This is a genomic window from Knoellia sinensis KCTC 19936, from assembly GCF_000768705.1.
Lineage (GTDB): Bacteria > Actinomycetota > Actinomycetes > Actinomycetales > Dermatophilaceae > Knoellia > Knoellia sinensis.
Window position 1 is genome coordinate 114,587 of the sequence record NZ_AVPJ01000006.1, and the last position, 57,671, is coordinate 172,257.

A 57,671-nucleotide genomic window follows, 5' to 3' on the forward strand; every position below is an offset into this window, starting at 1 on the left:
CGGGCGAGCGGATTGCGCTGCCACGTGCAGCCGACGCAGACGAGGCGCGAGCAATCGTGCTCAGCGACGGACTGAGGGGACGTGATGGGTGCACGAGCAGCGAGGGCCCCATCGTGTGCATCTCGGGCACCGTGGATCCAGAGCAGTCGGGCTCGATGGCCCGCACCATCGCAGGTGCGCGCACGGGCTCGTGGATTGCCGCCGGGACACTCGTGCCGGGGCTGACGCCGACATCGCGCCTCCAGGGGTCACCCGACGTCAGCGTGGCAGCGAGCAGTGCCCGCAACGGTTCTGCGGCCGCCGCCCCTTCAGCGATTGTCGACGGTGATGACCGCACGGCCTGGAGTCCGGCCTTCGACGACGAGACCCCGGAGCTCACTCTGGATTTCGCTCGCGATGTCACCCTGACGACGATCCGCTTCCAGACCCGCGACGACTGGGCCGCCAGAGCAGCACCCGCCGTGGTGATTCGCCTCGGGGGGCGCGAAGTCACGCGCCGGGTCCAGCCGAACGGAGTGGTGGAGATTCCGGCCACGACTGGACGCCGCCTCGACCTCGAGTTCGTGCGGGTTCCAGGCGACCGCCAAGTTGCACCGAACGCAGCTCTTGAGCTGGAGGAGCTCGACCTGGCCGACGTGGACATCCGTCCTCCGGCGCAGCAACGCACGGCCGAGTGCGGGCAGGGGCCGCGCCTGGTCGTCGACGGTCGGGCGGTCCCGACCTCGGCGACGGTGCCGCGCGGTGCGCTCTTCGGTGTGGAGAGCGGAACGTGGAGAGCCTGCGAGCCGGTCGCCTTCGGCGCGGGGGAGGAGCATTCGGTGGAGGTCGGTGCGTGGCAGGGATTCACGCCGCGCGCAGCCGTCCTGACCCGGCAAGGCGCGCCGGCGCCGGTGGCGCAGCCCCAAGCCGTGGCCACGTCAATGGCTGGGACGACATGGCGCGGTCAGGTTGTGGCAGCCCCGCAAGCCCGGGTGCTGGTGATGGATCAGAACGCGAGCGCGGGGTGGGCTGCGCATGTGGGAGGTGTCGACCTTGAGCCTCAGGTCATCGACGGACGCAGGCAGGGGTTCATCCTTCCGCCGGGTCTGGCTGGCGCCCTGGAGATCGAGTTCGGCCCCGATGCGGCCTACCGGGCCTCGCTGCTGGCCGGCCTGGCGCTGGCAACGGCACTGCTCGTGGCGGCGGCCGTTGCGGCACGGACGCGAACATCGCCCTCGCGCACAGCGACAGCACCGGAGTCGACGCTGACGGCGTCGGGCTGGCGGGGCTCTCCGCCCTGGGCGGCGGCGCTCGCCGCCGTGATGGGGGGACTGATCGCCGGGGCCGCAGGCGCGGCGGCGGCACTCGTCGGAGCAGTCCTGGCGCAGCGCTTCGCGTTCGGGTTCGCGGAGTGGGTGCGCGCCAGCATTGTGGCCGCGGGCCTGGCGGTGTGTGGGGTCATCCAGGCGGTCATCGCTCCGGGCTCACTCGGTGGAGCGCTCCTCGAGGGGGCGCTTCGCCTCGCGATCGTCGCTGTGGTGTCCTTCGCGGCGCTGGCGCCGATGCGCCGTGAGTCGCGCAGCGAGGCGTGAACTGGGCAGTTCCACGAACTGATGGCTGAGGAACGCCAGGAGGAGACTGATCGGGACGCCGATGGCCAGGAGCGGAGCCAGCCCGCCGCGGAAGAACTGTGCACCGCTCACGGCATACAGGGCAGTGAAGACCGGAAGGTGCCACAGGAACAAGCCGAAGCTCACGACGCCCACCCACCTCACGATCGGGTGCGACAGCACGTGTGACCACCACGACGGCGACCCCAGCGTCAGTGGCAGGAGCACGCAGGCGGCCACCACCGTCGAGAGGCCAGTACGCATCAGCAGCGTGGCGCCATGGGCCGGCTCCAGGGTCAGGGACCCGGCGACCGGGGTCGTCGACGCGAGGTACGCGGCGCCTGCCAGTGCGAGACACCCGACAGGGTCTCGGGCCAGGCGGCTGAGCGCGCGCGAGATCGGGTGATCGGGAACAAGGAGGGCCTCGGCGAAGATCATGCCGACGAGGAAGTGGGGGGCACGCCAGGGCAACCAACGCTCCACCAGGAGTTCCACGCCGAACTCGGCCGGCCCGGTGAACACAGGCAGCAGGGACGTAATGAGGGCCAGCACGACCAGTGCCACGAGAGGCCTGGCCGCTCCGCGACGGCGCAGCCTGTTCAGCAGGAGGACCACGAACGGGAGGGCGATGTAGAAACTGACCTCCGTGGCCACGCTCCAGGACTGCCCGAAGGACGGGATGTTGACGTCGGGCACATAGATGTGCAGGCCCAGCCCGGTCAGGAACCAGGCCCGCAACCCGGGGTCGGCGGCGATGACGACGGCGGCCAGCGCGACCCAATAGGCAGGCACGATCCGGGCGAACCGTCGTGCGGCATACCCGAGCAGGTCGACACCGCTGCCGTGCGCGTGCGCGGTGAGTCCGCGGTGGAGGAGGAAGCCCGACAGGGCGAAGAAGATCGCCACGCCGAAGTCGCCACGCGCCAGCAGGTGCCCCGGGAGGCCGGCGGAGGTTCCGAAGCCAGTGAGGAAGGCCGCATGGGTCAGCACCACGAGCCCTGCTGCCACCGCACGCAGGCCGTCCAGCGCGGGGAGGACGTCGAGTCGCGGGGTCGCGCTCTCGGTCGCAGGGGAGGGGTGGGCCATGGCATGTCAGCGTAGGCGAGACACGTGTCACGGCCAGCGACACTCACGCCAAGGGCATACCCACTGGTAAGGTTCTGCAGATTCGCTCCCTTCCTTCCTGAGACAAAGGTGTCCTTCACGATGCGCAGAATCATCGGTCTCGTGCTGATGGGCCTTGCCGGCTTCCTCGTCACGACGGCTCTTCTGGCCCTCTTCTACATCCCTGGGGCGGTGAAGAAGACTCCGCTCAACACGGACACCTACACCCGTCTCGATGGCACGGCATCGACTCTCCCCAACGGGACGAGCGGTCCGGTCAAGTACTTCAGCCACAGCGTCACCGATGGTGCGAAGTCCGACGGTGACGTCGCTGTGTTCGACGACTTCGTGTGCCTCATCTCCAACCCCAACGGGGACGCGCCCGACTGCGTCGACGACACCGACCCGGAGAAGCGACTCGTCCAGGCCTCCACCGACCGGTTCGCCACGGACCGCAACACCGGCATGGCCGTGGATGCGAAGGACGAGGCGAAGTACGGCGTCGAGACGCACCACGAGGGCCTGATCAACAAGTTCCCCTTCGGCGCCGAGAAGAAGACGTACCCGTTCTGGGACGGCGTCCTCGACCGCGCGGTCGACGCGACCTTCGAGGGTGAGGACACGATCGACGGCGTCAAGGTCTACAAGTACGTCATCGACGTCCAGGACGAGCCTGCCGAGATCTCCACCGGCATCCAGGGCACCTACTCGTCGCTGAAGACGATCTGGGCGGACCCGGTCACCGGCCAGATGGTCGATCGCGAGGAGCAGCAGACGCGCAAGCTGCAGGACGGGAAGGCCGTTCTCGACCTTGACATCTCCTTCACGGATGAGACGGTCGCGGCGAACGTCAAGAACGTCGAGTCCAACGTCAACAGGCTGTCGCTCGTCGGTCGGTTGCCCCTGATCGCGGGCATCCTCGGTCTGCTCTCCGGTCTCGTCGGGTTCTTCCTCTGGAACGGCGCGCGTCGTGCGAATGGCGGCTACGCGGCGGGCCCGGGGCGCGACGATGACGGAGGCACGCCCGCCTACGCCAGCGAGCGATCGCTCGACGTCTTCGGTGACGCGGACGCGGACACCAATGTCAGCCGTGCGGACATCCACCGCCGCTGAGCACTGAGCGAACACGACAGGACCCCGCAGCCTTCCGCTGCGGGGTCCTGTCGTGCGCGGGTGGCCGAGGTCAGTCGCCAGGCCTGCGGCACACGAAGATCGCGGTGCCCGGGATGATCGCTCCCCGGGTGGGCGACCAACCGCCCCACGTCTCGGTGTTGTCGGCCGGCCACTCGGGTTCGACGACGTCCTCCACGACAAGCCCGGCCGCCACGATCTCCCGGATCCGGTCTCCCATCGTCCGGTGGTGCTCGACATAGGTCGCGCGCCCGTCGCCGTCCGACTCCACGTACGGCGTGCGGTCGAAGTAGCTCAGTCGCGCGACCAACCCAGCCTCCGACGGGTCGTCCGGAAAGGCCCACCGGATCGGGTGCGTCGTCGAGAAGACGAACCGGCCCCCGGGGCGTAGAACCCGCGCCACCTCCGCCATGGCCGCCGCGCTGTCCGCGACGAACGGCACCACGCCGTATGCCGTGAAGACCGTGTCGAACGAATCGTCACCGAACGGGAGCGCGAGTGCGTCGCACTGCAACAGCGGGGGAGCGGTGCGGGTCCGCTCACTCACCTCGGCACCCACGCGCAGCATGCCCATGGACAGGTCCGTCGCCACGACTGCGGCCCCGACGTTGCGCACCAGCCAGCGGGCGCACTGCCCGGCGCCCGCGCCGATTTCGAGGATCCGCTGGCCCGACGACGCCTGCAGCAGGCCCAGCGTCTCCTCGGTCCACCCTTCCGGGCCCCACACGAACTCGTCGTCGCCGAGAAAGCGGCCGTGTTCGACGTAGTACGCCGAGGCCTCGCCGTCCCACCAGGACCGGTTGGCCGCCTGCGTCTCGCCGGTCCCGGAGGTGCGGCGACCCACTTCCGAACTCACCGGCATACCCCGCTTTGACCGGCCGCACGCGCGGTCGGTAGTCTAGGCGAGCATTCGTCTGCGCTCACGCATGCCCGCAAGGGCGTGATGCCACACCGGACGCACCCAGTTCCAACCCATCGAATCCATCTGTCCACATCGGAGTTCCTACTACATGACTGCCAGCACGGTCGCCAAGACCGCCCCTCAGATCGCCATCAACGACATCGGCTCTGAGGAAGACCTTCTCGCCGCCATCGACGCGACGATCAAGCACTTCAACGACGGAGACATCGTCGAAGGCCGCATCGTCAAGGTCGACCGCGATGAGGTTCTGCTCGACATCGGCTACAAGACCGAGGGTGTCATTCCCTCGCGCGAGCTGTCGATCAAGCACGACATCGACCCCAACGAGGTTGTCGCCGTCGGCGACGAGGTCGAAGCCCTCGTCCTCCAGAAGGAGGACAAGGAAGGCCGCCTCATCCTCTCCAAGAAGCGGGCTCAGTACGAGCGCGCCTGGGGCACCATCGAGAAGGTCAAGGAAGAGGACGGCGTCGTCACCGGCACCGTCATCGAGGTCGTCAAGGGTGGTCTCATCCTCGACATCGGCCTGCGCGGCTTCCTCCCCGCCTCCCTCGTCGAGATGCGTCGTGTCCGCGACCTCCAGCCCTACGTCGGCAAGGAGATCGAGGCCAAGATCATCGAGCTCGACAAGAACCGCAACAACGTGGTCCTGTCGCGCCGCGCCTGGCTCGAGCAGACGCAGTCCGAGGTGCGCACGACGTTCCTCAAGGAGCTCCAGAAGGGCCAGGTCCGTTCGGGCGTCGTGTCCTCCATCGTCAACTTCGGTGCGTTCGTGGACCTCGGCGGCGTCGACGGTCTCGTCCACGTCTCGGAGCTGTCCTGGAAGCACATCGACCACCCGTCCGAGGTTGTCGAGGTCGGCGACGAGGTCACCGTCGAGGTGCTCGACGTCGACATGGACCGTGAGCGTGTCTCCCTGTCGCTGAAGGCGACGCAGGAGGACCCGTGGCAGCACTTCGCTCGCACGCACGCCATCGGCCAGGTCGTCCCCGGCAAGGTCACCAAGCTCGTCCCGTTCGGTGCGTTCGTGCGCGTCGAGGACGGCATCGAGGGCCTCGTCCACATCTCCGAGCTGGCCGAGCGCCACGTGGAGCTGCCGGAGCAGGTCGTCACCGTCGGCGCCGACATCTTCGTCAAGGTCATCGACATCGACCTCGAGCGTCGTCGCATCTCGCTGTCGCTCAAGCAGGCCAACGAGGACGGCGCCGGGCTCACCGAGTTCGACCCCACCCTCTACGGCATGGCTGCGGAGTACGACGAGCAGGGCAACTACAAGTACCCCGAGGGCTTCGACTCCGAGACCAACGAGTGGCTCGAGGGCTACGAGAAGCAGCGTGAGACCTGGGAGAAGCAGTACGCCGAGGCCCACGCCCGCTGGGAGGCGCACCGCACGCAGGTCGAGGAGGCCGCCAAGGCCGACGCCGAGGCTGCAGCGGGTGGCGACAACGCCACGTCCTACAGCAGCGACTCGGCTGCATCCTCGTCCTCCGACGAGGGTGCGGACGCACGTCCGGCCGCGCCGGCCAACGAGGGCACCCTCGCCTCCGACGAGGCCCTCGCCGCGCTGCGCGAGAAGCTCACCGGAAACTGAGCCGACCGGCATACCTTGCGTATGCCGTGACGCCACATTCGAAGGCCCGGTTCCCCTTGCGGGGAGCCGGGCCTTCGGTCTGTCCGGGACCATTTCAGAAGATTCCAGACCACACTCAACCCCATGGGGCCGCGCCTCGTAGGGATGGGTGATGGTCAACCGGACGAGGGGTGCGATGTGAAGACATCGGAGAGGGCGGACGCCGAATTCACGGCGTTCGTGGAGGGGGCGCAACCACGGTTGTCGCGGGTGGCCGTGCTGATCACGGGGAACCGAGCCACGGCTGAGGATCTTGTGCAGGAAGCGCTGATCCGGACGTACGTCAACTGGGGCAAGGTGCGCCCGGAAGGTGCGTATTCCTACACGCGCAGAATCCTCGTCAATCTCAACACCGACCGTTGGCGCCGCCGCCACCTCGAACCGGCGCTCGGGGACGTGGGTGACGACCACACGAGTTCCACGGCCGCGCGCGCCTATGCGACCGTCGACCACCGAGACGACATCGTCCAGGAGCTCGCTGGTCTGTCCCAGCGCGAGCGCACGATCGTCGTCCTGCGCTACTACCTGGACCTCAGCGAACGCCAGGTCGCCGAGGAACTCGACATCTCCGTCGGCACAGTGAAGTCCACCTGTTCGCGGGCGCTCTCGCGCCTCAGTTCCGAGCGGGTCGAAGAAGGAAGGTTGTCATGAGCCCGATCAGCGAGGACGAGCTCCGCGCCCGGCTCAGGAGCGTCGAGCCTTCACCGGCACGTCCGGGGTACGCCGAGCACGTGGTCCACCAGGGGCGCTTCCGTCGCCGCCGCCAGCGTTGGGTCACGGGCATCTCCGCTGCTGCCGCGGTGGCCGTGATCGGCGCGGGAGCGTTCGTCGTGAGCGACCGGCTGGGTCGGGACGACGCACTGCCGGCCCAGCCGACGCCGATCCCGACCGCGACGACGCCAGACGTGACGCCGACCGTCACGAGCACCACCTCTCCGACCGAGTCGGTCACGGGCACGCCGAGCGCGACGACGAGGCCGAGCGTCAGCACGCCCCCGTCAGCCCTACCGTCTGAGAAGGCGTCCCACTCACCCATCATCTTCCTCCACCAGGGGGTCAAGGGGGACGGTGAGGTCGATGCCGACTGGCTGCCGACCACGCAGTTCAACGGACCGTGCGACACGGACGCCTGGGCGCTCGCAGGCCGATACGGAGCGGACGACCGCCGAGCCATCCGCGGTGGCGGCATCGACGGTGGACCGAGGCAGGAAGCGGTGTTCGCTTTCCCGGACACCGGCTCGGCGGTGGCGTTCATGGGTGAGTTGCGGCAGGTCACACGTGCATGCGAGTCGACCTCGCAGGGCAGGCTCGGGGGACTGGTTGAGAACCTTCCCGGACCCTGGGGAGAGGGACTCGCATCCACGTACTTCGTTTACGCACAGGACGAGTCGACGGGCATACGGGACGGGTCCACGGGTGGCGGTCCGGTGATCCTGGCGGTCCGAGCCGGTCGCGGGATAGCCCTGTCGGGCTCCGCCGGGCCGTTCCGCGAGACCCACGAAGTCGACCCGGACCTCATCAGGAGCGCTCGGCCGGGGGTGGAGCACCTGTACCCCCAGCTGTGCCGCTACACGGAGGCGGGCTGCTGATCCGGCAGGCCACACCCACCGTCTAGGTTTGGCGCATGCTGCGCGTGGGTCTCACCGGTGGAATCGGGTCCGGCAAGTCGACGGTCGCCAAGGCCCTCTCCGCTCTCGGCGCCGTGGTCGTCGACGCGGACGCCGTGGCACGTGAGGTCGTCGAACCCGGTATGCCGGCCCTCTCGGCGATCCGCGAACGGTTTGGCGACGCTGTGTTCGACCCCGAGGGCGCACTCGACCGGCCAGCGCTCGGGCGGGTCGTGTTCACCGACCCGTCCGCACTGGCCGACCTCGAGGGAATCACCCATCCGGCGATCTGGAAACGCACCGCCGAGCTCATGAATGCCGTGCCCGCGAATGCCGTGGTAGTCCACGACATGCCACTCATCGTCGAGAAGGACATGGGCGCGGACTACCACCTCGTCATCGTCGTCGGCACGGACGAGGAGGAGCGGCTGGCGCGCCTCGTCCGGGAGCGAGGCATGACCCCGGAGGACGCGCAGTCCCGGATTGACGCCCAGGCCGACGACGAAGCGCGTCGTGCAGCCGCCGACATCTGGCTCGACAACAACGGCAGCCTCGAGCGCCTTGACGCAGAAGTGCGACGGATCTGGGCCGAGCGGCTGGAACCGTTCAACGAGAACCTGATTCACGGCATACGGGCTCGTCGTCCCGATGCCCTCGCCGTCAGCGAACCTCGCGCCGAATGGGCCGCAGACGGCCTTCGGCTCGTCGCCAGGATCAAGCGGGCCTTGGGGGAGCGGGCCGTGACAGTCGACCACATCGGTTCCACGGCCGTACCCGGCATGCTCGCCAAGGACGTCATCGACGTGCAGATCGGGGTGCGAGCGCTTTCCGATGCCGACGCGCCGGACTTCGTGGAAGCCCTGTCCCGCATGGGTTTCCCCCGGATTGAAGGCGAGGCGAGCGACAACGGCAAGGACGGCACTCGCTGGCCAAAGCGATTCCACGGGAGCGCCGACCCCGGCCGGGTGGCGCACCTCCATGTGCGCGAGGTCGACAGCCCGGGTCATCGCTGGGCGCTCGACTTCCGGGACTGGTTGCGATCGGATGAGGCAGCTCGAAGGGAGTACTCCGACCTCAAGCAGGAACTCGCGTCACGGGGGCTGACGACGTCGCAGTACGCCGAAGCGAAGGAACCGTGGTTCGACTCGGTGCACGATCGAGTCTCGAGTCATTCGCCGGGGTAGCGCACTCCGAGCTGTGCTCGGATCTCGTCGAGCACCTCCATGATCCGCAAGGTCTCGGCGGACGGGAGCAGCGGACTCTCCGTCAGCCCTGCATCGACGAGTCGGGCCGCCTCGCACGCCTCGAAATGCAGGCCGTGTTCACGGCTCGCGGGCTCCCATGAGACATCGGTCTGCGAGTCCCGGGAGACGTAGCGAACCCGGGACGGGGAGTACCACAGGTTCATCGGGTCATCGGGGTCGCCGAGCTCCAGGCGGCCGTCGGTGCCGTTGATGCTCGCCGTGGTGGGCGTGCGAGAGGTCATCGTGGCGTGCAGCAGACCGCGCCCACCTCTCGGTCCGGTGACGAGGACCGCCTCCTCGGCGTCGACCCCCTCGTCGGTGAGACGCCCCGTGGCGCTCACGGTCTCGATCCCACCGAGGGCGAAACTGGCCAGGGAGACCGGGTAGATCCCGAGGTCGAGGAGGGCGCCGCCGGCCAGGGCAGGGTCGGAGAGTCGCTGCGGCCCATCGGGGTGAAGGGCCTGGCCGTGGTCGGCGAAGACGTTCTCGACCGTGCCGAGAAGTCCGTCCTCGAGGCACTGGCGGACGACGTCGATGCCGGGCAGGAACCGGGTCCACATGGCCTCCATGGCGAGGAGTCCCTTGGCGGAGGCCGTGTGGAGGATGTCCTGAGCCTCGGTCGCGTTGCGCGCGAACGCCTTCTCGACGAGGACGTGCTTTCCGGAGTCGAGCGCCAGTCGGGCGTGGGCGTGGTGCTCCGAGTGCGGGGAGGCGACGTAGACGATGTCGACGTCCGGATCTGCGACGAGCTCTTCGTACGAGCCGTATGCCGTGTGCGCGCCGAACTCGTCCGCGAAGCCCTGCGCTCTGGTCAGGTCGCGGGACGCGACTGCGCGGATCACCTGGTCGGTCTCGGCACGGAGGGCGGATGCCATCTCACGAGCGATGTTGCCCGGTCCCAGAATGCCCCAGCGCAGGACCGGGGCCGATCTGGGGTCAGGCGTGCGTGGTGTGGGCAGTTCCATCGTCACCCGACCATCGTGGCACTTCGGTGCCGACACGGCGGGGTGAGCGGACGGTATTCAGCCGGCCGGGTCGGCGCCATGGCACGGGTGTCGGTGGAACGGCATACCGTTGTCGTATGCGTCCCACCACCGACCTCAAGCGCACTGTCGCTCCGTTCAAGGTCGAGTCCGACTTCGAGCCCGCCGGCGACCAGCCCGCGGCGATCAAGGACCTGGCCGAGCGGATCGACGCCGGCCAGCAGAACGTCGTGCTCCTGGGAGCCACCGGTACGGGCAAGTCGGCGACGACGGCGTGGCTCGTGGAGCGGGTCCAGCGCCCGACACTGGTGATCGCCCCCAACAAGACGCTCGCGGCACAGCTGGCCAACGAGTTCCGGGAACTGTTGCCGCACAACGCGGTGGAGTACTTCGTGAGCTACTACGACTACTACCAGCCCGAGGCCTACGTCCCGCAGACCGACACCTACATCGAGAAGGACAGCTCGATCAATGACGAGGTCGAGCGGCTGCGGCACTCGGCCACCAACTCGCTGCTGACTCGGCGGGACGTCATCGTCGTCGCGTCGGTGTCCTGCATCTATGGCCTCGGGACGCCGCAGGAGTACGTCGACCGGATGGTCGCACTGCGCGTGGGCGACGAGCTGGACCGTGACGACCTGTTGCGGCGGTTCGTCCAGATGCAATACACGCGCAATGACCTCGCGTTCACGCGTGGCACCTTCCGCGTGCGGGGCGACACGGTCGAGATCATCCCGATGTACGAAGAACTCGCCGTGCGGATCGAGTTCTTCGGCGACGAGGTCGACAAGATCTACACGCTCCACCCGCTCACCGGTGAGGTGGTCCGCGAGGAGCAGGAGATGTATGTGTTCCCGGCCTCCCACTATGTGGCAGGGCCGGAGCGCATGGAGCGCGCGATCGCCGGGATCGAGCACGAACTCGAGGAGCAGCTCCGGTCGTTCGAGGGGCAGGGCAAGATGCTCGAGGCCCAGCGGCTGAGGATGCGCACGACCTATGACATCGAGATGATGCGCCAGGTCGGCTCCTGTTCGGGGATCGAGAACTACTCGATGCACCTCGACGGCCGTACGCCCGGATCGGCACCGAACTGCCTCCTCGACTACTTCCCCGAGGACTTCCTGCTGGTGCTGGACGAGTCGCACGTGACGGTGCCGCAGATCGGCGCCATGTATGAAGGCGACATGTCGCGCAAGCGGACCCTCGTCGACCACGGCTTCCGCCTCCCGTCGGCCATGGACAACCGCCCCCTGAAGTGGGAGGAGTTCCTCGACCGGATCGGGCAGACGGTCTATCTTTCCGCGACCCCGGGCAACTACGAACTCGCCCAGGCCGACGGCGTCGTGGAGCAGATCATCCGGCCGACCGGTCTCGTAGACCCAGAGATCGTCCTGAAGCCGACCAAGGGACAGATCGACGACCTGCTCCACGAGATCAACGAGCGCGCGGCCAAGGACGAGCGGGTCCTCGTGACGACCCTGACCAAGAAGATGGCCGAGGACCTCACCGACTACCTGCTCGACAAGGGTGTGCGGGTGCGATACCTCCACTCCGACATCGACACGCTGCGCCGCGTGGAGTTGCTGCGTGAGCTGCGCATGGGCGAGTTCGACGTGCTGGTCGGTATCAACCTCCTGCGGGAGGGTCTCGACCTGCCCGAAGTGTCGCTCGTGTCGATCCTCGACGCCGACAAGGAAGGCTTCCTGCGATCGGCCCGGTCGCTCATCCAGACCATCGGGCGCGCGGCCCGCAACGTGTCGGGTCAGGTCCACATGTACGCCGACAAGATCACCCCGTCCATGGCCGAAGCCGTGGACGAGACATCGCGCCGCCGCGAGAAGCAGATTGCCTACAACGCCGAACGCGGCATCGATCCCCAGCCGCTGCGCAAGAAGATCGCCGACATCACCGACATGCTCGAGCGCGAGGATGCCGACACCGAGGCGCTCCTGGGTTCGGGCCGGGCACGCTCGCGCGGCAAGGCGGACGGTGGTGGCCGAGGAGGCCGCGGCGCGTTGGCGGCCGACGCGGTCACGGTGGGTGCCGATCGACTTGGCGAGATGGCCGCCGGCGACCTGGCCAACCTCATCCAGGAGCTCACGACGCAGATGCACCAGGCGGCGGGTGACCTCCACTTCGAGTTGGCGGCACGGCTGCGCGACGAACTGGGCGACCTCAAGAAGGAACTGCGCCAGATGAGCGAGGCGACGAAGTGATGGGGTCGGTGGGCGCGCGATGACGCCGGAGGAGGTCGCGGCCTACGCTCTGGCGAAGCCGGGCGCGTGGGCCGACCAGCCCTGGGAAGGGGACCATGTCGCCAAGGTTGGCGACAAGATCTTCGCGTTCCTGGGTGGGTTGGGGTCCGGGGAGTCGGCCGCTGTGGGGGTCAAGCTGGGCACGCGGGCCGAAGCCGACGAGTGGATCGCCGAGTTCCCGGATCATGCCGCGGTCTCGGCCTACATCGGGCGACACGGGTGGAACACGCTCGTCGTCGGTGGAGCGATCCCCGACGACGCGTTGCGCGAGGCGATCGACACGTCCTACGAACTGGTGGTGGCCAAACTCCCGCGGAGTCAGCGGCCTGAGTGAGCAACGGACAGCTCGTCCAGGATCTCCAGCTGCCGGGACCATGCCGGCGACTCCGGATCGATGACGACGAAGTGGCCGCCCTCAACGAGCTCCACCGCAGCGTCGGCCCCTGCGGCTGTTGCACTTGCGATGTAGTCCGCTGACTGGCTGACGGGGACGGTGTCGTCTGCTCGGCCATGGACGCACCGCACGGGCACGTCGAGGGGAAGATGCTGGCGCGGGTCGAATGGTTCGTCCGCACTCGTGGGCGGGTGCCCGAGCAGGCGAACAACGGCGCCTGTGCCCAGATCGTCACGGGCTGCGCTCACGAGGTCGAGGACACCTGCTTGTGACACGGCGCCAGTGACTCGCACGCGCGCATCGTCCCATCCGGCATACCGATGACGACCGGCCGACCACACCGCCAGGTGCCCTCCAGCGGAGTGTCCGAGAGCCAGCACGGTGGACGAGTCGAGGCCGTCAATGGCGGCCAGGGTGTCGAAGGCCGCGTGCACGTCGTCGAACGTCTCCGGCGCGCCACCTCCATTGCCGACACGTCTGTACTCGATGTTCCACGCTGTCCAGCCGTGTTGGGCCAGCGAGGCGGCGAGGGGGCGGCCCAGCCCCAGGTCGTATTCGGCTTTCCAGAAGCCCCCGTGAATGACGACGACCACCCCCTTGCTCGGACCCACGGGGCGCGTCAGTTCGCCGAACTGGCTCGGGTCATCGCCATAGGCAATCCGGAAGGTCACGACCGGAGCGTATGCCGGCAGGCCGCCCAGTGGGTCCCGGGAGCGCGTACGTGTCGGTTCGCCGCTGGCTGGGCCTGGCGGGAGCGCGGAGTGCGTGCAGCGCGCGCAGCGCGGATGGGACTGCGGCGAACCGACACGTACGCGCGACTCAGGATGGCGAGCCGACGGCATACGTCGCTCCGTGGTCAGGATTCATTACACGTGCGAAGCCGTGAGAGAATCCTGACCAGCGGAGGGGAGTATCCCCAGCGCGGTGTCCTCGTCATCACGGCCCATCCCACGGTGTGCCCGGGGAGCCGGTCCGTCCACTGGACGGGAGAGACCTCCGGGCCCTGACCCCAACCCTCGGAAGGTTGTCCGCGTTGCTCACCCTCTCCACCGCGCTGCCTGCGGCGACGGAATCCATGAACATTGCCCCGTGGCAGTGGTTCCTCACCATTGGCGTCGCCGCCGCGATCCTGCTCTTCGATGTCATTGCGATCGCGCGCAATCCGCACCGTCCCTCGACCAAAGAGCTCGTGCTCGCCCTGTCGTTCTACGTCGGCGCGGCAGTGCTGTTCGGCGTGTGGGTCTGGGTCAGCCATGGCAGCACCCTCGCCGGTGAGTTCTATGCAGGCTGGCTGACGGAGTACTCGCTGTCCGTCGACAACCTCTTCATCTTCTTGTTGATCATGGCGAAGTTCGCCGTGCCGGAGAAGTTCCAGCAGACCGCCCTCATGTGGGGCATCATCATCGCGATCGTCCTGCGCGGCATCTTCATCTGGCTCGGCGCGGCGGCCATCAACAACTTCTCGTGGGTCTTCTACATCTTCGGTGCCTTCCTCATCTACACCGCGATCAAGCTCGCGACCGAGGGTGAGAGCGACGACGAGGAGTACGAAGAGAACCGCTTCATGAAGTGGGTCGAGAACACGCTCCCCTCGACCAAGGAGTGGAGCACCAAGATGATCACGAAGGAGAACGGGAAGCGTCTCGTCACGCCGCTCTTCATCGTGGTTCTGGCACTCGGCACCACGGACCTGCTCTTCGCGCTGGACTCGATCCCGGCGATCTACGGGCTCACCAAGGAGCCGTACCTCGTCCTCACCGCGAACCTCTTCGCGCTCATGGGTCTGCGACAGCTCTACTTCCTGCTGGGTGGCCTGCTGCAGAAGCTCGTCTACCTCAGCCTGGGTCTGTCGGTGCTTCTGGCCTTCATCGGTGTCAAGCTCATCCTGCACGCCCTCCACGAGAACGAGCTGCCGTTCATCAACGGTGGCCAGCACGTCAGCGTCCCGGAGATCCCGATCGCGGTGTCACTCGGTGCCATCGTCGTCATCCTCGGCGTCACGACGATCGCCAGCCTCTGGAAGTCGAAGCGTGACGCCAAGTCCGAGTTCGCGCAGGTCGGTGCCGGCCCCGACTCGAGCGACGGCGACGACTTCTACAAGGGCGACTGAGCCACCCGGCATACGCCGCTTGAACGCGTCTAGGACCCCGTCGATTCGGCGGGGTCCTTGCGGGCTCCGAGGCCGAGGACGATGGCGGACGCGAGCACGACGAGGGTCATCCCAACCAACTGGACGCCGCTGAGCGTCTGGCTGAGGATGATCAGCCCGGCAAGCGCCGCGACGGCCGGCTCGAGGCTGAGCAGGATGCCGAACACCTGGGCACTGAGTCGACGGAGAGCCACGAGCTCGAGCGAGTAGGGCAACACCGACGACAGCACGGCGATGCCCAAGCCCTTGGCTAGCGTCTCGCTGGTCCAGTCCGGCACGGAGGCCAGCCCGAAGGGCAACGTCACGATGGTCGCGACGATCATGGCGAGCGCCAGTCCTTCGAGCTTGTCGAATTCCGCTCCGGTCCGCCCGCTGAAGATGATGTATGCCGCCCAGCACGCTCCCGCAGTGGCCGCCAGTCCCAGCCCGGTCCAGTTCAGGTCGGCGAACGGGATGGAGAGTGCCTCGGAGATGAGCAGGACGCCCGCCGCTGCAGCCACGACGGCGAGGAGGTCGACGAGCCTGCGCGACAACGATGCTGCGAGGAGCAACGGGCCGAGGAACTCGACGGTCACGGCGACACCGATGGGCAGGTGGGCGAGTGAACCGTAGAACGTGAAGTTCATGAGGCCGAGGGCGAGGCCGAAGCCGATGACGGTGAGCCAGGCCTTGCGGGAGTGTCCGCGGAACCGCGGGCGTGCGATGGCGACGAGGATGACGGTCGCAAAGAGGAGCCGCATCACCACGGACCCGCCGGCCCCGATCTCGGGCACGAGGGTTGCGGCGAGCGCGCCCCCGAACTGGACCGAGAGGATCCCGGCAAGAACCAGCAGAGGGGCGGGGACGGACTCGAGACGCGACACCACGTCAGGCTAGATCCGCCCGTCGAGTCAAGTGATTCGCGCCACGCGGTGAGACCGCCGGCAGGACACTGGCGTCATGAGCAATATCGCGGTCGACCTGCACGAGGCACGTGAGAACGATCCGTCGACGCAGCGTGCTGTCACAGCCTTCACCAGCGCCATGCGCATCCTGTGGAGCGCCTTCCCCGACGGCGCCTGGCGCGACTCCGCCGATCTCGTCCGCTATGACACCGAGCAGCCCACGCCGAGGTTCAACGGGGTCGTCGTTCTCGGACCTGAGGCGGACGAAGAGTCAGCCTCACAGTGGCTGGACGCGCTGGCTGGACGCGGTTTGCCCTACTGCATCCTCAGCCGCCCATCGGCCCCGGAGTGGGTTGCCGGACTCGCCTCGCGACACCACCTGGATCGGGTGGAGCACGAACCGTTCATGATCCACTCCTCGCCGGCTGAGGTCGTCGTGCCCCAGGGGACCGTGATCTCGCGCGTCGACCCGGAGGACGCGGGGGAGGTGGCCCTGGCGCAGCAGCTGTTCGCGGACGGCTTCGAGGGCCCGGTCGAGGTCCTGGGCTCACTCATGACGGCGGAGGTCCTGCGGCTGCCCGAGATGGAGGCCTATGTCGGACGGGCCGACGGTCAGCCGTGCACCACGGGCTTCGGGACACTGACCGATGGACACGTCGGTGTGTTCAACATCGCCACTCCTCCCGCCTATCGCACGCGCGGCCACGGGCACGCCATCACGGCGGCGGTCATGGCTGCGGGTGCAGCGGCAGGTGCGCACACGGCATACCTGCAGGCATCCGAGATGGGGTACCCGATCTACGAACGGATGGGGTTCCGCGCCGTCGAGCTGTGGCCGAGCTACTACCCCGCCGAGTGAGAGGCGGGGTCACCAGCCTCGAGAACGCCATTCGTCGAGGTGTGGCCGCTCGACCCCCAGCGTCGTGTCACCACCATGCCCCGGATAGACCCACGTGTCGTCGTCGTAGACGTCGAAGACCCGAGACGTGACGTCCGTGATGAGGCTGTCGAAGCTCTGGCCCGGGTTCTTCGTGTTGCCCACGCCTCCGGGGAAGAGGGAATCGCCCGTGAAGAGGTGAGTGTGGCCGCTGGGGTCGCCGTAGGCCAGCGCCACCGAGCCGGGCGTGTGCCCGCGCAGGTGAACGACATCGAGGTCGCATTGCCCGACCCGGATCCGGTCGCCGTGCTGCAGGCGTACGTCTGGCCGGACGGGGAGGGCGTCGGCGTCCTCAGCGCCGGCATGGGTCTGGGGATGGAACGCGTCGACGAGGTCGCTGAGGGCTCGCACGTGGTCCCAGTGCTGGTGTGTCGTGACGATCATGTCGAGGGAGCCGGTGCCTTCGCGGATGAGGGCGCTGAGTCGGGCGGGATCGTCGGCGGCGTCTATGAGGAGCTGTTCGCCGGTCGCGCGGCAGGTCAGCAGGTAGGCGTTGTTGGACATCTCGGACACAGCGACCTTGCGGATGACGAGGCGCGCGAGTTCGCGGGTGTCGGTGGGGCCTCCGGGGGAGACGTTGCCGGCGTAGTCGGAGCCGGCCATGGTCAGAGCCCCGCCGTGAGCTCGGGGATCGCGTCGCCCCGGACACCGGACGAGTCCTGCCTGGCCAACCAGAGGAGTATGCCGGCCCGCGAGCCGGTCACGTCGCGGTCAGCGGTGCCCAGGGGCCAGGCATCTCCCTCGTCGCTGCGGATCGTGACCGACAACGGTGTGGGACCGCCTTGCTGCCGCTTGATCTCGTTCTCGATGAAGAGGAGTTGGAGGTCGGCAGCCAGGTCGTCGAACCCGAATCCTGTGTCGAGGTCGACGTGGTGATAGACCACCTCTCGCAGGCGCATGAAGGTCAGCATGCCTCCCTTGAACGTTGGCCCGCCCGGGGTGCGCTCGAGGACGATGTCCGCGTGGGCGGGCGTGAGCCGACGCAGGTCTTGGGCCAAGGGGACGGAGGTTGCCTCGACCTCATCGACGACGGTCCCGCCCGGCCGGCCCACACCGGCGTTGATGTCCTCGTCACGGCCCTCCGGCGAGGCATACATCGTCTCGCCTGTCCCGTCCACGGCCGATCCGACAAGTCGCGACATCGCCTCGGCGTTCCGCGCGATGTGGTTGAGGACATGGTCGCGGCTCCACCCCTCGCACAGGCTCGGCGCCGAGAGGTCATCGACGGCCCTGGCATCCGCAACGAGGAGGCCGGTCTGTTGATCGATGGCGGCGAGAAGGTCGGTCACGGCCTCAGGCTACGCGTGCTCGCCAGAGCGTGCCTGCTCCCGCGTCGTCCGTGGTGACGACCCACAGTTCATCCCCGTGGGCGACGGCCGACACGGGCATGCCGGTCGGACCCCGGCCCCGCTGCCATGCGTCACCGTCGCGGAACAGGACTGCCGAGGATCGATCCTGGGGGACCACGAGGATCTCGGACCCCGCGGGTCCGACGGGGGCGAGTACGCGCGCGTTCTCGTCGACACGAACAGCCGGTATGCCGGACAGCTCACCTGGCGATTCGCCACCCGCCTGCCACACCGACAGGCGCCCGTCGGTGACTCCTGTGAGGAGGCACTCCGTGTGACAGGTCGCGGCGTGCACCTCCGAAGTCCCGGCGCCGCCCGTCCGCGGGAGGTCCACGCGAGTCCACGGTCCCGTCGGTCCGGGGGAGAGCCAGACGGCCGGGGAGACCGTCACGGCGCCGGGATCGAGGTGGGTGACCGATCCCGTGAGCACTAGTCCCGTGCCGTGGGACGCGATGGCGGTTGCGCTGAGGAGTTCGTCGGCGGTGCTTCCCAAAGGGGTGCCGGTGGAGGGTAGACGCGCCCACCGGTCGCCAGACCGACTCCAGGTGGCGATGTCCTGTCCGGTGGACTCGCTCTGCCAGGCGCCGAGAATGACAGGCGACCCACCGGCATACGCGACGCCCGCAAGGTCACCCGCGCCGTAGCTGCCGAAAACCCCGAACGGCTGTTCCTGCTCCGCGACGCTCGCCCCTGAGCCGGTCCACGTCGACCACCGGTAGTTCCCGTGAGCGCCGCCGCGGGCGCCACCGATCGCGTCGATGCGGTCCTCGTGCGTGGCGATCTGGAACCACCGGGCCTCGTAGGCGTAGGGCGACCCGGGGGAGAGGGGAATCTGCGTGAGCGATTCGGGGTCCGGACCCTTGAGGAGGCGTGGTCGCGTCCGGCCGGCCCCCACTGCCCCGACGATGACGTCCTCAGGCGTGGACGCCAAGGTCACTGCCGACACGCCCTCGGGGAGGGCGACGCGTTCCCAGGTGATGGTGCGTTCGGTCGGCGAGGGCGAGGCGGGGTCGGGGGAGGTGCAGCCACTGATCGCCAAGGCAGACGTGACGACGAGCGCCACCGTGGCTGATCGCAGGATCACGGACTCAAGCCTAGGCGCAGGGTGGCTCTCCGCCCGGCGCCAGCAGGCGGTCGTCGGGGGCCTTGTCGGTGGTCCCACCTAGCATGGTGATCGTGACTTCTGCCGCGACCCCATCGACGACCCGCCGCTCCGGGAGCGCCACCCACGACCATCTGATCGTGCGCGGCGCACGCGAGCACAACCTGAAGGATGTCTCGGTCGAGCTTCCCCGAGATTCCCTCGTGGTCTTCACCGGCCTGTCGGGGTCGGGCAAGTCCTCCTTGGCGTTCGACACGATCTTCGCCGAGGGGCAACGGCGCTACGTCGAGTCGCTGTCGGCCTATGCGCGACAGTTCCTCGGTCAGATGGACAAGCCGGACGTGGACTTCATCGAGGGGCTGTCGCCAGCGGTCTCGATCGACCAGAAGTCGACCAACCGCAACCCTCGCTCGACGGTCGGCACGATCACCGAGGTCTACGACTACCTGCGACTCCTCTTCGCCCGTGCCGGTCGACCGCACTGCCCCGTGTGTGGGGAGCCGATCACCCGCCAGAGCCCGCAACAGATCGTCGATCAGCTCCTCCAACTGCCCGAGCGCACCCGCTTCCAGGTGCTCGCACCCGTCGTCCGCGCTCGCAAGGGCGAGTTCGTCGACCTCTTCTCCGAGCTCCAGTCCAAGGGTTTCGCCCGCGCACGCGTCGACGGGGAAGTGGTGTCCCTGACCGAGCCCCCGAAGCTGGAGAAGCAGGTCAAGCACACGATCGACGTGGTGGTCGACCGCCTCGTCGCCAAGGGCGGCGACGCGTCGTCGAAGCGTCGGCTCACCGACTCGGTCGAGACTGCGCTCGGGCTGGCGGGCGGTGTGGTTCTCATCGAGTTCGTCGACGTCTCGGCTGACGGCGCGGACGGTCCTGACGGGCTTCCGCGCGAGCGCCGCTTCTCGGAACGCATGGCGTGCCCCAACAATCACCCGCTCGCGATGGACGAAGTCGAGCCGCGGTCGTTCTCGTTCAACTCGCCCTTCGGCGCGTGCGCCGTCTGCACCGGCATCGGGACCGAGCTGGAGGTCGACCCCGAGCTGGTCGTGCCCAACGACGACCTCTCCCTCTCCGAGGGGGCCATCGCGCCGTGGGCCTCCGGCAGTGGTGCGTCCGAGTACTTCCAGCGCGTGCTGACGGCCCTTGCCGAGGAGATGAAGTTCGGCGTCGACGTGCCGTGGCGCGCCCTGCCCGATCGGGCGAAGGAAGCGCTGCTCCACGGCCGCAACCACAAGGTCCACGTCAAGTACCGGAACCGTTTCGGGCGGGAGCGGTCCTACACGACGGGGTTCGAGGGTGCCATCGCGTTCGTCAAGCGTCGGCACGCGGAGACCGACTCCGAGTGGAGCCGGGAGCGCTACGAGGGCTACATGCGCGAGGTGCCCTGCCCGGCCTGCCAGGGAAGTCGCCTCAAGCCGGAGTCGCTCGCGGTCCTCATCGGCGGCAAGAGCATCGCCGACGTGTGCGCACTTCCCATCTCCGAGTCGGCAGGGTTCCTCGAGCACGTCGACTTCACCGTTCGTGAAGCGCAGATCGCGGAGCGCGTCATCAAGGAGATCAACGCCCGTCTCGGCTTCCTGCTGGACGTCGGCCTCGACTACCTCAGCCTCGATCGACCTGCCGGGACGTTGTCGGGTGGAGAGGCGCAGCGCATCCGGCTGGCGACCCAGATCGGCTCGGGTCTCGTCGGTGTGCTCTACGTCCTCGACGAGCCGAGCATCGGCCTGCACCAGCGCGACAACCATCGCCTGATCGAGACACTCACGCGGCTGCGCGACCTCGGCAACACGCTCATCGTCGTGGAGCACGACGAGGACACCATCGCCACCGCGGACTGGGTCGTCGACATCGGCCCCGGCGCAGGCGAGCACGGTGGCCAGGTGGTCCACTCGGGCACCGTGGCAGATCTGCTCGCGCACCCCACGTCCGTGACGGGGAAGTACCTCTCGGGACGGGAGGAGATCCCCCTGCCTGCAGTGCGTCGTCCTCAGGAGCCCGACCGTGAAGTGACGGTCGTCGGCGCCCGTGAGCACAACCTCCAGGATGTCTCCGCGAGCTTCCCACTCGGCAACCTCGTGGCGGTCACGGGTGTGTCCGGTTCGGGCAAGTCGACGCTCGTCAACGACATCCTCTACCACGTGCTGGCCAACAAGCTCAATGGTGCTCGGCACGTGCCCGGACGGCACCGGACGGTGACGGGCCTGGAGCATCTCGACAAGGTCGTCCACGTCGACCAGGGGCCGATCGGTCGCACACCGCGCTCGAACCCGGCGACCTACACGGGTGTCTTCGACGCGATCCGCAAACTCTTCGCCACGACGACCGAGGCCAAGATCCGGGGCTACCAGCCGGGGCGGTTCTCGTTCAACGTCAAGGGTGGGCGCTGCGACGCCTGCTCGGGCGACGGCACGATCAAGATCGAGATGAACTTCCTCCCGGACGTCTATGTCCCGTGCGAGGTGTGCCACGGCGCGCGCTACAACCGCGAGACCCTCGAGGTCCACTTCAAGGGCAAGACCATCGCCGACGTCCTCGACATGCCCATCGAGGAGGCGGCCGAGTTCTTCGCGGCGGTGCCGGCCATCGCCCGCCACATGACGACGCTCAACGAGGTCGGACTGGGATATGTGCGGCTCGGGCAGCCCGCGCCGACCTTGTCCGGCGGCGAGGCCCAGCGGGTCAAACTCGCGACCGAGCTCCAGAAGCGGTCGACGGGTCGCACGATCTATGTGCTCGACGAGCCGACCACAGGCCTTCACTTCGAGGACATCCGCAAACTCCTCGGGGTCCTCCAGGGCCTTGTCGACAAGGGCAACACGGTGCTGGTCATCGAGCACAACCTCGACGTGATCAAGAGTGCCGACTACATCGTCGACCTCGGACCCGAGGGCGGCAACAAGGGTGGCACCGTGGTGGCCACAGGGACGCCGGAAGAAGTGGCGGCGAACCCCGACAGTCACACGGGCCGCTTCCTCGCCCCGGTCCTGGCGAAGACATCCCGTTCGGTGACCCGTCCCACGGCCGCAGCCAAGAAGGACGCAGCCAAGAAGGACGCCGTGAAGAAGCCAGCCGTCAAGAAGTCCTCTGCGCAAGGGAGCGCGGCCGGCAAGGCGGCGACGGTGAAGAAGACTGCAGCCGCGCGCACTGCCTCCGCCACCACCGCATCGGCGCGTGCGACGAAATCAGCCGCTACCACCAAGGCTGCCAAGCGATCGACACGCAAGAGCGCCTGACTCCGTCAGAAGACCGGACGTCCCGCCTCCCATGAGGGAGGCGGGACGTCCTTCTTGCTGTGACGCGGGCGCTCGGACTCAGTCCTCGCCGAGGTATGCCTTGCGGACCTCGTCGCTCTCAAGGAGCTCCGGACCGGTGCCCGAGAGCACGATCTTGCCCACCTCGAGGACATAGCCCTTGGTGGCGCGCTTGAGGGCGGCCTGGGCGTTCTGCTCGACGAGGAGGATCGTCGTGCCCTGCTCCTGCAAGGTCGTGACGGTCGACATGACGGTCTTCATCATGAGCGGTGACAGACCCATCGACGGCTCGTCGAGCATGAGCAGCTTGGGCCGGCTCATCATCGCCCGACCCATGGCGAGCATCTGCTGCTCGCCACCGGAGAAGGTGCCGGCTGCCTGCGACTTGCGCTCCCCGAGGATCGGGAAGAGGTCGTAGGCCGCCTGCAAGTCCTTCTTGACGTCACCATCACGCCGGGCGAAGGCCCCGAGCAGGAGGTTCTGCTCGACCGTGAGGCGAGGGAAGATCCGCCGCCCCTCGGGGGAGTGGGCCAGGCCCAGCGACACGATGTCGTGCGCCGCGACGCTGTCGATGCGCTTGCCCTGGAAGCGGATCGAGCCGCTCGCCGGACGAAGCAAACCGGAGATCGTGCGCAGCGTCGTGGTCTTGCCCGCACCGTTCGTGCCGATCAGGGTGACGACTTCGCCCTCATCGACGCTGAAGCTGATGCCCTTGACGGCCTTGATCTGGCCGTAGGCGACGACGAGGTTCTTGACCTCGAGCATGGCGCTCACTGCTGTTCCTCCGTGGACTCGGTGGTGGAGGCGGGTGCTTCCTCATCTTCGTCGTCGCCGCCACCGATGTAGGCCTCGATGACGCGCGGGTCGGACTGGACCTCGTGCGGAGTGCCCTCGACGAGGACCTCGCCGCGAACCAGACAGAGCACCCGGTCGCACAGGTTGAAGATGAACCGCATGTCGTGCTCGATGACGACGACGGCAAGACCACTGTCCCGAATCCGGAAGATCAGGTCACTGGCCTGCTTGGTCTCCTGCGGGTTCATGCCCGCCGTCGGCTCATCGAGGAGGATGAGCTTCGGGTCGGTCGCCAGCGCCCGAGCGATCTCAAGGCGGCGCTGGTCACCGTAGGGCATGTTGCGCGCGAGGCTCTCTGTCGAGTTGCCGAGGCCGACGAACTCGAGGAGTTCCTGGGCGCGAGCCCGGGTGGCCTCCTCCTCCCGCCGGAACTTCGGTCCGCGCAGGATCGAGGTGAGCGCCATCGAACTGGTTCGGCAGTAGCGACCCACCATGACGTTCTCGAGGGCGGTCATGTTGGCGAAGAGCCGGATGTTCTGGAACGTCCGAGCCATGCCAGCGACGACGACTGCACGAGGCTTCGGCGGCAGGACCTCGCCCTGCAGTCGCACTTCACCCTCGGTCGGCTTGTAGAGGCCGGTGAGGCAGTTGAAGAACGTCGTCTTGCCAGCACCGTTGGGCCCGATGAGCCCGACGATTTCGCCGGGGTTGACGTGCATGTCGACGTCCTTGACGGCCGTGAGGCCGCCGAAGCGCATCGTCACGCCACGTGCCTGGAGAACCGGGTTGTCCGGGGTGGACGGGCCGGTGGGCGGGGCGGGGGTGTCGGTGACGGTCATGCCTTGGCCTCCGCTTCCTCGAGGTGGACTTCTTCGATGCGCTGCGCGAGATCCTCGTCGTCATGGTGGAACTCGAGCTTGCGCCGCTGGCTCGCGATGAGGCCTTCGGGACGGAACCGCATCATGAGGACGAGCACGAGCCCGAAGATCATGAGCCGGTAGTCGGCGATGAACCGCAGCTTCTCCGGGAGGAGCTTGAGGATCGTGGCGCCGACGAGAACACCGGCGACCGTTCCCATACCGCCGAGGACCACGGCCGCGAGCAGGAATGCCGACTCGAGGAAGATGTATTGGTCCGGGGTGACAGAGACGTCGTGATGGGCCTTGACGGTCCCCGCCATGCCGGCGAGGAAGGCACCACCGGCGAAGGCGAACAACTTGAGCCCAAAGACGTTGACGCCCATGGCTTCAGCAGCCTTCTCGTCCTCACGGATCGCGACCCATCCACGCCCGATTCGGCTGTTGTTGAGCCGAATGAAGACGAAGATGATGAACGCCGCGATGACGAGCAGCAGGAAGTAGTAGTTCGCGAACCGGCCGAGCGTGATGCCGAAGACCTCGTGCGGTTGGCCGAAGTCGAACGAACCGAACTTCAGGTCGGGAATGGCCGGGATGCCGTTCGGGCCGTTGGTGAGGTCAGGTCCGTTGTTGCCGTCGAGGTTGCCCATGGTGAACCGGAAGATCTCACCGAAGGCCAGCGTGACGATGGCGAGGTAGTCACCCGAGACACGCAGCGTCGGTGATCCGATGATGAGGCCGAGGATCGCCGAGACGAGGGCGCCGATGAGGACGACGACGATGAACGGGGGCTTCCACCCGATGGTGGCGAACGCCGAGTTCGAGAGGATCGCGCCGACGTAGGCACCAGCGCCGAGGAACGCGATGTAGCCGAGGTCGAGCAGGCCCGCGAGACCGACGACGATGTTGAGGCCGAGGGCCGTCGCCGCGAAGATCAGGACCTGCGTCGCGATCGACATGTTCTCGTCCGAGCCACCCTGGGTGAACGGGAAGAGGAACGCCACGGCAAACGCGCCGAACATGAGCACCTGGCGGTTCTTCTGCGACACGACGCCGAGCCAGGTGAACACACCGGCCTTGGTGAGCGCCATGGACAGCATCCCGGCGAACAAGAGGAAGAGGGCGAAGCTCACCGCATCTTCCAGACCCAGGGCATAGGCCGCGCCAAAGAGGACCAGAGCCAAGAGCACGATGATCGTGATGATCTCGAACCACGACGAGGTCTTCGCGAAGAGTGGGTCACGCGTGTTGCGCGACACGAGCATCAGGCTCCCCGCGAGGAGCAGAAGTGCGCCGATGAGGGTGATCCATCCGCCGGGGTTGACGTTGAGGATCGCTCCCGTCTGCCAACCGATGGCGATGATCGTCGCGGCCATGTAGATGACGGCGCCGAGGCCAATCCAGCGGAGAGCCGACGCAGCATCCAGCCAGTCACCGAGGCGGCTGAGCGGCCCGCGATAGGCCAAGAGGAAGATGACGGCCGCGATGCCGAGGGCAACCACGCACAGCTGCAACCCATTGGGGTAGAAGTTCACCGAGAGGTCGCCAAGGACGTCATCGGGGAAGCTCCACGAGAGGAAACTTCCGGCGATCAGCAGGGCGGCTCCGACGAGGGCGAGTGGCCAGGCGGCAGCGCTGCCACGTCCGGGCATGCGCTCCAGCAGTGGCACGGCCTCGTGGTCGTCGTGGTCAGGCGTGAGGTCAGTCGTTGAGGTACTCATGCGCGATCCACCACCCGGGCGCCGAGGAGGCCCTGGGGCCGGAAGACGAGAACGAGGATGAGGAGCACGAAGGCCCACACGTCCTTCCATGCCGATCCACCGAACTGGCCGGGGATGAACTGGGTGGCCATCGATTCCGCGATGCCGAGGGTCAGGCCACCGACGACGGCGCCCTGGATGTTTCCGATGCCCCCGAGGACGGCGGCCGTGAACGCCTTGAGGCCCGCGAGGAAGCCCATTCGGAAGTCGATGTTGGAGTTCAGGAGACCCTGAGCGACACCGGCGATGGCTGCGAGCGCGGCGCCGACGGCGAAGGCGATGACGATGATCCGGTTGACGTTGATGCCCATGAGCTGGGCGGTGTCAGGATCCTGCGACACGGCCTGCATGCCCTGTCCGAGTCGAGTGCGGTTGACGAAGAACCACAGCAGCACGGCCGACACGACCAACGCACCGACCGTGAAGATCGCCGCGCGCTGGATCTGGAGTCCGCCGATCGAAAGGGCCGAACCGGTGACCACCTCGATCTCGGGGAAGGTCAGCTTGCTCTTGGCTCCCGGGTAGAAGAGGCGGACGGCCTCCTGGAGGAACACCGAGATGCCGATGGCGGTGATGAGCGGGGCGAGTCGTGGAGCTCCGCGCAGGGGCCGGTAGGCAATGCGCTCCATCACGACTGCGGTGAGGACGGAGACGAGCACGGCGCCGAGCACCATGATCGGCAGGACCCACAGGCCTGTTTGGCCCTTGAAGAGCACGGTCCACGTGGCCAGCGCGCCGAACGCGCCGATCATGAAGACCTCGCCGTGGGCGAAGTTGATGAGCTGGACGATGCCGTAGACGACGGTGTAGCCGACGGCGATCAGCGCGTACAGCGACCCGAGGGTCAAGCCGTTCACGATCTGTTGCAGGAACTCGGTCATCGTTGAACCGGCACCTCTCTGTTTTGGGGGCTGGCACATTCAAGCAGGGGCGGACACTCGCCCGCCCCTGCTCGAATGAACTACGTCAGCGTTTCGGCTGGTGCCGGGTCAGCTCACGTTCTCGGACTTGACGCTGGCCCACTTGCCGCCCTCGACCTTGTAGCCCGTGATGACCTTGACGAGCGTGTCGCCGAACTCGTCGAAGGAGACCTTGCCGGTCACACCGTCGAAGGAGACCTTGCCCACCGCGTCAACGGTGGCCTGGCGGGCGCTCTTGGCGTCCTCGGCGTCCTTCAGCGAGGTCTTGAGAGCCTCGATGATGGCGTTCGCGGCGTCGTAGGAGTAGCCACCGTAGGCGGCAGCCGGCTCTGCGAACTTCGCGGCCTCGTACTCGGCGAGGAACTTCTTGCCGGCCTCGGTGTTCTCGGTCGGCTCACCGACGGAGGTGGCGAGGTCGTTGTTGGAGGTGGAACCCGCGAGCTCGATGAACTTCGGGTCGTAGATGCCGTCGCCACCCATGAGCGGGACGTTGAGGCCACCAGCCTTCATCTGCTTGGACAGCGGACCGGCCTGCGGGTACTCACCACCGTAGAAGACGGCGCCCGGCTTGGACGGAGCGACCTTGGAGACGACCGGCGCGTAGTTGGACTCGTCCGGGTTGATCGTCTCGGCGGCGACCACCGTGCCACCGGCGGCCTTGTAGGCCTCGGTGAAGTACTGGACCAGGCCCTGGCCGTAGGTCTTCTTGTCGTGGATCGTCGCGACGGTCTTGATGCCCTGCTCGATGAGGAACTTGGCGGCGAAGCCACCCTGCGCGATGTCCGTCGTGCAGGTACGGAAGAACGTCTTGTAGGGACGCGTGTTGCCGTCCGCACCACGGGTCAGGGAGGGACCGGTGTTGGCGGGCGAGATCTGGGTGATGTTGGCGGCAGCGAAGACCGGCTGGGTCTGCTGGCTGACGCTCGAGTTGAGGTTGCCGACCACGCCGACGATCTGGTCGTCTGCGGCGAGCTTGGTCGCGCCGTTCTTGCCGACCTCGGCCTTGCCCTCGTCGTCGACGGCCTCGACCTCGAGGGTCCAACCGGGGATGGCCTTCGAGTCGTTGGCCTGCTTGACGGCGAGCTCGACGGAGTGCTGGATACCCTTGCCAAGTGCGGAAAGGTCTCCCGAGAGCGGGGCGATGACGCCGATCTTGGCGACCTTGGCGTCGCCGCCGGTGTCGCCGGTGCCGCTGGTCTCGTCGCCACGGTCGCCACAGCCGGCGAGAGCGAGTGAAGCCACCAGCAGCGAGGCGCCGACGGTCATGACGGAACGCTGAGCCACGTTTCCTCCTGAAGTTCTTCTCCTGCGGCAGGGTGCCGAGGAACTCGCGACGGGTGTGCGAGCACCGCGAACAATAGCCACGAGGAGGGCACTTTCTGGGCCCGTTGAACGAGATTGTGCAGAGTCGTTACCAAGGCGAGCGTGGACGAGGCCCACGCGCGATGATGCACAAAGTCTTGTGCGATCTGCACAGGCGTGGAACAGGAACCATCGGCATACTGAGCCTCGACCGTACGAACTCCGTGCAGCGTGAAAGGTGAGCACCCATGCCAGGACCAGCGGACACCACCGACGTCACCACCCCACCCGAGCAGGCGGCCACGTGTTGCGGTCGGCGAGATGCGCTGCGGGCGGTGGGCGCCATCGCCGTCTCCGGAGCGGGACTGAGCGCGTGCGGCACTGACGCGGAGTCGGCGGGCGAGGCGGTCCAGAGCGCTGCGTCGAACGCCGCGAGTGGCGCCTCGAGCGCCGCGTCGAGTGCTGCGTCCAGCGCAGCCGGGGCTGCCCAGGACCTTGCCAAGAAGGCGGAGGTGCCCGTCGGTGGCGGCAAGGTCTTCGCCGACGCCAAGGTCGTCGTCACCCAGCCCACCGAGGGGGACTTCAAGGCCTTCTCGGCCGTCTGTACTCATCAGGGTTGCACCGTGACCGGCGTCGAGGGTGGCACGATCAACTGCTCCTGCCACGGCAGCAAGTTCGACATCGCCACCGGCGAGGTGAAGGGCGGACCCGCAACGTCCGCGCTTCCTTCGAAGTCCGTGACCGTGGGGGCCGACGGCATCAGCGTCACGTGAGCACACGGCATACGGGCGATTCTTTCGTTCGTATGCCGTGTGAGCCCGTCGGTGCCGCGTCCTAGGGTTGGAGCGTGGCCCACCCTTCGTCCTACCGTCCGCGACCGGGCGAGATCCCGACCGATCCGGGTGTCTACCGGTTCCGGGACAAGGACGGTCGCGTCATCTATGTCGGCAAGGCCAAGTCGCTGCGGTCCCGCTTGTCGTCCTACTTCCAGGACCTCAGTGCGCTTCACCCGCGCACTGCATCGATGGTCACTTCAGGTGCCAGCGTCGAGTGGACCGTCGTCTCGACAGAGGTCGAGGCGCTGCAGCTGGAGTACTCCTGGATCAAGGAGTTCGACCCGCGCTTCAACGTCAAGTACAGGGACGACAAGTCGTATCCCTATCTTGCGGTGACGATGGGGGAGGAGTTCCCCCGAGCGCAGGTCATGCGCGGCGCCAAGCGCAAGGGCACGAGGTACTTCGGGCCCTACGCCCACGCCTGGGCCATCCGCGAGACCCTCGACCAGGCCATGCGCGTCTTCCCGATGCGCACCTGTTCGGCGGGCGTCTTCAAGCGCGCGAGTCAGGTCGGCCGGCCCTGCCTCCTCGGCTACATCGACAAGTGTTCCGCGCCCTGCGTCGGACGGGTCGATGCCGACGAGCACCGGGCGATCGCCGAGGACTTCTGCGACTTCATGGCTGGCGAGAGCTCGAAGTTCGTCAAGCGACTCGAGCGCAGGATGCGAGAGGCGTCCGACGCCATGGAGTTCGAGCAGGCGGCGCGGCTGCGCGACGACATCGCGGCTCTCCAACGCGTGCTCGAGAAGTCCGCCGTGGTGTTCGGTGACGGCACGGATGCCGACGTCTTCGCGCTGGCCGACGACGAGCTCGAGGTCGCGGTGCAGGTCTTCCATGTGCGAGGGGGCCGCATCCGGGGCCAGCGGGGGTGGGTGGCCGAGAAGGAGTTCGAGACGGTCCCCGAGGTCGTCGGTCACCTGTTGCAGCAGCTCTACGGCGGCGAGGAGGGCGAGGCAGTTCCTCGTGAGGTGCTCGTTCCGGTGCTGCCCGAGGACGCCGACTCCATGGTCGAGTGGCTCTCCGGGCGCCGAGGCAGTCGGGTCGACCTGCGCGTCCCGCAGCGAGGTGACAAGCGCACGCTCATGGACACGGTCGCGCGCAATGCGACCCAGAGCCTGGCCCGGCACAAGGTCGCTCGGGCCGGCGACCTCACTGCGCGCTCCCAGGCTCTGCAGCAGTTGCAGGAGTTCCTCGAGCTCGACGAGTCACCCCTGCGGATCGAGTGCTACGACATCAGCCATGTGCAGGGCACCCAGGTCGTCGGGTCGATGGTGGTCTTCGAGGACGGTCTGCCACGCAAGGGTGAGTACCGACGCTTCATCGTGCGAGGAGCTGAGGAGGCCGATGGTGTCACCGCCACCGTGGACGACACGGCGGCCATGCACGAGGTCCTCACGCGCCGCTTCCGGCGCCATCTGAAGGACCGCGAGGAGCCGCGTGGACTCGACGAGGAGACGGGACGTCCGTCGCGGTTCGCCTACCCGCCGCAACTGGTCGTCGTCGACGGAGGCCTGCCCCAGGTCAATGCCGCGGCGAGGGCGATCTCGGACCTCGGCATCGTCGATGTCGCCGTGGTGGGACTGGCCAAACGTCTCGAGGAGGTCTGGGTTCCGGGGCAGGACTTCCCCGTCGTGCTCCCGCGAACCAGCGAAGGCCTCTACTTGCTGCAGCGACTCCGCGACGAGGCGCACCGGTTCGCCATCACGTTCCACCGCCAACGCCGGAGCAAGGCGATGACGAACTCCGCGCTCGACGGCATACCGGGTCTGGGCGACGTCAAACGCAAGGCGCTCCTGCGTCATTTCGGTTCCGTGAAGAGCATCCGCGCCGCCACGCTCGACGAACTCGGCGAGGTCAAGGGCATCGGTCCTAGGCTGGCCATGACGATCCAGCGTGAACTCACCGGGGCCAGCGAGGAACCAGCGGTCAACCTCACGACCGGCGAGATCATCGACGACGCACCGAGAGGGAGCCATGCCTGAGCCAGCAACGCCCGAGACGTCCGGGGCTGACTTCGTGATCGTCACCGGGATGAGCGGGGCCGGCCGTTCGACCACCGCGAACGTCATGGAGGACCAGGGCTGGTACGTCGTCGACAACCTGCCTCCGCAGCTTCTCGTCGCCATGGCCGAGCTGGGGAACCAGACCCGCGAGGCCGGCCACGAGATCAAGATCGCTGCGGTTGTGGACGTGCGCAGCAAGCACTTCTTCCCCGAGTTCGAAGGTGCCGTCCAGCACCTCAAGTCAACGGGGTGGACACCGCAGCTCGTCTTCCTCGATGCCACGGACGAGGCCTTGGTGCGCCGCTTCGAGTCGGTGCGGCGGCCCCACCCCCTGCAGGGGGACGGGCGACTCCTCGATGGGATCCAGAGCGAGCGCGAGGTCCTGCGCGACCTGAGGTCGCGTGCCCAGATCGTCATCGACACCTCCGGACTCAACGTCCACCAACTGGCCCGCAAGATCGCGCCGTTGTTCGGTGCCCAGTCTGGGCCGTCCTTGCGCCTCGCCCTGCTGTCGTTCGGCTTCAAGTACGGCGTGCCGCTCGACGCAGACTTCGTGTTCGACATGCGGTTCCTGCCGAATCCGTTCTGGGTGCCGGAGCTTCGGGCGCTCGATGGCCGCGACGCCTCTGTCTCGGCTCACGTCCTGAGTCAGGACGGAGCGGCCGCGTTCCTCGACCGAGTGGTGGCGCTCATGGAGCCGGTCACCCAGGGCTACCACTCCGAGGGCCGGCGCTACGTCACCTTGGCCATCGGCTGCACCGGCGGCAAGCACCGCTCCGTGGCGATGGCCGAGGCGCTCTCACAGCGGCTCAGCTCCGACAGCATCGAGACCTTCCTCGTGCACCGCGATCTGGGGCGCGAGTGAGCGGGCCGGTCATTGCTGCGCTCGGCGGCGGTCACGGGTTGGCGGCATCGCTCGCAGCCCTGAGGTTCGTCACCGACGAGATCACTGCCATCGTCACGGTGGCGGACAACGGCGGCTCGTCCGGCCGACTCCGGGGTGAGTTCGGGGTGTTGCCGCCGGGTGACCTGCGGATGGCGCTGTCGGCCCTGTGCGAGGAGACCGAGTGGGGGCACACCTGGCGCGACGTCCTGCAGCACCGCTTCGAAGGGACGGGTCCGCTCGGCGGACATGCGCTCGGAAACCTGCTCATCGTTGCGCTGTGGGAGCTCCATGACGACCCGGTGGCGGGACTGGAACTCGTCGGCCGGCTCCTCAACGCGCGGGGACGCGTCCTCCCCATGGCCTCGGTACCCCTCGACATCGAGGCCGACGTGGTCGGCGCCGACCCCGATGCGCCCGACACCGTCTCGCTCGTGCGTGGACAGGCGCAGGTCGCCACCACCCGTGGCCGGGTCCGAGATCTGCGGCTCGTGCCCGCGAGGCCACCGGCCTACCCCGAGTCCGTCGCCGCCATCCGCGCGGCCGACTGGGTCGTCCTCGGTCCGGGTTCCTGGTTCACCTCGGTGATGCCTCACCTGCTTGTCCCGGAGTTGGCCGAGGCGCTGGCCGTGACCCGGGCGCGACGCCTCCTCGTCCTCAACCTCGAAATGGTGACCAAGGAGACCGCAGGCTTCAGCGCAACCCACTACCTCGAGTCGTTTGCTGCCTACGCACCGGACATTCGACTCGACGCCGTGCTCGCGGATCCGACGGTCGTGGATGACGAGGCTGCTCTCTCGCAGGCGGCCCGTGTCCTCGGTGCTGAGCTGCACGTCCATCGAGTGGGCATGTCGACGTCGCCGACGCAGCACGACCGGCTCCGTCTCGCGGCCGCACTCCAGGACGTCCTCGGCTCTAGACGCCGACCCTGAGGGCGCGTGGCAGGATGACCGGCATGGCTATGACGGCGAAGGTGAAGGACGAGCTCAGCCGTCACGAGGTGACCAAGCCCTGCTGCCGCAAGGCGGAGGTCGCAGCCACCCTGAGGTTCGCGGGTGGTCTGCACATCATCGGCGGACGCATCGTTGTTGAGGCTGAGCTCGACACGGCCAACGCGGCTCGAAGGCTGCGGCGCGAGATCCATGAGCTCTACGGCCAGACGCCCGAGGTGCTCGTCCTGGCTGCCGGGGGCCTGCGCAAGGGGAGTCGCTACGTCGTTCGGGTCGTGCAGGACGGCGAGGCCCTCGCGCGGCAGACCGGCCTGATCGACGGGCGCGGGCGGCCCGTGCGCGGTCTGCCTCCCAAGGTGGTGTCGGGCTCGGTCTGTGACGCGGAGGCGGCCTGGCGAGGCGCCTTCCTGGCGCATGGTTCGCTGACGGAGCCCGGTCGATCCTCGGCTCTGGAAGTGACCTGTCCGGGTCCTGAGGCCGCACTGGCTCTCGTGGGTGCCGCCCGTCGTCTGGGGATCCAGGCCAAGGCTCGCGAGGTGCGCGGCATCGATCGGGTCGTGATCCGCGATGGCGACGCCATCGGCGCGATGCTCACCCGCCTGGGTGCTCACGACGCGGTCCTCGCGTGGGAGGAGCGCCGGATGCGGCGGGAGGTTCGCGCCACTGCGAACCGTCTCGCCAACTTCGACGATGCCAACCTGCGCCGGTCGGCCCGTGCCGCTGTGGCCGCCGGCTCGCGGGTCGGGCGCGCACTGGAGATCCTCGGGGATGACATTCCCGACCACCTTCGCGAGGCCGGCCAGCTGAGGCTGGAGCACAAGCAGGCCTCCCTCGAGGAGCTGGGACAGCTCGCCCAGCCCGCCATGACCAAGGACGCGGTCGCCGGACGCATCAGACGGCTCCTCGCCATGGCCGACAAGCGAGCAGAGGACCTCGGCATCCCGGGCACCGATGCCAACCTCACGCCCGACATGCTCGACAGCTGACGCCAGGCTCGGGAGAGGTGCCGTGCCCGTACTTCGGACCGCCGGAAGGGTGACTGGGGTCACAGCATTAGGGTTGGGGTACGTCCCCGGTGCAGTGGCAGGCCCGCGCACCGATCCCTCTCGGAAGGCAGACTGCTCGTGACTGTCCGCGTAGGTATCAATGGCTTTGGTCGCATCGGCCGCAACTTCTACCGCGCCGTGATCGCATCCGGCGCCGACATCGAGATCGTCGCCGTCAACGACCTCACCGACAACGCCACGCTGGCCCACCTCCTCAAGTACGACTCGATCCTCGGGCGATTCGACGGTGACGTCACGTCAACGGACACCGACATCACGGCGAACGGCAAGACGTTCAAGGCGTTCGCCGAGCGTGACCCGGCGAACCTGCCGTGGGGTGAGGTCGGCGCCGACATCGTCGTCGAATCGACGGGCATCTTCACCGACGCCGAGCAGGCCAAGGTCCACATTGCCCAGGGCGCCAAGAAGGTCATCATCTCGGCGCCGGCCAAGAACGAGGACGTCACCATCGTCATGGGCGTCAACGACGGCGACTACGACCCGGCCACGCACAACATCATCTCCAACGCCTCGTGCACGACGAACTGCCTCGGCCCGATGGCCAAGGTCATGGATGACGAGTTCGGCATCGTCAAGGGCCTCATGACGACGATCCATGCCTACACCCAGGACCAGAACCTTCAGGACGCCCCGCACAAAGACCTCCGCCGAGCGCGCGCCGCGGCGCTGAGCATCGTGCCGACGTCCACGGGGGCGGCGAAGGCGATCGGTCTGGTCCTGCCCCAGCTCAAGGGCAAACTCGACGGCTACGCGCTCCGCGTTCCGACCCCGACCGGTTCCGCCACCGACCTCACGTTCGAGGCGGGTCGTGAGACGACGGTCGAGGAGGTCAACGCCGCGATCAAGAAGGCCGCGGACGGTCCGCTCAAGGGCATCCTCGTCTACACCGAGGACCAGATCGTGTCCAAGGACATCGAGACCGACCCGGCCTCGTGCATCTTCGATTCGGGCCTGACCAAGGTCATCGGCAACCAGGTCAAGGTCGTGGGTTGGTACGACAACGAGTGGGGCTACTCCAACCGCCTCGCCGACCTCGTGTCGCTCGTCGGTTCCTCCCTCTGACCCCAGCACAGGCCACTTTCACCCCTACGGAGTCTTCTGACATGCAAGCGATCGCCGATCTTGGCGACCTGCGAGGCAAGCGCGTCCTCGTCCGGTCCGATCTGAACGTCCCGCTCGATGGAGCGACGATCACGGATGACGGGCGTATTCGCGCATCCGTCCCGACCATCAAGGCACTCTCCGAGGCAGGCGCACGCGTCATCGTGTGCGCCCACCTGGGACGGCCCAAGGGGTCGCCCGAGGACAAGTACTCACTGGCACCGGTGGCGACGCGCCTCGGTGAACTGCTCGGGCGGGAGGTCGCCTTCGCGACCGACACCGTGGGGGAGAGCGCCAAGGCGGCTGTCGAGGCAGCCGGCGAGGGTGACGTCGTCCTTCTCGAGAACCTCCGGTTCAACCCGGGTGAGACCGCGAAGTCGGCTGACGACCGCGCCGAGTTCGCGGGCCAGCTCGCCGGACTCGCCGATGCGTTCGTGTCCGACGGTTTCGGTGTCGTCCATCGCGAGCAGGCGTCGGTCTTCGACGTTGCCCGTCTCCTGCCATCGGCCGTGGGCGGTCTGGTCGAGGCGGAGGTCGGCGTGCTCCGTCGCCTGACGACCGATCCCGAACGCCCGTATGCCGTGGTGCTGGGCGGTGCGAAGGTCTCCGACAAGCTCGCAGTCATCGACAACCTCATCCAGACCGCTGACCGCCTGCTCATCGGCGGCGGCATGGTGTTCACGTTCCTGAAGGCGCAGGGACACGAGGTCGGCAAGAGCCTCCTGGAAGAGGATCAGGTCGACACGGTCAAGGGCTACCTCGAGCAGGCGAAGGACCGCGGCGTCGAGATCGTCCTGCCCGTCGACGTCATCGCGGCCACCGAGTTCTCGGCCGAGGCCGAGCACGACGTCGTGACCATCGACGCCATCCCGGCAGATCGCATGGGGCTCGACATCGGTCCGAAGTCCTCGGAGCTGTTCGCCGACAAACTGGCAGACTGCCGGACGGTCTTCTGGAACGGCCCGATGGGTGCGTTCGAGATGGAGCCCTACGCCGGCGGCACCGCGGCGCTCGCCAAGGCGCTCGTGGACATCACGGCACAGGGCGCCCTCACGGTCGTCGGAGGTGGTGACTCGGCTGCAGCGGTCCGGCAGCTGGGTTTCGCGGACGACCAGTTCGGCCACATCTCCACCGGTGGCGGTGCCAGCCTCGAGTACCTCGAGGGCAAGGACCTGCCCGGCCTCACCGTGCTCGACGAATCCTGAAAGGCGCACACACCTTGGCGACGAAGTCACCCCAGCGCGTCCCGCTCCTCGCGGGCAACTGGAAGATGAACCTTGACCATCTGCAGGCCACGCACCTGGTCCAGAAGCTCGACTGGACGCTGCGCGACGCCAAGCATGACCATGGCGCCGTGGAGGTCGCGGTCCTGCCGCCCTTCACGGACCTCCGCAGTGTCCAGACGCTGGTCGACGGTGACCGGCTCGCGATCAAGTACGGCGGACAGGACATCTCACAGCACAAGAGCGGGGCCTACACCGGCGAGATCAGTGGGGCCTTCCTCGCAAAACTGGGCTGCACGTACGTCGTCGTGGGTCACAGCGAGAGGCGTGAGTACCACGGTGAGACCGACGCGACGGTGAAGGCCAAGGTCGCCGCGGCATACGAGCACGGTCTGACACCGATCTTCTGCGTCGGCGAGGGCCTCGAGATCCGGCAGGCCGGCACTCACGTCGAGCACGTGTTGGCCCAGGTGCGTGCCGGCCTCGAAGGACTGTCGGCCGACAAGGCCGCGACCCTCGTCATCGCGTACGAGCCGGTGTGGGCCATCGGCACCGGTGAGGTTGCCACCCCCCAGGACGCCCAGGAAGTCTGCGGTGCGATCCGCACCGCCCTCGCCGAGCTCTATTCGGGTGACCTCGCGGATGGAGTGCGCATCCTGTACGGCGGGTCGGTGAAGTCAGGAAACGTGGCGGCGATCATGGAACAGGACGACGTCGACGGAGCCCTCGTCGGGGGTGCCTCGATCGACCCCGCCGAGTTCGCAGCCATCTGCCGCTTCCGCGACCACATCAAGACTGCCTGACACGGCAGGTATCCTGTAGCCGCGGCGCCCCACAGGGCTGGTCGCATTCGACACACGACGTACTACCGAAGGAGCACCGTGGACGCGGTACGCATCGGCCTCCAGGTCCTCCTGGTTCTGGGTGGGCTCTTCCTCACCCTTCTCATCCTGCTTCACAAGGGCAAGGGTGGCGGACTCTCGGACATGTTCGGTGGCGGTATGTCCACGTCTCTGGGTGGTTCGTCCGTGGCTGAGCGCAACCTCGACCGCATCACGATCGCCATCGCTTTGGTGTGGTTCACCTGTGTCGTGGCGCTCGGCGTTCTCGATCGCTTTTCCTGACCGGAGCTCTTGGCCGGGTCCGACCTGAAAGAAGAGGCTGATGTCGATGTCTGGTGGGAACGCGATTCGGGGCAGCCGCGTGGGCGCGGGTCCGATGGGCGAGGCCGAGCGGGGTGACGCTGCCCCGCGCGTGCACGTGTCCTTCTGGTGCTCCAACGGGCACGAGACACGCCCCAGTTTCGCTCAGGAGCAGGATCTCGAGATCCCCGACACGTGGGACTGCCCGCGCTGCGGATTCCCCGCTGGTCAGGACAAGGACAACCCTCCGGCGCCGAGCAAGGTCGAGCCCTACAAGACCCATCTGGCGTATGTGAAGGAGCGCCGGTCCGACAAGGACGGCGAGGCCATCCTCGACGAGGCTCTGGGTTCACTGCGCGATCGCGGCCTGATCCAGTAACGAACCGACCTTGTGCCCGGTTGGGACAGCGAGCGCCAGCGAACTGTCCCAACCGGGCACAAGGTCGAGATTCAGTCAGGTCAGAGTGCCTGCGCCGCGTCCTGGTCGATGAGCCACAGGGTCCTCTCCCGGCCCTTGACCTGGGCGGCCGAGTTCAGCTCTGGTGGCGCACCGTGGATGCCCCGAGCGACGGCCTCGGCCTTGTCCGCTCCCGCCACGATGAACCACACCTCGCGCGCATGGCCCAAGGCGCCGAACGTCAGGCTGACCCGGTCTGGAGGTGGCTTGGGGGAGTCGTGCACCGCGACGGCGAGGGCGTCCGAGGTCTGCTGCGCGGGGTGCCCCGGGAAGAGTGAGGCGATGTGGCCGTCAGGTCCGACGCCCAGGATCATGACGTCGAAGGCATCGGTGTCGCTGGCACGCACGTCGTCGCCGTAGGCTTCCGCACTCGCTTCGGCGCTCTCGGACGCGTCCGGACCAGCCACGCGGTGCACTCGGGCGGGGTCGAGCGGGAGAGTCGCCAGACCGGCAGCGTCGTTCTGGACGTCGTTGCGATCCGGGTCGCCCGCAGGCAGGTAGCGCTCATCGCCCCACCACAACTCCACCCGTGACCAGTCGACGGCAGTTCGGGCTGGAAGTGCTGCGACAGAGGCCCACAGGTCGGAGCCCAGGGACCCCCCGGTCAGGGAGAGGTGAACGATGTCGCGCTGTGCTTGGACGTCAGCGATGGCTGTCACGAGCCGGGCCGCGATGGCGTCGCTGAGCTCCTGCTTGCCCGGGTGGACCACGACATCGACCTCGTGGACCTGGCTGAGGTCGTTGGCTCCGGTCATGTTTCGGGTCCTCTCAGGAGTTCGTGGTGCGCTTGGCCAGTGCCTTGTCGAGCTTGCGGGCCGCGGCCTTCTTGACCTGCTTTGGATCGTCGGCCTTCTCGGGCATGGGTGCTTCGACCATGGCCGAGGCGACGCCCACCTTGGCCTCGCGTCGCAGGCGATCGGTGTCCTCCCGGACCTCGGCAACGGAAGGCGTGATGCCCTTGCGCTGGGCCTCGGTCGACGTTCGCCGACTGTGTGACACCAGGTCGAGACCCTGACGAAGGGCCTCCGCATAGACCTCGTCCGGATCGAGCCGGCGGAGCTCGTCGGCGAGGCACTCGGCGTCGCTGCGCGGCGGGAGAGCGATCGTGCGTTCGGGCCGCCCGGGCTGCGACAGCAATGCGGTCGTGCCGTTCTGGGGACGGACGAGATCGAGCGGTCCGCTCGCCCGGTCGAAACGGACGCTGATGATGCCACTCCCGTTGCGGGACGGCACGAGGGTCACCGGGCACCTCAGCCGGTGCCCGAGCCAGCCAGCGAGAAGCTTGGCCGATGGAGAGTCACCGCCACCGGTGACGACGACCGACGTGACCGGTTCGAACGGAGCCTGGTCGAGGGCGGCTGTCAGCAGGGCCCGCCACAGCGTGATACGGGACCAGGCGAGATCCGTGTCGCCGGGGGTGTAGGCAGCGGCAAGCTTGGTCAGGGGAGCCTTGGACGTCCCCTTGGTCCGCGCGACGTCGGTGATCCGCCGCTGAGCCATCTCACCGATGGGGTCGGCAGCCGGGTTCTTCGGAGCCTCTGCCGGCCACCACGCAACGATGGGAGCGTCGGCGAGCAGGAGCGGTGTCACGACAGCGCGCCCATGAGCGGTGAGCGGCCCGAAGAGCCGCAGCACCACGACCTCGCTGGCCCCGGCGTCTCCGCCGATCCTGATCTGACCGTCGAGGCGGGCCGCGCCGCGTCGATTCGCGATCACGACGACGATGATGCGGCAGGGATGCTGCCGACTGGCGTCATTCGCCGTCTCAATCGCGTCATCGGCGTCATTCTCGTCCACGACGATGACGAGGGTGAGCACCCTGGTGAGTGCCATCGACCCGGTCTCGGAGCGAAGACGCACCAGCCTCTTCGAGATGTCGACGGTGGTCGTGCTGGGAAGGTCGACGATCACCGGTATCCCCAATCAGTATCGGAGCGAGGGACGAGCGCAGAACTGCTTGGGGTGGTCACGGGAGCCTCCATTCGCGGCCGTCGCGGCGCATGAGGTTGTCCGCGCTGCGGGGCCCCCAGGTGCCGGACGTGTATTGGTCGATGCCGCCCTTGGTCTTGGCCCAGAACGCCTCGATGGGGTCGAGAATCTGCCAGGAGAGCTCGACCTCCTCGTGGCGAGGGAAGAGGGGTGGCTCGCCGAGCAGCACGTCGAGGATGAGGCGCTCGTAGGCCTCCGGCGAACTCTCGGTGAAGGCGCGGCCGTAGCCGAAGTCCATTGTCACGTCCCGCACCTCCATCTGGGCGCCGGGCACTTTGGCGCCGAAGCGCATCGTGACGCCCTCATCGGGTTGCACCCGAATGACGACGGCGTTCTGTCCGAGTTCTTCGGTCGCCGTGTCGGTGAAGGGAAGGTGAGGGGCCTTCTTGAAGACGACGGCGATCTCGGTCACGCGCTTCCCGAGCCGCTTGCCCGTGCGGAGGTAGAACGGGACCCCAGCCCAGCGGCGCGTGTCGATCTCAAGTTTGACCGCGGCATACGTCTCGGTCGTCGACCGGGCCGCAACACCGTCCTCCTCGAGGTACGAGCTGACTTCCTCGCCGCCCTGCCATCCCTTGGCGTACTGGCCTCGGGCCGACCCCTTTGCCAGATCCTTCGGCAACCTGACCGCGGACAGGACCTTCTCCTTCTCGCTGCGGAGGTGATCGGCATCGAACGAGACGGGCTCTTCCATCGCCGTGAGCGCCAGCAGTTGAAGCAGGTGGTTCTGGATGACGTCGCGGGCCGCTCCAATGCCGTCGTAGTAGCCCGCCCGTCCCCCGATCCCGATGTCCTCAGCCATGGTGATCTGGACGTGGTCGACGTAGTGGCTGTTCCAGACGGGCTCGAACATCTGGTTTGCAAAGCGCAGGGCCAGGAGGTTCTGGACCGTCTCCTTGCCGAGGTAGTGGTCAATCCGGAAGACCGCATCGGCCGGGAAGACCTCGGCGACGATCTCGTTGAGCTCGCGGGCACTCTTGAGGTCGTGGCCGAACGGCTTCTCGATCACCACGCGACGCCAGGAGCCGGGTCCGGCCGTCGACAACCCGGAGCGCTTCAGCTGCTCGCACACCGTGGCGAAGAACGACGGCGGGATCGAGAGGTAGAAGGCGTGGTTGCCGCCCGTGCCCCGCTTGTCGTCAAGGTCCCGAACCGTCTCGGCGAGAAGGTCGAAGGCCTTGGGGTCGTCGAACGTGCCCGGGACGAACCGGATTCCCTCGCTCAGGGAACGCCACACGTCCTCCCGGAAGGGTGTCCGCGATCGCTTCTTCACCGACTCGTAGACGATCTTGCCGAAGTCCTGGTCCGCCCAGTCACGTCTGGCGAACCCGATCAGGGAGAAACCCGGTGGCAGGAGCCCGCGGTTGGCGAGGTCATAGATCGCTGGCATGAGCTTCTTGGTCGCCAGGTCCCCGGTCACGCCGAACAGGACGAGGCTGCAGGGTCCCGCGATGCGGGGCAGCCTCTTGTCGCGCGGGTCCCTCAGGGGGTTGTGGGTGGCGGTGACGCGCGCCGGACTCATCAGGCTCCTGACGTCGAGAGGGCTGACTGCACCTGACCCAGGCCGCGGCCGTGGTCGGTGAGGTGAAGTCGAAGGACGGGTCGCCCGTGCTCGGCCAGCACCTGCGCGTCACCACCGGCCTGGGCCGCGATGAACTCCCCGAACGTGAATTCGCGCCCGGGGACGGCGAGGTCCTCGGACGGCTCGGCAGTGATCTGGATGAAGACCCCGTTGGCCGGTCCGCCCTTGTGGTACTGACCTGTCGAATGCAGGAACCGAGGTCCCCAGCCGAAGGTCACCGGTCGCCCGGTGTGGTCGAACAGGCTCCGGGCGACCTGCTCGAGTTCGGCGTCCGTCTCGCGGTCGAGGTAGGCCATGACGGCGACGTAGCCGCTGGACTCGTCGAGCTCACCCAGCAGGGCCGAGACGGCAGACGGCAGGCTGCTCGCGCCGCCGAGCCAATCCCCGCCCAGCGTCCTCACCTCGACTGAACCGTCGACGAAGGCCGGCTCTTCGACGGACGATCCCGCCTGGTCGAGCAGGCCCCGAGCGGCCTTCTTGGCGCTCTCGACGTCGGGTTGGTCGAACGGGTTGATGCCGAGGAGTCGGCCGGCGACAGCGGTCGCAACCTCCCACAGCAGGAACTGCGCCCCGAGGCTGCCGCCCACGGTGACGAGCGATCCGCTGTCACCCGTGTGGTCCTCGGGCGTTTCGTCGGCCGGGCCCGGCTGCTCCGCGGCGATCGAGTCAGGGTGCCGCTCAGTCAGGTCGCCGTCATCGCCCTCGTCGCCGTCACCGGTGGCGATGAGGCGGACGACGTTGGCGTCGGCATAGGTGTGGGTGGGGGCCTCACCGTCGGCGACGACGGGGAGAATGCCCTTGCCGTCCTTGCCGGTCGACTCGGCGATGAGCTGCTCGGCCCACGCCCCGAAGCCCACGTTCTCGGTGCCGGCATCGACGAGGACGAGCTTGTCGCGAAGCGGTTTCGTCCCCGCCATCGCGGCACCGAGCCGGAGGGCGGGGTTGCCCTCCTCGTCGGCAGCCAGCAGGTCCGCGACCAGTTCGGCGTCGTCGAGCAGCGCACCCACATCGGCGCCCGCGAGCCCGGACGGGACCAGGCCGAACGCCGTGAGCGCGGAGTACCGACCACCCACGTCAGGGTCCGCGTTGATGACGCGGTAGCCGGCCGCGCGGGCCTCAGCGTCGAGCGGACTGCCCGGGTCGGTGACGACGATGATGCGTGTCGTGGGATCGATCCCCGCTTGGGTGAAGGCACTCTCGAAGGCGCGACGCTGTGAATCGGTCTCGACGGTGGAGCCCGACTTCGAGGAGACGACCACGGCGGACTTCTTGAGGTCGGTCGAGACGGCGCGGCGCACCACGTCGGGGGAGGAGGAGTCCAGGACGACGATGTCGACGCCCGCCGTCGCGCAGATGACCTCTGGCGCCAGGGACGAACCACCCATACCGCAGAGGACGATCCGGGAGACGCCGTCCCCGCGAAGTTCCTCGCGCAGGGCAGCGATCTCGCCGAGGAGCGGGCGCGACGTGCGGGAGAGGCCGACCCAGGACAGGCGCTTGCTCGCCTCCTCGTGTGCCGCGGCACCCCACAGGTCGGCATCCTGGGCGAAGATCCGGCTGGCGACTCGATCGTCGACGAGCACTGGGACGTGCGTCGAGATGGCGTCAGCAGCCGCGCCTCGGGCGGTGACCTCGAGGCTGCTCACCGGGCCGCCTTGTCGAGTTCGGACTGCACGCCCGCGAGCAGCTCCTCCCAGGACTTCTCGAACTTGTCGACGCCTTCCTTCTCGAGCTGGGCAGTCACATCGGAGTAGGAGATGCCCAGACCCTCGAGGTCGTCGAGGACCTGTGCTGCCTCGTCGTAGGTTCCCTCGATCGTGTTGCCGGTGATCTCACCGTGGTCCTTGACCGCGTCGAGCGTCTTCTCGGGCATCGTGTTGACCGTGCCGGGTGCCACCAGTTCCGTGACGTACATCGTGTCCGGGTATGCCGGGTCCTTCACTCCCGTGGACGCCCACAGGGGGCGTTGTGGCTTGGCGCCCTCGGCCTCGAGGCTCTTCCAGCGCGGCGTCGAGAAGACCTCTTCGTAGGCCTGGTAGGCGAGTCGTGCGTTGGCGATGGCGGCCTTGCCCCTCAGCGCCTTGGCGGCCTCGGCCTTGTCACCCTCGATGGCGTCGAGACGCTTGTCGATCTCGGTGTCGACGCGAGACACGAAGAACGAGGCGACCGACTCGAGTGTGCTGATGTCCTTGCCTGCCTCCTTCGCCTGCTCGAGACCGGCGAGGTGGGCATTCATCACCGCGCGATAGCGATCGAGGCTGAAGATGAGAGTGACGTTCACGGAGATCCCCTCGGCGAGGACCTTGGTGATCGCCGGCAGTCCCTCGACCGTGGCGGGGATCTTGACGAGGAGGTTGGGGCGGTCGACGAGCGCCGACAACTCCTTGGCCTGCTCGATGGTCTGGTCGGTGTCGTGCGCGAGCCGTGGGTCGACCTCGATCGAGACTCGGCCGTCCAGGCCCTTGGTGGCTTCGAAGACCGGCATGAGCACGTCGCAGGCGTCTCGCACGTCCTGGGTGGTCATTGCGGTGACGGCATCGTCGAGGCTCGCGTTGGCCGCGGCCAACTCGGCCACTTGCTCGCTGTAGTCCTCACCGTCGGACAGGGCCACCTGGAAGATCGACGGGTTCGTGGTGACACCCACGACGCCCTTGGTGTCGATGACCTCCTGCAGGTTGCCCGACGTGAGCCGCTCTCGGCTCAGGTCGTCGAGCCAGATGGAGACGCCGTTGTCGGCGAGCGCCTGGAGTGCAGTGCTGTCAGTCATGGTGAACTCACTTCCCAGCTGTGGCCGCGCTCTTGCGGGCCGGCTTCTTGGTGGTGGGTACGTCCGTTCCGGTGTCCTTGCGGCTGCGTGGTGCGGTCTCCACGGCCCCGGCGACACCGGCGCCGTTCTGGGCTGCCTTGAGCGACTCCTTCGCCGCCTTGACGACTGCCTCGGGGGTGAATCCGAACTGTGTGAAGAGCGTCTTGGCGTCGGCCGACGCGCCGAAGTGCTCGATGCTGATCGACCGGCCAGCGTCTCCGACGATCTCCCGCCAGCCCTGGGCCACGCCGGCTTCGACGCTGACGCGCGCGCGCACCGAGGGCGGCAGAACCTTGTCCCGGTAGCTCTTCGACTGGGTGTCGAACCATTCACGGCACGGCATCGAGACGACGCGCGTGGGTACGCCTGACTTCTCCAACGTCCGGCGAGCCTCCAGCGCGACGGACACCTCGGAGCCCGTGGCCACGAGGATGACCTCGGGAGACTGCTTGCCGTCCTCTCCGCCATCGATGAGGACGTAGCCACCCTTGGCCACGTTGGTGGCCTTGGCGTGCGTCGTGCGGTCAACGGTGGGGAGGGCCTGACGGCTCAGCGCCAGGGCGGCCGTCGCCCCGTTCTTGAGGATGGCACCCCACGCCGCAGCCGTCTCGTTGGCGTCGGCGGGGCGGACGACGTCGAGGCCGGGCATCGCTCGCAGCGAGGCCAGGTGCTCGATGGGCTGGTGGGTCGGGCCGTCCTCGCCGAGTCCGATGGAGTCGTGTGTCCAGACGTAGGTCACGGGCAACTGCTGGATCGCGGCCAGGCGGACGGCGGGGCGCATGTAGTCGGAGAAGACGAGGAACGTGCCGCCGTAGGGGCGGGTCAGCCCCTCCAGCGCGATCCCGTTGAGGATCATGCCCATGCCGTTCTCGCGGATGCCGAAGTGAAGGGTGCGACCGTAGGGCCCGCCCTTCCAGGCGTCGGTCTGCTTCGACTTGGGGATGAAGGACGGCTCACCCTCCATCGTCGTGTTGTTGGACTCGGCCAGATCGGCGGAGCCGCCCCACAGCTCGGGCATGACGGACGCCAGCGCGCCGAGGACCTTGCCGGATGCGGCGCGGGTTGCGATGCCCTTCTCGTCGGCCGGGAAGGTCGGCAGAGCGGCGTCGAGTCCCTCGGGCAACTCGGCCGCGACCAGTCGGTCGAGGAGCGCGGCGCCGTCCTTGTTCTTGCGGCGCCACGCGGCGTAGGCCGACTTCCATTCCTTGTGGGCTGCCTTGCCGCGGGCCTTGACCTTGCGCGCGTGGGCGAGAACGTCCTTGTCGACCTCGAAGGTCTTCTTGGGGTCGAAGCCAAGCAGCTCCTTCAGCCCGGCGATCTCCTCGTCTCCCAGGGCTGAACCGTGCGACTTGCCGGTGCCCTTCTTGGTGGGTGAGGGCCAGGCGATCACCGTGTGGAGTCGGATGAGAGTGGGTTTGGCGGACTTCTTGCTCTTGTTGAGGGCTGCGAGCAGGGCGTCGACGTCCTCGACATAGTCGGGGCCGCCGGCCGGGTCGTTGCTCTGACGCCAGTCGACGTCGACGACCTCCCAGCCGTAGGACTGGTAGCGGAGAGCCACGTCCTCGGAGAAGGAGATGTCGGTGTCGTCCTCGATGGAGATCTGGTTGGCGTCGTAGACGACGGTGAGATTCCCGAGTTCCTGGTGGCCCGCAAGCGAGCTCGCCTCGGACGCCACGCCCTCCATGAGGTCGCCGTCGGAGGCGATGACCCAGATGTGATGGTCGAAGGGGCTCTCGCCCGCCTTGGCGTCGGGGTCGAGGAGTCCGCGCTGGCGACGCTGCGCCATGGCCATACCCACGGCCGAGGCGAGTCCGGAGCCGAGGGGTCCGGTGGTGATCTCGACGCCGGCCGTGTGGTGCACCTCAGGGTGACCCGGCGTGAGTGAGCCCCACGTCCGCAGGGCCTTGAGGTCCTTGAGTTCCAGGCCATAACCCGAGAGGTACAGCTGGATGTACTGGGTGAGGCTCGAGTGACCGCAGGACAGGACGAAGCGGTCGCGACCGAGCCAGGTGGGATCGGACGGGTCGTGCGTCATCACGTTCTGGAAGAGCAGGTAGGCCGCGGGGGCCAGACTCATGGCCGTTCCGGGGTGTCCGTTTCCGACCTTCTGCACCGCATCGGCGGCGAGAACGCGCACCGTATCGACCGCGCGGACGTCAAGATCGTTCCACTTCGCCTTGCGAGCCGTGGGACGGGCGAGTTCGGGGGAACGCCGGGTCGTCGCCCGGCCTGCCTTCGGCGTGGTGGTGGTCACGTGGGGCCTCTCTGACGTCGCGAAAATGTGATGCAGGTCAAACGTTTGATTCCCACCCTAGACCGCGCCAGACCGGTGGGCGCGACCCTGTCCAGCCCCGGTTAGACTCGCTACGACCAATCGCTCCAGTGCACCCCCGAAGGACGCCGTGGCAACCGCCCCGATCAGCACCGCCTCGTCGGCTCGACCGACCGTTGGGTGGAAGCGATCAGTGGGCAACTACGTCGCGCTGACGAAGCCTCGGATCATCGAACTGCTCCTCGTGACAACGGTGCCGGTGATGTTCCTGGCTGAACGTGGGGTGCCCAGCCTCTGGCTCATCGTCGCCACCCTCGTCGGTGGGACGCTGAGTGCGGGTGCCGCCAACACGTTCAACTGTGTCTACGACCGCGACATCGACGCGCTCATGGACCGCACGAAGAACCGTCCGATGGTCACGGGCGAGATCAGCCCGCGGGCCGGGGTGGTCTTCGGCCTGGTGCTGACCGTGGTGTCGACGGCGTGGTTCGTCGCCTTCGTCAACGTCGCGTCGGCACTTCTCTCGCTCGCGGCGATCGTCCTGTATGCCGTGTTCTACACGATGATCCTCAAGCGCCGGACCCCGCAGAACATCGTGTGGGGCGGGGTCGCGGGCTGCATGCCGACCCTCATCGGATGGTCCGCTGTGACGGGCACGGTCGGATGGCCGGCGGTCATCCTCTTCCTCGTGATCTTCTTCTGGACGCCGCCGCACTACTGGCCGTTGTCGATGGCCTTCAAGGACGACTACGCCAACGCGCACGTGCCGATGCTTCCGGTCGAGCGCGGCGCCATCGCCGTCGCCCGCCAGATCGTGGCCTACAGCTGGGTCATGGTGGCCGTCTCCCTGGCGCTCGTCCCTGTCGCGGACATGGGCTGGATCTATCTCATCGCCGCACTCGTCAGCGGCGGGCTCTTCATCGGCGAGGCGCACCGACTTCTGCACCTCGCCAAGCAGGGTGCCGCGACCAAGGTGCTCAAGCCGATGCGCCTCTTCCACTTCTCCATCACCTACGTGACGCTGCTCTTCCTTGCGGTCGCCATCGATCCGCTCGTCCACCTCGCCATCTGATCGGGCAGGTCGCGACCGCGGGCGTAGGGCCCGACGAACACCGTCAGCGAGCCGACGGCGTGGATGGCCGCCATGAGCAGAATGGTCTCCCGTACGCCGATCCAGGTGCCGAGGGCACCCGCGACGAGGGCGGCCAGGGGCATCGTCCCGAAGTTGAGCACGGCCGACGTGGCCATGGTTCTGCCGAGCAGTTCGGGCGGCGTGTAGCGGAGTCGGAACGACGACCGCACGACGTTGGCACCCACGACGCCGGCTCCGACGAAGAACGACCCCAGGGCGACGACTGCCGCACCCGTCCCCGGCCAGGCCAGTCCGATGAGCAGGGCCGGAGGTCCTCCGACGACCTGGAGCCAGCGCAGGGCTCCCGCGTTGCCCAGCCACTGCGATGTGCGGGTCGCGAGGGTGGCGCCCACGAGTCCCCCCACGGAGCCGAAACCCATGACCAGCCCCACCGAACCCGGTTGCAGGTGCAGATCGCGAACGAGGAAGAGCACGAGCAGTGCGCCATAGCCCGTCAGCGCGAAGTTGCCCAGGCCGCCGAGCAGGGTCATGAAGCGGAAGTACGGGTCGCGCGCCACGATGATCACGCCCTCCCTGATCTGGCGAACGAGGGGTTCCGAGGCTTCACGCTCGGGACCGGCTCCGAGTTCCTCGGGCCGCATGCGAGCCAGGCACCACCAGGAGACGAGGAAGGTCACGACATCGAGCAGCACGACATACGCGGCTGAGAAGAGCTGGACGAGAAGTCCGCCGATCCCGGGACCCCCGACCTGCATGGCCGATTCCGTGCCGTAGATCCGTGCGTTGGCGCGTTCGAGGTCGTCGCTCGCCACCACGCGTGGGACGAATGCCGTGTATGCCGTCCGGAAGAAGACCATGCAACAGCCCAGTCCCAGCGCGGTCACCACGAGGTGGGGAAGCGTGAGGACGTCGAGTGCCCAGGCAAGCGGGACGCTGCCCACGATCGCGGCGGCAGCAAGGTCGGCTCGCATCATGACCCGGCGCGGGTCCGACCGGTCGACCCAGGCGCCGGCCACGAGGCCGAGGACGAGCCAGGGGAGCCAGACAGCTCCCGCGAGGATGCCCATCCAGAACGGACCAGCGTCGAACTGGGTGACGGCGATGAGGGGAAAGACGACGGTCGTCGTCATGGACCCGAGGACGCTGATGCCTTCGCCGGCCCACAGCAGTCGGAAGTTGTGGCCGAGCCCGGGTGGGGGAGTGGTCGCGCTCACGGCTGGGCCGGGAAGCCGCGAGCGAAGACGAACACGGACTCGCGTTCCACGCCGTCGTCCGGCGTGTCCCGGTGGCTCCACCGCAAGAGGACGTCGATCAGTTCCCCCGAGAACTCGCGCAACTCCGAGGGGGACAGGCGCAACCAGTTCTGGGTCGCAAAGGCTGCGTCGTCCCACTCGGGCACGGTGGCGGCGTTGGCGTTCCACTCCTGGACGCGCTCGAACTGGCGCTGGACGATGAGGGCCTCGGCGGCGTACGCGGCCGTCACGGCTGCCGTGTCGGAGGCGAAGTCGGCGCGGGACCATCGGGTTCCGGGGTCCACGAGGCGCCACCATCGTTCGCGCCGGTCCTTTGCGAGTTCGGGGGCCTCCTCGACCAGGCCGGCCTCGCTGAGGACCTTGAGGTGGTGGCTGGCGGAGCCGACGGCCTGACCGGTTCGGGCGGCGAGACCGGAGGCCGTCGACGGGCCATCGACCTTGAGCGCGTCCATCATCCGCGAACGGAAGGGGTTGGCCATCGCTGAGAGCGCCTTGGCGTCGGTGATGGTGCGCACGCCATCCTGAGGTGCTCCGGCGCGCGAAGGGGGTCGTTCAGAGGGGGTCATGGTTGCGACCGTAGCCCCACAAGAACTCTTGTGCAACTAGTCTTGTGTAATTGTCCTCAGGGCGACGACCCCATTCGTCAGCGCCACGACAAGCGCTGCGGCACCGAGCATGTGCGCGAGAACGAGGACTTCGGGTAGGTCAGTGAGGTACTGCACGTAGCCGATCGCGCCCTGCGCGAAGGTGACCAGGAGAACGGTCCGCCACGCACGGCTCACGGATGCCGGGGCGGGGGAGAGTCGCGTCGCCAGCCAGACTGCGACGACCAGTCCGATGAAGAGCATGACCGCGTCGGCGTGCAGCCAGGAGATCGTCCGCGGGTCGAAGCCGAAGCGGGCGGGAGCGTCCGCGTCGCCCGAGTGCGGCCCCGAGCCCGTGACGACGGTGCCCAGCACGAGGACGATCCCAGCGACCGCGCAGGTCACCCAGGCCACACGACGGACGAGTTCGGGAACGAGAGGTCGCGGCTCGCCGTCAGTCTCGGCGCGAGCGAACCACAGGTAGGCAGCTGCAGACACCAGTGCCGCGGACACGAGGAAGTGCGCCGCGACGGTGATCGGGTGGAGTTCGGTGAGAACTGTGACACCGCCGAGGATCGCCTGGAACACGACACCGGCCAGAACGACGACCGCTGCGGTCTTGAGGCGTCGCACGGGTGCCCATTTCCAGACGGCCACGACGGCGAGGATCGCGATGATGCCGAGCACGCCGGTGAGCGTGCGGTTCCCGAACTCGATGATCTTGTGGAAGCCCTCGGCCTGCTCCGGGACAGGAACGTACGAACCGGGGACGCACTCGGGCCACGTGGGGCACCCGAGCCCGCTTCCGGTGAGGCGCACCAAGCCACCCGAGACGATGATTGCCACCTGAGCGACGAGGTTGGCCAAGAGGATGCGGTGGTAGGTCGGGGGTGGCGGCGTTCTCACCCCCGAAGGGTATGGGAGGCTCTGTCCCGGCCCGGGAGGGGCACCGGCTTCGAGGTAGGCCGTTCGAGGGGGAAGGGTCCACGTGCTGGAACGTTCGTGGCGTCGTCGTGACGCCGTGCTGCTGGGTGCCCTCGCGCTGACCGGGTGCACAGCGCCGACCCGGACGAGCGCCCCGGCTTCGGCGCCTTCACCTGCGCGGGAGTCCACTGCGGCACCGGCCCCTACGGCCCCGACGCGGTCCGCCGCACCATCTGCGAGCGGACCCGTCCTCCGCCCCACGCGTGCCGAGCTGCGCGAGGAATTCGACGCACAGCGGCCATCCGCGTTTGGGCTGGAAGTGCCTGGTGTGCGAACTCGCACCGACCCGGCGGCGGTGGCCCTGACACTGGACGCGTGTGGTGGGTCTGGCGGGGGGAATGGCGTCGATCACGAACTGCTGACGGTCCTGCGGAGACACGCCGTCCCCGCAACGCTGTTCCTCAACGTCCGGTGGGTGCGGGCGAATGGGTCCGTGGCGGCCGAACTCGCTCAGGACCCCCTGTTCGAACTCGCCAACCACGGACATCGTCACCGTCCGCTCACGGTCAGGGAGCGGACGGCATACGGCATTGCGGGGACCGGCAGCGTGGGCGAGGTGGTCGACGAGATCGAAGCGGCAACACCGTGGTTCGTCGAACACACGGGTGCTCCGCCGCGATGGTTCCGAGCCGGGACCGCGCATACCGATGACGTCGCCGCGACGGTGGCTGAACGTCTCGGACAGCCGATCGCCGGGTTCTCGGTCAACGCCGACTTCGGTGCGACTGCCCCGGCCCACGCCGTGGCCCGAGCGCTGGGGGCCGTATCCCCGGGGGACATCGTCATCGGTCACATGAATCGGCCCGGACGTGGCACCGCCAAGGGGTTCGCCACCGCCCTGCCGCGCCTACTGGACAGCGGGGCGCGCTTCACGACCTTGACTCTTCCGGCACCCGGCGCAGGCGTTAGCCACTGAAATTCAGCCGGGTCCTCAGTCGGACCAGCGGAACCAGCGGGCCGCGGCAGCGCCACCAAGAGCGGTCCACACGAGGAGCACGAGCCACTGGCTCACGGGCCACGCGCCCTCAACGAGGGAGAGTCGCAAGCCGTCCCCGAGGGCGCCCGACGGCAGCAGGCGCGCCACGGGCGTGAGCGACTCCGGCAGCTCGTCCGTGGGCACGAGGACTCCGAGTCCCAGCAGCAGCACCCAGACAAGGTTTGCCAGGGCAAGGACCCCTTCAGCACGCACAGTGCCGGCGAGGAACAGGGCCAGAGCAAGGAACGCCGCGGCGCCCAACACCACCGTCACGAGCGCGGGAACGATGCCGATCGCAGCCGGCCGCCATCCCAGCACCGCGGCGATGGTGCCGAGCACGAGCAGTTGCAGGGCGATGACGACCCCGACCGCACCCAGTTTGCCGAGCAAGAGACCCTCGCGGCCGAGGGGGCTGGCGCCGAGGAAGCGGAGGACTCCGTGCCGACGGTCGAAGCCCGTGGCGATCGCCTGGCCCGTGAAGGCCGTCGACACCACCGCGAGCGCGAAGACCCCAGCCGTCGCGACGTCGATGCGGCGTCCCGAGCCGAGGTCCGGCACGTCCGTCAGCGCGAGTACGACGAGGGCGAGGGCGGGAAGGACGAGCGCGACGAGAAGTTGCTCGCCGTGGCGCAGGATCGTCGCCGTCTCGAACCGAGCCTGGGCCAGCCATCTCTGAAGCGGGGTTGCGGGTCCACCCGCTGCGGAGGTCGGTGTGGGTGGTGTCACCGACGACCACCCCCCGTGAGGGCGAAGTAGCGCTCCTCGAGCGGGCGGCCGTCGCAGACCTCTGCGAGCGAGCCCTCGGCCGCGACCTTCCCGGCATGCATGATGACCACGTGGTCCGCGATGCGCTCGGCTTCCTCGAACGAGTGTGTCGTGACCACGACGGCTGAGGCGTCAGCCGTTTCGCGGATGAGGTCCCACACCTCCAGGCGCGCATGGGGGTCGAGTCCGGCAGTGGGCTCGTCGAGGAAGGCGACCTCGGGACGACCGACGAGGGCGGCGGCCAGGGCGACCCGCTGGCGCTCGCCGCCGGAGAGCCTCCGGATGGATCGGCCACCGATCCGGTCGAGTTCGAGCCGCTGGATGAGGCCGCTGACGTCTCCCGGGAACGCGTGCAGTCGTGCGACGTGATGCAGGAGCCGGCGCGGGGTCGTGGTGACGGGCAGCCCGCCATCCTGGAGCATGACGCCAACCTTGGCGCGATGCGCGGCTGGAGCACGCCAAGGGTCCGTGTCGAGCACGCGGACCGAGCCCGCAGTGGGTCGCTGGAGCCCTTCGAGACATTCCATCGTCGTCGTCTTTCCGGCGCCGTTGGGCCCAAGGATCGCCGTCACGGCGCCACTCTCGGCCGACCAACTGGCGTCGTCGACGGCACGCACCGCGCCGATGTCACGGCGCAGGCCGATGACTTCGACTGCAGGCACGGCGCACATCCTAGGCTGGGGGCCACTCGACTCAAGGAGACACATGGTCACCATCGACCGCGAGGCCGCCCCGGCCACCGCCGTCGCAGCCGTCCCCGCCCTCGTCGCGGCCCTTGCCGGGCGTCGCGGGACGGCCCTGTTGCTCGGTGCGGTCCCCGCCGCTGTCGCGCTGTTCTTCCGCGACCCGGACCGCCGGCCCGACCGTGGGTCGATCGACGTCGACACCGTCGTGTCACCGGCCGACGGCAAGGTCATGTATGTCGGACCGGGCCAGGAGGGCGTGGCACCTGAGGGGGAGTGGCAGCAGATCAGCATCTTCCTGTCCGCCTTCGACGTCCACATCAACCGGGCGCCCTACGGCGGCACGTTGCGCGAGGTGACCTACAAGCCGGGACGGTGGCTCGCGGCATACACGCACGAAAGTGCCCATCTCAACGAGCGGACCGACCTCGTCGTCGAGCGTGTGGTGAATGGCCGCACGCGCACCGTGCATTTCCGCCAGATCGTCGGTCTCATGGCACGGCGAGTGGTGACGCGTGTCGCCGCAGGTGACGAGATCACGACGGGGCAGCGGATCGGGCTGATGAAGTTCGGCTCGCGCATGGACGTCTTCGTGCCCACCGAGGTCGGGTTGCTCGTGCATGCCGGTCAGCGTGTCGTCGCCGGTGAGACCGTCATCGGTCGATGGCCGAGCGCAGGCGTGGCCACGTGAGCGAGGAAGCCCCAGCTCGGCGTCGACGGTTCGACCGGTGGCGGCTCGTGTCGCCGACCGGAGCCGAGGTCGTCTCGCTGCGGCAGTTGAGCAAGCGCGAGCGACTGCGTGTCACGGCCCCGACGCTCTTCACGATCGTCAACATGATGAGTGGGCTCTCGTCGGTCCTGCTCGCCTTCCGGGGTGAGTTCACCTGGGCCGCGATCCTCATCGCCGTCTCGATCATCATGGACATTGCTGACGGTGGGGTGGCCCGCCTCGTCGGCGCGACCTCTCCGTTCGGGCTGCAGATGGACTCGCTCGCGGACCTCATCGCCTTCGGCTTCGCCCCGGCGGTCCTCGTGCACACGTGGGCCCTGCCCGACTACCCCCTGCTCTCCTGGCTCGCCGCGTTCTTCTGGCTGGGGTGTGCGGCATTTCGTCTCGCCCGCTTCAACGTCACCGTGGATCCCACCGCGGACAAGCGCTACTTCGTCGGTCTTCCCAGCCCGGCCGCGGCAGCGGTCGTGATGGCGACGATCTTTGCTCTCAACCAGCCGAAGTCCGGCGCCTATGACACCTCGCTCATCGTGCCGGTCATTGTGAGCTTCGTCCCAGCCCTGCTCATGGTGACGTCCATCCGGTTCCGGTCCTTCCGAAACCTGCTCGCCCCCAGCGGGCGCAACGCGTGGATCACCACGGGACTGGCAGTCCTGGCGATCGTCATCGGCCTGGTGCTCAACCCGGGTCTGACCGGCCTCGTGATCGCGTACGGCTACATCCTTCAGGCTCCGCTCGGCGTCCTCACGGCACCGGCGCGCGAACGGCTCCTGGGCCCTGAGTCGGTGGCCCCACGGCGCGAGCGCATGCCCTCGGTCTTCCTCCCGGAGACCGAGGTGGTCTCCGCTGCCGAGGATGTCGCCGGCCCGGGGTGTCCGCCGAGTTAGGCTCACCTTCATTTCCCCTTGTCGGGGCAATTACGTAACATCAGTGTTGTGAATATCCCGGCCACCACTGCGGTGCCCCAGGTTCTCGAGTCGCGCACGCGCGACCGGGTCCTGCAGGCGATCAGTGAGCACGGCCCGGTCACTGCCACCGCATTGGCCGAGGAGCTCGTGCTCACGGTCCCTGCCGTGCGCCGGCATCTCGACAATCTGGCCGACGCCGGCCTGATCGAGGACCGCGAAGCAGCCACGACGTCGCGCGGGCGAGGCCGCCCCGCTCGGGCCTACGTGCTGAGCGAGGGTGGACACCAGGCTCTGGAGTCCGACTACGACCACTTGTCGACAGAGGCCCTTCGCTTCCTGGCCCAGGAAGTCGGGGAGGACGCGGTCCGTCGCTTCGCCGAGTCACGGGTGGGTGCCCTCGAGAGCCGGTATGCCGCTGAACTGGCTGCCGCCGGACCCGACACAGCCGCTCGGGTCGAGGCCCTTGTGGCCGCGCTGACCCGTGACGGCTTTGCCGCGTCGGCCCGCCCGGTGGGTGAGCACCCCGATGGCCCGCTCCCTGCGCTGTCTGGCATACAGCTGTGTCAGGGTCATTGCCCGGTGCAGCACGCAGCCAGGGAGTTTCCCCAGTTCTGTGACGCCGAAACCGACGCGTTCTCGCGCCTGCTCGGCGTTCACGTCCAACGTCTCGCAACACTCGCGCACGGAGATCACGTGTGCACGACATTCGTCCCCACCAAGCCAGAGCTTTCAACAGAAAGGTCTTCGCGATGAGCACCATCGAGGAGCTGAACCCGGGTCTGAAGGACCTCGGGCGCTACGAGTACGGCTGGGCCGACAGCGACAGCGCTGGCGCCACGGCCCGACGCGGACTGAACGAGGACGTCGTCCTCGACATCTCGCGCCGCAAGGGCGAGCCGCAGTGGATGGAGGACCTGCGACTGAAGTCGCTGCGACTCTTCGGCAAGAAGCCCATGCCGACGTGGGGGAGTGACCTGACCGGCATCGACTTCCAGAACATCAAGTACTTCGTGAAGTCCACCGAGAAGCAGGCGACCTCGTGGGAGGACCTGCCCGAGGACATCAAGGCGACCTACGACCGTCTCGGCATCCCGGAGGCGGAGAAGCAGCGCCTCGTCGCAGGCGTCGCGGCCCAGTACGAGTCCGAGGTCGTCTACCACCAGATCCGCGAGGATCTGGAGGAGAAGGGTGTCATCTTCGTCGACACCGACACGGGCCTGCGCGAGCACGAGGACCTGTTCCGTGAGTACTTCGCCTCCGTCATTCCGGCGGGCGACAACAAGTTCGCTGCGCTCAACACGGCCGTGTGGTCGGGTGGCTCGTTCATCTATGTCCCGCCGGGCGTCCACGTCGACATCCCGCTCCAGGCCTACTTCCGGATCAACACCGAGAACATGGGTCAGTTCGAGCGGACGCTGATCATCGCCGACGAGGGCTCCTACGTGCACTACGTCGAGGGCTGCACCGCACCGATCTACCAGTCCGACTCGCTGCACTCCGCCGTCGTCGAGATCGTCGTCAAGAAGAACGCCCGCGTGCGCTACACGACGATCCAGAACTGGTCCAACAACGTCTACAACCTCGTCACCAAGCGCGCGACCTGCGCCGAGGGCGCGACGATGGAGTGGATCGACGGAAACATCGGCTCCAAGGTGACGATGAAGTACCCCGCCGTCTTCCTCATGGGTGAGCACGCCAAGGGCGAGACCCTGTCGGTCGCCTTCGCCGGCGAGGGCCAGCACCAGGACGCCGGTTCCAAGATGGTCCACGCGGCGCCCAACACCTCCTCGACGATCGTGTCGAAGTCGGTCGCCCGTGGCGGTGGTCGCACGTCCTACCGCGGCCTGGTCCAGATCATGGAGGGTGCGCACGGCTCGAAGTCGAGCGTCGTCTGCGACGCGCTGCTCGTCGACACGATCAGCCGCTCCGACACCTACCCGTACGTCGACATCCGCGAGGACGACGTGACCATGGGCCACGAGGCCACGGTCTCCAAGGTGTCCGAGGACCAGATGTTCTACCTCATGTCCCGAGGCATGTCCGAGACCGAGGCCATGGCGATGATCGTGCGCGGCTTCGTCGAGCCCATCGCCAAGGAACTCCCCATGGAGTACGCCCTCGAGCTGAACCGCCTCATCGAGCTTCAGATGGAAGGAGCAGTCGGCTAAATGAGCCTTCTGGCAGATAAGACTCAGCAGACCCAGTCCGTTTCTCAGGGCTCCCACACCGATTCCGCCGCTGCGTTCGTCCCGGACCAGTCCCGCGCGGAGCGGACGACCTCGTATGCCGTGTCGGACTTCCCGGTCCCGTCCGGTCGCGAGGAGGAGTGGCGTTTCACCCCCGTCGACCGTCTCCAGGCGCTCTTCGCCGAAACGTCCGGGACGCCGCTGCGCCGTGAGGAGTCCCTTCCCGAGGGCGTGACCGTCTCGACGCTGAGCAAGGACGAGTGGCAGGGGAGCGGCGCGCCGAAGCCCGCAGACCGCGCCGCCGTGATCGCCGCAGCCCAGGCCGAGGCAATCACCGTCCTCGACGTCCCGGCCGAGGCCGAGCTCACCGAGCCGGTCCGTCTCGTCCTCACGGGTGAGGGAGCACTGGCTCACGGCCACACGCTGGTGCGGGTCGGCAACTTCGCCAAGGCGACGATCGTCCTGCGCCACGAGGGCGACGCCCAGTACTCCGAACTCCTCACGGTCGTGGCGGGGGACGGTTCCGATGTCACCGTCGTGACGGTGCAGGAATGGGCCGACAGCGCCCTCCACCTCGGCCAGCACGACGTCGTCGTGGGCCGGGACGCCAAGGTCCGGCACATCGCCGTCACCCTCGGTGGTGGGATCGTCCGCCTCAACACCAACGCGTCCTACGCCGGTCCCGGCGGCTCCTTCGAAGGCCTCGGCGTCTACTTCGCCGATGCCGGTCAGCACCAGGAGCACCGCCTCTTCGTCGACCACGAGGCGCCCCACTGCCACTCCAATGTCGAGTACAAGGGCGCCCTCCAGGGCGAGACCGCGCACACCGTGTGGGTGGGCGACGTCCTCATCCGGGCAGCCGCCGAGGGCACCGACACCTACGAGCTCAACCGCAACCTCATCCTCACCGACGGGGCCCGCGCCGACTCCGTGCCCAACCTCGAGATCGAGACCGGCGAGATCGCCGGTGCTGGGCACGCTTCTGCGACAGGGCGATTCGACGACCAGCAGTTGTTCTACCTGCAGGCTCGTGGGA

The 57,671-nt window shown here is 67.8% G+C and carries 52 protein-coding genes (2 of these 52 running past the window's edge); 28 read left to right on the forward strand and 24 right to left on the reverse strand.

The window, feature by feature from the left end:
- Window positions 1-1,571: the final stretch of an alpha-(1->3)-arabinofuranosyltransferase domain-containing protein gene (locus N802_RS09760; RefSeq protein ID WP_156971354.1), read on the forward strand. It extends 2,449 nt beyond the left edge of the window; only the last 1,571 of its 4,020 coding nucleotides appear in the window; the start codon falls outside the window, past its left edge; it ends in the stop codon at window positions 1,569-1,571.
- On the opposite strand, the gene N802_RS09765 is transcribed toward N802_RS09760, so the two are convergent.
- Window positions 1,464-2,675: an acyltransferase family protein gene (locus tag N802_RS09765; protein WP_035915424.1), complete on the reverse strand. Its 1,212-nt coding sequence runs from the start codon at window positions 2,673-2,675 to the stop codon at window positions 1,464-1,466. The two genes, N802_RS09760 and N802_RS09765, sit on opposite strands and share 108 nt — an antisense overlap.
- Window positions 2,676-2,795: 120 nt before the next feature.
- Here N802_RS09765 and pgfA point away from each other — a divergent pair, with 120 nt between their 5' ends.
- On the forward strand, window positions 2,796-3,806 hold the full coding sequence (pgfA, locus tag N802_RS09770) for a cell envelope lipid trafficking protein PgfA (RefSeq protein ID WP_156971355.1): 1,011 nt from the start codon (window positions 2,796-2,798) through the stop codon (window positions 3,804-3,806).
- Between the two features lie 70 nt (window positions 3,807-3,876).
- On the opposite strand, the gene N802_RS09775 is transcribed toward pgfA, so the two are convergent.
- Window positions 3,877-4,686, reverse strand: coding sequence for a class I SAM-dependent methyltransferase (locus N802_RS09775; protein ID WP_035915432.1), 810 nt, complete (start codon window positions 4,684-4,686; stop codon window positions 3,877-3,879).
- 148 nt (window positions 4,687-4,834) lie between these two features.
- Here N802_RS09775 and rpsA point away from each other — a divergent pair, with 148 nt between their 5' ends.
- The 4 genes from rpsA (at window position 4,835) to coaE (ending at window position 9,164) form a co-directional block, all read left to right on the forward strand.
- Window positions 4,835-6,334, forward strand: a complete 1,500-nt coding sequence (gene rpsA / locus N802_RS09780; protein ID WP_035915436.1) for a 30S ribosomal protein S1 — start codon at window positions 4,835-4,837, stop codon at window positions 6,332-6,334.
- A 177-nt stretch (window positions 6,335-6,511) separates the two neighbouring features.
- Window positions 6,512-7,024, forward strand: a complete 513-nt coding sequence (locus N802_RS09785) for a SigE family RNA polymerase sigma factor (RefSeq protein WP_035915439.1) — start codon at window positions 6,512-6,514, stop codon at window positions 7,022-7,024.
- Window positions 7,021-7,962, forward strand: coding sequence for a hypothetical protein (locus tag N802_RS09790; RefSeq protein ID WP_035915444.1), 942 nt, complete (start codon window positions 7,021-7,023; stop codon window positions 7,960-7,962). Before N802_RS09785 ends, N802_RS09790 begins: the two co-directional genes overlap by 4 nt.
- 35 nt (window positions 7,963-7,997) lie before the next feature.
- On the forward strand, window positions 7,998-9,164 hold the full coding sequence (coaE, locus tag N802_RS09795; RefSeq protein WP_035915447.1) for a dephospho-CoA kinase: 1,167 nt from the start codon (window positions 7,998-8,000) through the stop codon (window positions 9,162-9,164).
- Here coaE and N802_RS09800 read toward each other — a convergent pair.
- Window positions 9,149-10,189, reverse strand: coding sequence for a Gfo/Idh/MocA family protein (locus N802_RS09800; protein WP_035915790.1), 1,041 nt, complete (start codon window positions 10,187-10,189; stop codon window positions 9,149-9,151). The genes coaE and N802_RS09800 overlap by 16 nt on opposite strands.
- Window positions 10,190-10,305: 116 nt before the next feature.
- Here N802_RS09800 and uvrB point away from each other — a divergent pair, with 116 nt between their 5' ends.
- Window positions 10,306-12,423: an excinuclease ABC subunit UvrB gene (gene uvrB / locus N802_RS09805; RefSeq protein WP_035915450.1), complete on the forward strand. Its 2,118-nt coding sequence runs from the start codon at window positions 10,306-10,308 to the stop codon at window positions 12,421-12,423.
- Between the two features lie 19 nt (window positions 12,424-12,442).
- Window positions 12,443-12,796 (forward strand): MmcQ/YjbR family DNA-binding protein, encoded by a 354-nt coding sequence (locus N802_RS09810; RefSeq protein ID WP_035915452.1) that lies wholly within the window; start codon window positions 12,443-12,445, stop codon window positions 12,794-12,796.
- On the opposite strand, the gene N802_RS09815 is transcribed toward N802_RS09810, so the two are convergent.
- The gene (locus N802_RS09815; RefSeq protein ID WP_035915454.1) at window positions 12,781-13,527 is read right to left on the reverse strand and encodes an alpha/beta hydrolase family protein; all 747 of its coding nucleotides are present in this window, start codon (window positions 13,525-13,527) and stop codon (window positions 12,781-12,783) included. The two genes, N802_RS09810 and N802_RS09815, sit on opposite strands and share 16 nt — an antisense overlap.
- Window positions 13,528-13,931: 404 nt before the next feature.
- On the opposite strand from N802_RS09815, the gene N802_RS09820 reads away from it, so the two are divergent.
- Window positions 13,932-14,966, forward strand: a complete 1,035-nt coding sequence (locus N802_RS09820; RefSeq protein WP_035915793.1) for a TerC family protein — start codon at window positions 13,932-13,934, stop codon at window positions 14,964-14,966.
- 29 nt (window positions 14,967-14,995) lie between these two features.
- Here N802_RS09820 and N802_RS09825 read toward each other — a convergent pair whose 3' ends face one another.
- Window positions 14,996-15,868 (reverse strand): EamA family transporter, encoded by an 873-nt coding sequence (locus tag N802_RS09825; RefSeq protein ID WP_035915795.1) that lies wholly within the window; start codon window positions 15,866-15,868, stop codon window positions 14,996-14,998.
- A 76-nt stretch (window positions 15,869-15,944) separates the two neighbouring features.
- On the opposite strand from N802_RS09825, the gene N802_RS19445 reads away from it, so the two are divergent.
- Window positions 15,945-16,748 carry a GNAT family N-acetyltransferase gene (locus N802_RS19445; RefSeq protein ID WP_052109752.1) on the forward strand — a complete coding sequence of 268 codons (804 nt, stop codon included), beginning with the start codon at window positions 15,945-15,947 and terminating at the stop codon, window positions 16,746-16,748.
- A 9-nt stretch (window positions 16,749-16,757) separates the two neighbouring features.
- On the opposite strand, the gene N802_RS09835 is transcribed toward N802_RS19445, so the two are convergent.
- The 3 genes from N802_RS09835 to N802_RS09845 are packed head-to-tail and all read right to left on the reverse strand — an operon-like array spanning window position 16,758 to window position 19,259.
- Complete coding sequence (locus N802_RS09835) at window positions 16,758-17,429, reverse strand: MBL fold metallo-hydrolase (RefSeq protein ID WP_035915456.1); 672 nt, start codon at window positions 17,427-17,429, stop codon at window positions 16,758-16,760.
- 2 nt (window positions 17,430-17,431) lie between these two features.
- Window positions 17,432-18,115 carry a maleylpyruvate isomerase family mycothiol-dependent enzyme gene (locus N802_RS09840; protein WP_035915459.1) on the reverse strand — a complete coding sequence of 228 codons (684 nt, stop codon included), beginning with the start codon at window positions 18,113-18,115 and terminating at the stop codon, window positions 17,432-17,434.
- 4 nt (window positions 18,116-18,119) lie between these two features.
- Window positions 18,120-19,259: a hypothetical protein gene (locus N802_RS09845; protein WP_035915463.1), complete on the reverse strand. Its 1,140-nt coding sequence runs from the start codon at window positions 19,257-19,259 to the stop codon at window positions 18,120-18,122.
- 83 nt (window positions 19,260-19,342) lie between these two features.
- On the opposite strand from N802_RS09845, the gene uvrA reads away from it, so the two are divergent.
- Window positions 19,343-22,510, forward strand: a complete 3,168-nt coding sequence (gene uvrA / locus N802_RS09850) for an excinuclease ABC subunit UvrA (protein WP_035915466.1) — start codon at window positions 19,343-19,345, stop codon at window positions 22,508-22,510.
- A 78-nt stretch (window positions 22,511-22,588) separates the two neighbouring features.
- Here the strand turns inward: uvrA and N802_RS09855 are convergent, their stop codons facing one another.
- The 5 genes from N802_RS09855 to N802_RS09875 form a co-directional block, all read right to left on the reverse strand.
- The gene (locus N802_RS09855; RefSeq protein ID WP_245613907.1) at window positions 22,589-23,293 is read right to left on the reverse strand and encodes an ABC transporter ATP-binding protein; all 705 of its coding nucleotides are present in this window, start codon (window positions 23,291-23,293) and stop codon (window positions 22,589-22,591) included.
- A gap of 5 nt (window positions 23,294-23,298) precedes the next feature.
- Window positions 23,299-24,162 (reverse strand): ABC transporter ATP-binding protein, encoded by an 864-nt coding sequence (locus N802_RS09860; RefSeq protein ID WP_035915470.1) that lies wholly within the window; start codon window positions 24,160-24,162, stop codon window positions 23,299-23,301.
- Entirely contained in the window at window positions 24,159-25,901 is a 1,743-nt protein-coding gene (locus N802_RS09865) for a branched-chain amino acid ABC transporter permease (RefSeq protein WP_035915473.1), read from the reverse strand. The genes N802_RS09860 and N802_RS09865 overlap by 4 nt, the downstream gene beginning before the upstream one ends.
- A complete protein-coding gene (locus N802_RS09870) occupies window positions 25,898-26,821 on the reverse strand; it encodes a branched-chain amino acid ABC transporter permease (protein ID WP_035915476.1) in 924 nt (307 codons plus the stop codon). The genes N802_RS09865 and N802_RS09870 overlap by 4 nt, the downstream gene beginning before the upstream one ends.
- 108 nt (window positions 26,822-26,929) lie before the next feature.
- Window positions 26,930-28,144 carry a branched-chain amino acid ABC transporter substrate-binding protein gene (locus tag N802_RS09875; RefSeq protein ID WP_035915479.1) on the reverse strand — a complete coding sequence of 405 codons (1,215 nt, stop codon included), beginning with the start codon at window positions 28,142-28,144 and terminating at the stop codon, window positions 26,930-26,932.
- A gap of 266 nt (window positions 28,145-28,410) precedes the next feature.
- Between N802_RS09875 and N802_RS09880 the strand changes: the two genes are divergently transcribed.
- The 10 genes from N802_RS09880 to N802_RS09925 all read left to right on the forward strand — a co-directional run bounded on the left by N802_RS09880 (window position 28,411) and on the right by N802_RS09925 (window position 37,746).
- Window positions 28,411-28,935, forward strand: a complete 525-nt coding sequence (locus N802_RS09880; protein ID WP_035915481.1) for a Rieske (2Fe-2S) protein — start codon at window positions 28,411-28,413, stop codon at window positions 28,933-28,935.
- A gap of 74 nt (window positions 28,936-29,009) precedes the next feature.
- Entirely contained in the window at window positions 29,010-30,980 is a 1,971-nt protein-coding gene (gene uvrC, locus N802_RS09885) for an excinuclease ABC subunit UvrC (RefSeq protein WP_035915485.1), read from the forward strand.
- Window positions 30,973-31,866: an RNase adapter RapZ gene (gene rapZ / locus N802_RS09890; protein ID WP_035915489.1), complete on the forward strand. Its 894-nt coding sequence runs from the start codon at window positions 30,973-30,975 to the stop codon at window positions 31,864-31,866. Before uvrC ends, rapZ begins: the two co-directional genes overlap by 8 nt.
- A complete protein-coding gene (locus N802_RS09895; RefSeq protein WP_035915492.1) occupies window positions 31,863-32,816 on the forward strand; it encodes a gluconeogenesis factor YvcK family protein in 954 nt (317 codons plus the stop codon). The genes rapZ and N802_RS09895 overlap by 4 nt, the downstream gene beginning before the upstream one ends.
- Before the next feature lie 23 nt (window positions 32,817-32,839).
- Window positions 32,840-33,820: a DNA-binding protein WhiA gene (gene whiA, locus N802_RS09900; protein ID WP_035915494.1), complete on the forward strand. Its 981-nt coding sequence runs from the start codon at window positions 32,840-32,842 to the stop codon at window positions 33,818-33,820.
- A gap of 138 nt (window positions 33,821-33,958) precedes the next feature.
- Window positions 33,959-34,963, forward strand: coding sequence for a type I glyceraldehyde-3-phosphate dehydrogenase (gene gap, locus N802_RS09905; RefSeq protein WP_035915495.1), 1,005 nt, complete (start codon window positions 33,959-33,961; stop codon window positions 34,961-34,963).
- 41 nt (window positions 34,964-35,004) lie between these two features.
- A complete protein-coding gene (locus N802_RS09910) occupies window positions 35,005-36,207 on the forward strand; it encodes a phosphoglycerate kinase (RefSeq protein ID WP_035915496.1) in 1,203 nt (400 codons plus the stop codon).
- 14 nt (window positions 36,208-36,221) lie between these two features.
- Window positions 36,222-37,028, forward strand: coding sequence for a triose-phosphate isomerase (gene tpiA / locus N802_RS09915; RefSeq protein ID WP_035915500.1), 807 nt, complete (start codon window positions 36,222-36,224; stop codon window positions 37,026-37,028).
- Between the two features lie 78 nt (window positions 37,029-37,106).
- Window positions 37,107-37,349 carry a preprotein translocase subunit SecG gene (secG, locus tag N802_RS09920; RefSeq protein WP_035915505.1) on the forward strand — a complete coding sequence of 81 codons (243 nt, stop codon included), beginning with the start codon at window positions 37,107-37,109 and terminating at the stop codon, window positions 37,347-37,349.
- Between the two features lie 46 nt (window positions 37,350-37,395).
- Window positions 37,396-37,746, forward strand: coding sequence for an RNA polymerase-binding protein RbpA (locus N802_RS09925; protein ID WP_035915800.1), 351 nt, complete (start codon window positions 37,396-37,398; stop codon window positions 37,744-37,746).
- Window positions 37,747-37,826: 80 nt separating this feature from the next.
- Here N802_RS09925 and pgl read toward each other — a convergent pair whose 3' ends face one another.
- From pgl to tkt, 6 genes are read right to left on the reverse strand one after another with little or no spacing between them, the layout of a single operon-like run.
- Entirely contained in the window at window positions 37,827-38,579 is a 753-nt protein-coding gene (gene pgl, locus N802_RS09930) for a 6-phosphogluconolactonase (protein ID WP_035915507.1), read from the reverse strand.
- 13 nt (window positions 38,580-38,592) lie between these two features.
- Window positions 38,593-39,735: a glucose-6-phosphate dehydrogenase assembly protein OpcA gene (locus tag N802_RS09935; RefSeq protein ID WP_035915509.1), complete on the reverse strand. Its 1,143-nt coding sequence runs from the start codon at window positions 39,733-39,735 to the stop codon at window positions 38,593-38,595.
- A 55-nt stretch (window positions 39,736-39,790) separates the two neighbouring features.
- The gene (gene zwf / locus N802_RS09940; protein ID WP_035915511.1) at window positions 39,791-41,335 is read right to left on the reverse strand and encodes a glucose-6-phosphate dehydrogenase; all 1,545 of its coding nucleotides are present in this window, start codon (window positions 41,333-41,335) and stop codon (window positions 39,791-39,793) included.
- Window positions 41,335-43,041 (reverse strand): glucose-6-phosphate isomerase, encoded by a 1,707-nt coding sequence (locus N802_RS09945; protein ID WP_035915514.1) that lies wholly within the window; start codon window positions 43,039-43,041, stop codon window positions 41,335-41,337. The genes zwf and N802_RS09945 overlap by 1 nt, the downstream gene beginning before the upstream one ends.
- On the reverse strand, window positions 43,038-44,162 hold the full coding sequence (tal, locus tag N802_RS09950; RefSeq protein WP_035915517.1) for a transaldolase: 1,125 nt from the start codon (window positions 44,160-44,162) through the stop codon (window positions 43,038-43,040). Before tal ends, N802_RS09945 begins: the two co-directional genes overlap by 4 nt.
- 7 nt (window positions 44,163-44,169) lie before the next feature.
- Window positions 44,170-46,455: a transketolase gene (gene tkt / locus N802_RS09955; protein ID WP_035915519.1), complete on the reverse strand. Its 2,286-nt coding sequence runs from the start codon at window positions 46,453-46,455 to the stop codon at window positions 44,170-44,172.
- Between the two features lie 148 nt (window positions 46,456-46,603).
- On the opposite strand from tkt, the gene N802_RS09960 reads away from it, so the two are divergent.
- Window positions 46,604-47,545: a heme o synthase gene (locus tag N802_RS09960; RefSeq protein ID WP_035915520.1), complete on the forward strand. Its 942-nt coding sequence runs from the start codon at window positions 46,604-46,606 to the stop codon at window positions 47,543-47,545.
- On the opposite strand, the gene N802_RS09965 is transcribed toward N802_RS09960, so the two are convergent.
- From N802_RS09965 to N802_RS09975, 3 genes are read right to left on the reverse strand one after another with little or no spacing between them, the layout of a single operon-like run.
- On the reverse strand, window positions 47,485-48,780 hold the full coding sequence (locus tag N802_RS09965; RefSeq protein WP_052109753.1) for an MFS transporter: 1,296 nt from the start codon (window positions 48,778-48,780) through the stop codon (window positions 47,485-47,487). The genes N802_RS09960 and N802_RS09965 overlap by 61 nt on opposite strands.
- Window positions 48,777-49,385 carry an ArsR/SmtB family transcription factor gene (locus N802_RS09970; protein ID WP_052109755.1) on the reverse strand — a complete coding sequence of 203 codons (609 nt, stop codon included), beginning with the start codon at window positions 49,383-49,385 and terminating at the stop codon, window positions 48,777-48,779. The genes N802_RS09965 and N802_RS09970 overlap by 4 nt, the downstream gene beginning before the upstream one ends.
- 36 nt (window positions 49,386-49,421) lie before the next feature.
- Window positions 49,422-50,309 carry a COX15/CtaA family protein gene (locus N802_RS09975; protein ID WP_035915524.1) on the reverse strand — a complete coding sequence of 296 codons (888 nt, stop codon included), beginning with the start codon at window positions 50,307-50,309 and terminating at the stop codon, window positions 49,422-49,424.
- Window positions 50,310-50,655: 346 nt separating this feature from the next.
- Between N802_RS09975 and N802_RS09980 the strand changes: the two genes are divergently transcribed.
- Window positions 50,656-51,303 (forward strand): polysaccharide deacetylase family protein, encoded by a 648-nt coding sequence (locus N802_RS09980; RefSeq protein WP_245613902.1) that lies wholly within the window; start codon window positions 50,656-50,658, stop codon window positions 51,301-51,303.
- A gap of 15 nt (window positions 51,304-51,318) precedes the next feature.
- On the opposite strand, the gene N802_RS09985 is transcribed toward N802_RS09980, so the two are convergent.
- Window positions 51,319-52,089 (reverse strand): ABC transporter permease, encoded by a 771-nt coding sequence (locus N802_RS09985; RefSeq protein WP_035915529.1) that lies wholly within the window; start codon window positions 52,087-52,089, stop codon window positions 51,319-51,321.
- Window positions 52,086-52,799, reverse strand: coding sequence for an ABC transporter ATP-binding protein (locus tag N802_RS09990; RefSeq protein ID WP_035915532.1), 714 nt, complete (start codon window positions 52,797-52,799; stop codon window positions 52,086-52,088). Before N802_RS09990 ends, N802_RS09985 begins: the two co-directional genes overlap by 4 nt.
- A 34-nt stretch (window positions 52,800-52,833) precedes the next feature.
- Between N802_RS09990 and N802_RS09995 the strand changes: the two genes are divergently transcribed.
- The 5 genes in view from N802_RS09995 to sufD are tightly spaced (at most 48 nt apart) and all read left to right on the forward strand, a layout consistent with a single transcriptional unit that may run on beyond the window.
- The gene (locus N802_RS09995) at window positions 52,834-53,502 is read left to right on the forward strand and encodes a phosphatidylserine decarboxylase (RefSeq protein ID WP_035915534.1); all 669 of its coding nucleotides are present in this window, start codon (window positions 52,834-52,836) and stop codon (window positions 53,500-53,502) included.
- Window positions 53,499-54,428 carry a CDP-diacylglycerol--serine O-phosphatidyltransferase gene (pssA, locus tag N802_RS10000; protein ID WP_245613903.1) on the forward strand — a complete coding sequence of 310 codons (930 nt, stop codon included), beginning with the start codon at window positions 53,499-53,501 and terminating at the stop codon, window positions 54,426-54,428. The genes N802_RS09995 and pssA overlap by 4 nt, the downstream gene beginning before the upstream one ends.
- A 48-nt stretch (window positions 54,429-54,476) precedes the next feature.
- Window positions 54,477-55,202, forward strand: a complete 726-nt coding sequence (locus N802_RS10005) for a helix-turn-helix transcriptional regulator (protein ID WP_052109761.1) — start codon at window positions 54,477-54,479, stop codon at window positions 55,200-55,202.
- Entirely contained in the window at window positions 55,199-56,617 is a 1,419-nt protein-coding gene (gene sufB / locus N802_RS10010; protein WP_035915537.1) for a Fe-S cluster assembly protein SufB, read from the forward strand. Before N802_RS10005 ends, sufB begins: the two co-directional genes overlap by 4 nt.
- Window positions 56,618-57,671 carry the 5' portion of a Fe-S cluster assembly protein SufD gene (gene sufD / locus N802_RS10015; protein WP_035915541.1) on the forward strand. It continues 131 nt past the right edge of the window, so only the first 1,054 of its 1,185 coding nucleotides appear in the window; it begins with the start codon at window positions 56,618-56,620; its stop codon lies beyond the right edge, outside the window. It abuts the gene before it with no gap.

What these genes read in the sequence shown, in the direction of transcription:
- N802_RS09855 (WP_245613907.1), bottom strand. Translation starts at nt 23,293, where the DNA reads ATGCTCGAGGTCAAGAACCTCGTCGTCGCCTACGGCCAGATCAAGGCC.
- N802_RS09765 (WP_035915424.1), bottom strand. Translation starts at nt 2,675, where the DNA reads ATGGCCCACCCCTCCCCTGCGACCGAGAGCGCGACCCCGCGACTCGAC.
- rpsA (WP_035915436.1), top strand. Translation starts at nt 4,835, where the DNA reads ATGACTGCCAGCACGGTCGCCAAGACCGCCCCTCAGATCGCCATCAAC.
- N802_RS09910 (WP_035915496.1), top strand. Translation starts at nt 35,005, where the DNA reads ATGCAAGCGATCGCCGATCTTGGCGACCTGCGAGGCAAGCGCGTCCTC.
- coaE (WP_035915447.1), top strand. Translation starts at nt 7,998, where the DNA reads ATGCTGCGCGTGGGTCTCACCGGTGGAATCGGGTCCGGCAAGTCGACG.
- N802_RS09995 (WP_035915534.1), top strand. Translation starts at nt 52,834, where the DNA reads ATGGTCACCATCGACCGCGAGGCCGCCCCGGCCACCGCCGTCGCAGCC.
- zwf (WP_035915511.1), bottom strand. Translation starts at nt 41,335, where the DNA reads ATGAGTCCGGCGCGCGTCACCGCCACCCACAACCCCCTGAGGGACCCG.
- N802_RS09790 (WP_035915444.1), top strand. Translation starts at nt 7,021, where the DNA reads ATGAGCCCGATCAGCGAGGACGAGCTCCGCGCCCGGCTCAGGAGCGTC.
- N802_RS09870 (WP_035915476.1), bottom strand. Translation starts at nt 26,821, where the DNA reads ATGACCGAGTTCCTGCAACAGATCGTGAACGGCTTGACCCTCGGGTCG.
- whiA (WP_035915494.1), top strand. Translation starts at nt 32,840, where the DNA reads ATGGCTATGACGGCGAAGGTGAAGGACGAGCTCAGCCGTCACGAGGTG.
- N802_RS09925 (WP_035915800.1), top strand. Translation starts at nt 37,396, where the DNA reads ATGTCTGGTGGGAACGCGATTCGGGGCAGCCGCGTGGGCGCGGGTCCG.
- pgfA (WP_156971355.1), top strand. Translation starts at nt 2,796, where the DNA reads ATGCGCAGAATCATCGGTCTCGTGCTGATGGGCCTTGCCGGCTTCCTC.
- N802_RS09775 (WP_035915432.1), bottom strand. Translation starts at nt 4,686, where the DNA reads ATGCCGGTGAGTTCGGAAGTGGGTCGCCGCACCTCCGGGACCGGCGAG.
- N802_RS09990 (WP_035915532.1), bottom strand. Translation starts at nt 52,799, where the DNA reads ATGTGCGCCGTGCCTGCAGTCGAAGTCATCGGCCTGCGCCGTGACATC.
- uvrB (WP_035915450.1), top strand. Translation starts at nt 10,306, where the DNA reads ATGCGTCCCACCACCGACCTCAAGCGCACTGTCGCTCCGTTCAAGGTC.
- N802_RS09860 (WP_035915470.1), bottom strand. Translation starts at nt 24,162, where the DNA reads ATGACCGTCACCGACACCCCCGCCCCGCCCACCGGCCCGTCCACCCCG.
- N802_RS09880 (WP_035915481.1), top strand. Translation starts at nt 28,411, where the DNA reads ATGCCAGGACCAGCGGACACCACCGACGTCACCACCCCACCCGAGCAG.
- rapZ (WP_035915489.1), top strand. Translation starts at nt 30,973, where the DNA reads ATGCCTGAGCCAGCAACGCCCGAGACGTCCGGGGCTGACTTCGTGATC.
- N802_RS09865 (WP_035915473.1), bottom strand. Translation starts at nt 25,901, where the DNA reads ATGAGTACCTCAACGACTGACCTCACGCCTGACCACGACGACCACGAG.
- N802_RS09835 (WP_035915456.1), bottom strand. Translation starts at nt 17,429, where the DNA reads ATGGCCGGCTCCGACTACGCCGGCAACGTCTCCCCCGGAGGCCCCACC.
- sufB (WP_035915537.1), top strand. Translation starts at nt 55,199, where the DNA reads ATGAGCACCATCGAGGAGCTGAACCCGGGTCTGAAGGACCTCGGGCGC.
- N802_RS09820 (WP_035915793.1), top strand. Translation starts at nt 13,932, where the DNA reads ATGAACATTGCCCCGTGGCAGTGGTTCCTCACCATTGGCGTCGCCGCC.
- tal (WP_035915517.1), bottom strand. Translation starts at nt 44,162, where the DNA reads ATGACTGACAGCACTGCACTCCAGGCGCTCGCCGACAACGGCGTCTCC.
- N802_RS19445 (WP_052109752.1), top strand. Translation starts at nt 15,945, where the DNA reads ATGAGCAATATCGCGGTCGACCTGCACGAGGCACGTGAGAACGATCCG.
- uvrA (WP_035915466.1), top strand. Translation starts at nt 19,343, where the DNA reads ATGGTGATCGTGACTTCTGCCGCGACCCCATCGACGACCCGCCGCTCC.
- N802_RS09970 (WP_052109755.1), bottom strand. Translation starts at nt 49,385, where the DNA reads ATGACCCCCTCTGAACGACCCCCTTCGCGCGCCGGAGCACCTCAGGAT.
- N802_RS09810 (WP_035915452.1), top strand. Translation starts at nt 12,443, where the DNA reads ATGACGCCGGAGGAGGTCGCGGCCTACGCTCTGGCGAAGCCGGGCGCG.
- pgl (WP_035915507.1), bottom strand. Translation starts at nt 38,579, where the DNA reads ATGACCGGAGCCAACGACCTCAGCCAGGTCCACGAGGTCGATGTCGTG.
- N802_RS09800 (WP_035915790.1), bottom strand. Translation starts at nt 10,189, where the DNA reads ATGGAACTGCCCACACCACGCACGCCTGACCCCAGATCGGCCCCGGTC.